The sequence below is a fragment of the Pseudarthrobacter sp. 1C304 genome (assembly GCF_052245515.1).
Lineage (GTDB): Bacteria > Actinomycetota > Actinomycetes > Actinomycetales > Micrococcaceae > Arthrobacter.
The window spans coordinates 679,912-736,455 of sequence record NZ_JBQQCH010000002.1; the positions used below are offsets into that span (position 1 = coordinate 679,912).

53 protein-coding genes, 1 tRNA gene and 1 pseudogene (2 of these 55 cut by a window edge) are annotated in these 56,544 nt (G+C 69.4%); 25 read left to right on the forward strand and 30 right to left on the reverse strand.

Annotated elements, in window-relative coordinates:
* Positions 1-260, forward strand: the end of a protein-coding gene (locus tag ACTWQD_RS07225; protein ID WP_443195460.1) for an alpha-hydroxy acid oxidase. 1,069 nt of this gene lie to the left of the window's left edge; 260 of the gene's 1,329 nt are visible here — the last part of the coding sequence; its start codon lies off the left edge, out of view; it ends in the stop codon at positions 258-260.
* 87 nt (positions 261-347) lie between these two features.
* Here the strand turns inward: ACTWQD_RS07225 and gdhA are convergent, their stop codons facing one another.
* Together gdhA and ACTWQD_RS07235 are read right to left on the reverse strand one after the other, a co-directional pair.
* Entirely contained in the window at positions 348-1,685 is a 1,338-nt protein-coding gene (gene gdhA, locus ACTWQD_RS07230) for an NADP-specific glutamate dehydrogenase (protein ID WP_443195461.1), read from the reverse strand.
* A 179-nt stretch (positions 1,686-1,864) separates the two neighbouring features.
* Entirely contained in the window at positions 1,865-2,470 is a 606-nt protein-coding gene (locus ACTWQD_RS07235; protein WP_443195462.1) for an ArsR/SmtB family transcription factor, read from the reverse strand.
* A gap of 162 nt (positions 2,471-2,632) precedes the next feature.
* Between ACTWQD_RS07235 and ACTWQD_RS07240 the strand changes: the two genes are divergently transcribed.
* Entirely contained in the window at positions 2,633-3,145 is a 513-nt protein-coding gene (locus ACTWQD_RS07240; protein WP_443195463.1) for a hypothetical protein, read from the forward strand.
* A 13-nt stretch (positions 3,146-3,158) separates the two neighbouring features.
* Here the strand turns inward: ACTWQD_RS07240 and ACTWQD_RS07245 are convergent, their stop codons facing one another.
* Positions 3,159-4,382 (reverse strand): acetoin utilization protein AcuC, encoded by a 1,224-nt coding sequence (locus ACTWQD_RS07245; protein ID WP_443195464.1) that lies wholly within the window; start codon positions 4,380-4,382, stop codon positions 3,159-3,161.
* A 103-nt stretch (positions 4,383-4,485) separates the two neighbouring features.
* Here ACTWQD_RS07245 and ACTWQD_RS07250 point away from each other — a divergent pair, with 103 nt between their 5' ends.
* Together ACTWQD_RS07250 and ACTWQD_RS07255 are read left to right on the forward strand one after the other, a co-directional pair.
* Complete coding sequence (locus ACTWQD_RS07250) at positions 4,486-5,916, forward strand: TrkH family potassium uptake protein (RefSeq protein WP_443195465.1); 1,431 nt, start codon at positions 4,486-4,488, stop codon at positions 5,914-5,916.
* Positions 5,909-6,595, forward strand: a complete 687-nt coding sequence (locus ACTWQD_RS07255; protein WP_443195466.1) for a potassium channel family protein — start codon at positions 5,909-5,911, stop codon at positions 6,593-6,595. The genes ACTWQD_RS07250 and ACTWQD_RS07255 overlap by 8 nt, the downstream gene beginning before the upstream one ends.
* 172 nt (positions 6,596-6,767) lie before the next feature.
* Here ACTWQD_RS07255 and ACTWQD_RS07260 read toward each other — a convergent pair whose 3' ends face one another.
* From ACTWQD_RS07260 to topA, 5 genes are all read right to left on the reverse strand, one after another.
* Entirely contained in the window at positions 6,768-7,349 is a 582-nt protein-coding gene (locus tag ACTWQD_RS07260; RefSeq protein WP_443195467.1) for an HhH-GPD-type base excision DNA repair protein, read from the reverse strand.
* Positions 7,350-7,404: 55 nt separating this feature from the next.
* Positions 7,405-8,238, reverse strand: coding sequence for a pyrroline-5-carboxylate reductase (gene proC, locus ACTWQD_RS07265; RefSeq protein ID WP_443195468.1), 834 nt, complete (start codon positions 8,236-8,238; stop codon positions 7,405-7,407).
* Between the two features lie 243 nt (positions 8,239-8,481).
* Positions 8,482-9,504: a Ppx/GppA phosphatase family protein gene (locus ACTWQD_RS07270; RefSeq protein WP_443195469.1), complete on the reverse strand. Its 1,023-nt coding sequence runs from the start codon at positions 9,502-9,504 to the stop codon at positions 8,482-8,484.
* Between the two features lie 59 nt (positions 9,505-9,563).
* Entirely contained in the window at positions 9,564-10,004 is a 441-nt protein-coding gene (locus ACTWQD_RS07275) for an SseB family protein (protein WP_443195470.1), read from the reverse strand.
* A 116-nt stretch (positions 10,005-10,120) separates the two neighbouring features.
* The gene (gene topA / locus ACTWQD_RS07280) at positions 10,121-12,859 is read right to left on the reverse strand and encodes a type I DNA topoisomerase (RefSeq protein ID WP_443195471.1); all 2,739 of its coding nucleotides are present in this window, start codon (positions 12,857-12,859) and stop codon (positions 10,121-10,123) included.
* 199 nt (positions 12,860-13,058) lie between these two features.
* Between topA and ACTWQD_RS07285 the strand changes: the two genes are divergently transcribed.
* Positions 13,059-13,985 (forward strand): SRPBCC family protein, encoded by a 927-nt coding sequence (locus ACTWQD_RS07285; RefSeq protein WP_443195472.1) that lies wholly within the window; start codon positions 13,059-13,061, stop codon positions 13,983-13,985.
* A gap of 102 nt (positions 13,986-14,087) precedes the next feature.
* On the opposite strand, the gene ACTWQD_RS07290 is transcribed toward ACTWQD_RS07285, so the two are convergent.
* Complete coding sequence (locus ACTWQD_RS07290) at positions 14,088-14,735, reverse strand: ArsR/SmtB family transcription factor (protein WP_443195473.1); 648 nt, start codon at positions 14,733-14,735, stop codon at positions 14,088-14,090.
* 190 nt (positions 14,736-14,925) lie between these two features.
* On the opposite strand from ACTWQD_RS07290, the pseudogene ACTWQD_RS07295 reads away from it, so the two are divergent.
* Positions 14,926-16,071: pseudogene (locus ACTWQD_RS07295) on the forward strand (MFS transporter); the annotation flags it as partial.
* Positions 16,072-16,116: 45 nt separating this feature from the next.
* Here the strand turns inward: ACTWQD_RS07295 and ACTWQD_RS07300 are convergent.
* Entirely contained in the window at positions 16,117-17,751 is a 1,635-nt protein-coding gene (locus ACTWQD_RS07300; protein WP_443195474.1) for a DUF7059 domain-containing protein, read from the reverse strand.
* Between the two features lie 44 nt (positions 17,752-17,795).
* The gene (locus ACTWQD_RS07305; RefSeq protein ID WP_443195475.1) at positions 17,796-18,560 is read right to left on the reverse strand and encodes a MerR family transcriptional regulator; all 765 of its coding nucleotides are present in this window, start codon (positions 18,558-18,560) and stop codon (positions 17,796-17,798) included.
* 280 nt (positions 18,561-18,840) lie between these two features.
* Between ACTWQD_RS07305 and srmL the strand changes: the two genes are divergently transcribed.
* The 4 genes from srmL to ACTWQD_RS07325 all read left to right on the forward strand — a co-directional run bounded on the left by srmL (position 18,841) and on the right by ACTWQD_RS07325 (position 21,769).
* Positions 18,841-20,007: a PheS-related mystery ligase SrmL gene (gene srmL, locus ACTWQD_RS07310; RefSeq protein ID WP_443195476.1), complete on the forward strand. Its 1,167-nt coding sequence runs from the start codon at positions 18,841-18,843 to the stop codon at positions 20,005-20,007.
* 41 nt (positions 20,008-20,048) lie between these two features.
* The gene (locus ACTWQD_RS07315; protein WP_443195477.1) at positions 20,049-20,507 is read left to right on the forward strand and encodes a hypothetical protein; all 459 of its coding nucleotides are present in this window, start codon (positions 20,049-20,051) and stop codon (positions 20,505-20,507) included.
* A gap of 77 nt (positions 20,508-20,584) precedes the next feature.
* Positions 20,585-21,160: a hypothetical protein gene (locus tag ACTWQD_RS07320; RefSeq protein WP_443195478.1), complete on the forward strand. Its 576-nt coding sequence runs from the start codon at positions 20,585-20,587 to the stop codon at positions 21,158-21,160.
* Between the two features lie 69 nt (positions 21,161-21,229).
* Entirely contained in the window at positions 21,230-21,769 is a 540-nt protein-coding gene (locus tag ACTWQD_RS07325) for a DUF6023 family protein (RefSeq protein ID WP_443195479.1), read from the forward strand.
* 9 nt (positions 21,770-21,778) lie between these two features.
* On the opposite strand, the gene trhO is transcribed toward ACTWQD_RS07325, so the two are convergent.
* Positions 21,779-22,672 carry an oxygen-dependent tRNA uridine(34) hydroxylase TrhO gene (trhO, locus tag ACTWQD_RS07330; RefSeq protein WP_443195480.1) on the reverse strand — a complete coding sequence of 298 codons (894 nt, stop codon included), beginning with the start codon at positions 22,670-22,672 and terminating at the stop codon, positions 21,779-21,781.
* 177 nt (positions 22,673-22,849) lie between these two features.
* On the opposite strand from trhO, the gene ACTWQD_RS07335 reads away from it, so the two are divergent.
* Positions 22,850-23,542, forward strand: a complete 693-nt coding sequence (locus ACTWQD_RS07335) for a GNAT family N-acetyltransferase (RefSeq protein WP_443195481.1) — start codon at positions 22,850-22,852, stop codon at positions 23,540-23,542.
* Between the two features lie 76 nt (positions 23,543-23,618).
* The gene (locus ACTWQD_RS07340) at positions 23,619-26,006 is read left to right on the forward strand and encodes a DEAD/DEAH box helicase (protein ID WP_443195482.1); all 2,388 of its coding nucleotides are present in this window, start codon (positions 23,619-23,621) and stop codon (positions 26,004-26,006) included.
* Positions 26,007-26,026: 20 nt separating this feature from the next.
* Here ACTWQD_RS07340 and ACTWQD_RS07345 read toward each other — a convergent pair whose 3' ends face one another.
* From ACTWQD_RS07345 to ssd, 7 genes are all read right to left on the reverse strand, one after another.
* Entirely contained in the window at positions 26,027-26,431 is a 405-nt protein-coding gene (locus ACTWQD_RS07345) for an Rv3654c family TadE-like protein (RefSeq protein ID WP_443195483.1), read from the reverse strand.
* Positions 26,428-26,811, reverse strand: coding sequence for a TadE family type IV pilus minor pilin (locus ACTWQD_RS07350; RefSeq protein WP_443195484.1), 384 nt, complete (start codon positions 26,809-26,811; stop codon positions 26,428-26,430). Before ACTWQD_RS07350 ends, ACTWQD_RS07345 begins: the two co-directional genes overlap by 4 nt.
* Positions 26,812-27,011: 200 nt before the next feature.
* Positions 27,012-27,329: a DUF4244 domain-containing protein gene (locus tag ACTWQD_RS07355; protein WP_443195485.1), complete on the reverse strand. Its 318-nt coding sequence runs from the start codon at positions 27,327-27,329 to the stop codon at positions 27,012-27,014.
* A gap of 180 nt (positions 27,330-27,509) precedes the next feature.
* Positions 27,510-28,133 carry a type II secretion system F family protein gene (locus tag ACTWQD_RS07360; RefSeq protein ID WP_443195486.1) on the reverse strand — a complete coding sequence of 208 codons (624 nt, stop codon included), beginning with the start codon at positions 28,131-28,133 and terminating at the stop codon, positions 27,510-27,512.
* Entirely contained in the window at positions 28,130-28,942 is an 813-nt protein-coding gene (locus ACTWQD_RS07365) for a type II secretion system F family protein (protein WP_443195487.1), read from the reverse strand. The genes ACTWQD_RS07360 and ACTWQD_RS07365 overlap by 4 nt, the downstream gene beginning before the upstream one ends.
* On the reverse strand, positions 28,939-30,213 hold the full coding sequence (locus ACTWQD_RS07370; protein WP_443195488.1) for a TadA family conjugal transfer-associated ATPase: 1,275 nt from the start codon (positions 30,211-30,213) through the stop codon (positions 28,939-28,941). The genes ACTWQD_RS07365 and ACTWQD_RS07370 overlap by 4 nt, the downstream gene beginning before the upstream one ends.
* Positions 30,210-31,331 carry a septum site-determining protein Ssd gene (gene ssd, locus ACTWQD_RS07375; protein WP_443195489.1) on the reverse strand — a complete coding sequence of 374 codons (1,122 nt, stop codon included), beginning with the start codon at positions 31,329-31,331 and terminating at the stop codon, positions 30,210-30,212. Before ssd ends, ACTWQD_RS07370 begins: the two co-directional genes overlap by 4 nt.
* A 104-nt stretch (positions 31,332-31,435) precedes the next feature.
* Here ssd and ACTWQD_RS07380 point away from each other — a divergent pair, with 104 nt between their 5' ends.
* Both ACTWQD_RS07380 and ACTWQD_RS07385 read left to right on the forward strand, forming a co-directional pair.
* On the forward strand, positions 31,436-33,157 hold the full coding sequence (locus tag ACTWQD_RS07380; RefSeq protein WP_443195490.1) for a bifunctional 3'-5' exonuclease/DNA polymerase: 1,722 nt from the start codon (positions 31,436-31,438) through the stop codon (positions 33,155-33,157).
* A gap of 140 nt (positions 33,158-33,297) precedes the next feature.
* Positions 33,298-33,546 carry a YegP family protein gene (locus ACTWQD_RS07385; protein ID WP_443195491.1) on the forward strand — a complete coding sequence of 83 codons (249 nt, stop codon included), beginning with the start codon at positions 33,298-33,300 and terminating at the stop codon, positions 33,544-33,546.
* A 35-nt stretch (positions 33,547-33,581) separates the two neighbouring features.
* Here ACTWQD_RS07385 and ACTWQD_RS07390 read toward each other — a convergent pair whose 3' ends face one another.
* From ACTWQD_RS07390 to ACTWQD_RS07405, 4 genes are all read right to left on the reverse strand, one after another.
* Positions 33,582-34,280: an NUDIX hydrolase gene (locus tag ACTWQD_RS07390; RefSeq protein WP_443195492.1), complete on the reverse strand. Its 699-nt coding sequence runs from the start codon at positions 34,278-34,280 to the stop codon at positions 33,582-33,584.
* Positions 34,277-35,113 carry an endonuclease III gene (nth, locus tag ACTWQD_RS07395; RefSeq protein ID WP_443195541.1) on the reverse strand — a complete coding sequence of 279 codons (837 nt, stop codon included), beginning with the start codon at positions 35,111-35,113 and terminating at the stop codon, positions 34,277-34,279. The genes ACTWQD_RS07390 and nth overlap by 4 nt, the downstream gene beginning before the upstream one ends.
* A gap of 99 nt (positions 35,114-35,212) precedes the next feature.
* A complete protein-coding gene (locus ACTWQD_RS07400; RefSeq protein WP_443195493.1) occupies positions 35,213-36,556 on the reverse strand; it encodes a hypothetical protein in 1,344 nt (447 codons plus the stop codon).
* 209 nt (positions 36,557-36,765) lie between these two features.
* Positions 36,766-37,236: a hypothetical protein gene (locus tag ACTWQD_RS07405; RefSeq protein WP_443195494.1), complete on the reverse strand. Its 471-nt coding sequence runs from the start codon at positions 37,234-37,236 to the stop codon at positions 36,766-36,768.
* Positions 37,237-37,526: 290 nt separating this feature from the next.
* Here ACTWQD_RS07405 and acs point away from each other — a divergent pair, with 290 nt between their 5' ends.
* The 4 genes from acs (at position 37,527) to ACTWQD_RS07425 (ending at position 41,646) form a co-directional block, all read left to right on the forward strand.
* Positions 37,527-39,557, forward strand: a complete 2,031-nt coding sequence (acs, locus tag ACTWQD_RS07410; RefSeq protein WP_443195542.1) for an acetate--CoA ligase — start codon at positions 37,527-37,529, stop codon at positions 39,555-39,557.
* Positions 39,558-39,594: 37 nt separating this feature from the next.
* Positions 39,595-40,035 (forward strand): SRPBCC family protein, encoded by a 441-nt coding sequence (locus ACTWQD_RS07415; RefSeq protein WP_443195495.1) that lies wholly within the window; start codon positions 39,595-39,597, stop codon positions 40,033-40,035.
* A gap of 10 nt (positions 40,036-40,045) precedes the next feature.
* Positions 40,046-40,519, forward strand: a complete 474-nt coding sequence (gene aroQ / locus ACTWQD_RS07420) for a type II 3-dehydroquinate dehydratase (protein ID WP_443195496.1) — start codon at positions 40,046-40,048, stop codon at positions 40,517-40,519.
* A gap of 155 nt (positions 40,520-40,674) precedes the next feature.
* Entirely contained in the window at positions 40,675-41,646 is a 972-nt protein-coding gene (locus ACTWQD_RS07425; RefSeq protein ID WP_443195497.1) for a DUF2332 domain-containing protein, read from the forward strand.
* A gap of 65 nt (positions 41,647-41,711) precedes the next feature.
* Here ACTWQD_RS07425 and ACTWQD_RS07430 read toward each other — a convergent pair whose 3' ends face one another.
* Positions 41,712-42,896, reverse strand: coding sequence for a MarP family serine protease (locus ACTWQD_RS07430; RefSeq protein ID WP_443195498.1), 1,185 nt, complete (start codon positions 42,894-42,896; stop codon positions 41,712-41,714).
* A 216-nt stretch (positions 42,897-43,112) separates the two neighbouring features.
* Between ACTWQD_RS07430 and ACTWQD_RS07435 the strand changes: the two genes are divergently transcribed.
* Positions 43,113-43,790 carry a Crp/Fnr family transcriptional regulator gene (locus ACTWQD_RS07435; RefSeq protein ID WP_011693220.1) on the forward strand — a complete coding sequence of 226 codons (678 nt, stop codon included), beginning with the start codon at positions 43,113-43,115 and terminating at the stop codon, positions 43,788-43,790.
* A gap of 713 nt (positions 43,791-44,503) precedes the next feature.
* Here the strand turns inward: ACTWQD_RS07435 and ACTWQD_RS07440 are convergent.
* The 3 genes from ACTWQD_RS07440 to ACTWQD_RS07450 are packed head-to-tail and all read right to left on the reverse strand — an operon-like array spanning position 44,504 to position 46,159.
* Positions 44,504-45,415: an NUDIX hydrolase gene (locus tag ACTWQD_RS07440; RefSeq protein ID WP_443195499.1), complete on the reverse strand. Its 912-nt coding sequence runs from the start codon at positions 45,413-45,415 to the stop codon at positions 44,504-44,506.
* Positions 45,416-45,431: 16 nt separating this feature from the next.
* Positions 45,432-46,001 (reverse strand): RidA family protein, encoded by a 570-nt coding sequence (locus tag ACTWQD_RS07445; RefSeq protein ID WP_443195500.1) that lies wholly within the window; start codon positions 45,999-46,001, stop codon positions 45,432-45,434.
* A 2-nt stretch (positions 46,002-46,003) separates the two neighbouring features.
* Positions 46,004-46,159, reverse strand: coding sequence for a DUF4177 domain-containing protein (locus ACTWQD_RS07450; protein WP_003797879.1), 156 nt, complete (start codon positions 46,157-46,159; stop codon positions 46,004-46,006).
* A 37-nt stretch (positions 46,160-46,196) separates the two neighbouring features.
* On the opposite strand from ACTWQD_RS07450, the gene ACTWQD_RS07455 reads away from it, so the two are divergent.
* The 5 genes from ACTWQD_RS07455 to ACTWQD_RS07475 all read left to right on the forward strand — a co-directional run bounded on the left by ACTWQD_RS07455 (position 46,197) and on the right by ACTWQD_RS07475 (position 53,523).
* Positions 46,197-48,479, forward strand: a complete 2,283-nt coding sequence (locus ACTWQD_RS07455) for a transglycosylase domain-containing protein (protein WP_443195501.1) — start codon at positions 46,197-46,199, stop codon at positions 48,477-48,479.
* Positions 48,476-49,423, forward strand: a complete 948-nt coding sequence (locus tag ACTWQD_RS07460) for a metallophosphoesterase (protein WP_443195502.1) — start codon at positions 48,476-48,478, stop codon at positions 49,421-49,423. Before ACTWQD_RS07455 ends, ACTWQD_RS07460 begins: the two co-directional genes overlap by 4 nt.
* 256 nt (positions 49,424-49,679) lie before the next feature.
* Positions 49,680-51,512 carry an ABC transporter ATP-binding protein gene (locus ACTWQD_RS07465; protein ID WP_443195503.1) on the forward strand — a complete coding sequence of 611 codons (1,833 nt, stop codon included), beginning with the start codon at positions 49,680-49,682 and terminating at the stop codon, positions 51,510-51,512.
* A complete protein-coding gene (locus tag ACTWQD_RS07470; RefSeq protein WP_443195504.1) occupies positions 51,509-53,338 on the forward strand; it encodes an ABC transporter ATP-binding protein in 1,830 nt (609 codons plus the stop codon). Before ACTWQD_RS07465 ends, ACTWQD_RS07470 begins: the two co-directional genes overlap by 4 nt.
* A gap of 108 nt (positions 53,339-53,446) precedes the next feature.
* Positions 53,447-53,523: transfer RNA gene (locus ACTWQD_RS07475), tRNA-Pro, on the forward strand.
* A 146-nt stretch (positions 53,524-53,669) separates the two neighbouring features.
* Here ACTWQD_RS07475 and ACTWQD_RS07480 read toward each other — a convergent pair.
* The gene (locus ACTWQD_RS07480) at positions 53,670-53,909 is read right to left on the reverse strand and encodes a hypothetical protein (protein WP_066439187.1); all 240 of its coding nucleotides are present in this window, start codon (positions 53,907-53,909) and stop codon (positions 53,670-53,672) included.
* Between the two features lie 144 nt (positions 53,910-54,053).
* Here ACTWQD_RS07480 and ACTWQD_RS07485 point away from each other — a divergent pair, with 144 nt between their 5' ends.
* A complete protein-coding gene (locus ACTWQD_RS07485) occupies positions 54,054-55,322 on the forward strand; it encodes a helix-turn-helix domain-containing protein (protein WP_443195505.1) in 1,269 nt (422 codons plus the stop codon).
* A gap of 19 nt (positions 55,323-55,341) precedes the next feature.
* Here ACTWQD_RS07485 and ACTWQD_RS07490 read toward each other — a convergent pair whose 3' ends face one another.
* Both ACTWQD_RS07490 and purD read right to left on the reverse strand, forming a co-directional pair.
* Positions 55,342-56,298, reverse strand: coding sequence for a phosphoribosylaminoimidazolesuccinocarboxamide synthase (locus tag ACTWQD_RS07490; RefSeq protein ID WP_443195506.1), 957 nt, complete (start codon positions 56,296-56,298; stop codon positions 55,342-55,344).
* 2 nt (positions 56,299-56,300) lie between these two features.
* Positions 56,301-56,544, reverse strand: partial view of a phosphoribosylamine--glycine ligase gene (gene purD / locus ACTWQD_RS07495; RefSeq protein WP_443195507.1) — the final stretch only. Its footprint extends 1,067 nt past the window's final position; only the last 244 of its 1,311 coding nucleotides appear in the window; its start codon lies beyond the right edge, outside the window — the gene reads right to left on this strand; it ends in the stop codon at positions 56,301-56,303.

The following is a 56,544-nucleotide window of genomic DNA, read 5'->3' on the forward strand; positions in this document are numbered from 1 at the left end:
AGGCGGACCACAGCGACGCGGCAGTCATCCTGGACACCGGCATCATGAGCGGCGCGGACATCATCGCCGCCCTGGCCCTGGGCGCCGACTTCACGCTGATCGGCCGCGCCTACCTGTACGGGCTGATGGCCGGCGGGCGGGCCGGCGTGGACCGGGCCATCGAAATTCTGGAGAAGGACATGCTCCGCACCATGGCCCTGCTGGGCGTCAGCCGGATCTCCGACCTGACCCCGGACCACGTGCGGCTGCTCAAGAAGTAGCCCGCGCCCAGCGAATTGGCAGTTCACGGCAGTGCCCGTCCGGGACATTGCCGTGAACTGCCAGCCCGGCGCCGGACGGTCGCTGGCCTAGATGAGGCCCTGGGCGAGCATCGCGTCGGCCACTTTGACGAAGCCCCCGATGTTCGCGCCCAGCACGTAGTTCCCCGGGTCCCCGTACTCGTCCGCGGTGGCGGCGCAGCGGTCGTGGATACCGACCATGATCTCGGTGAGCCGTCCCTCGGTGTGCGCGAAGGACCAGGAATCGCGGCTGGCGTTCTGCTGCATTTCCAGCGCGGACGTCGCCACGCCGCCGGCATTGGCAGCCTTCCCCGGGCCGAACAGGATCCCGGCGTCCTGGAAAACCGCGACGGCGTCGCGGGTCGAGGGCATGTTGGCGCCCTCCCCCACTGCGAGCAGCCCGTTGCGGACCAGCCGGGCGGCCGCGCCGCCGTCGAGCTCGTTCTGCGTGGCACACGGCAGGGCAACGGTGGCGTCCACGTCCCAGACGGAGCCGCCGTCCACGTAGGTGACATTGGGGCGGCGGGCCTCGTAGTCCTTGAGCCGCCCGCGTTCGACTTCCTTGATCTGGCGGAGCAGGCCGACGTCGATCCCGGCCTCGTCCACGATGTAGCCGGAGGAATCCGAGCAGGCCACCACGGTGGCGCCCAGGGCCTGGGCCTTGGCGATGGCGTTGATGGCGACGTTGCCGGAGCCGGAGACCACCACGCGCTGGCCGTCGAAGGACAGGCCGCGGGTCTTGAGCATTTCCTCGGCAAAGATCACGGTGCCGAAGCCGGTGGCCTCGGGCCGCACCAGCGAGCCGCCCCAGGAGATGCCCTTGCCGGTCAGGACGCCGGATTCGTAGCGGTTGGTGATCCGTTTGTACTGCCCGAAGAGGTACCCGATCTCCCGGCCGCCGACGCCGATGTCCCCCGCCGGCACGTCCGTGTACTCGCCGATGTGGCGGTACAGCTCGGTCATAAAGGCCTGGCAGAAGCGCATGATCTCGGCGTCGGACCGTCCGCGCGGGTCAAAGTCGGAGCCGCCCTTGCCGCCGCCGATCGGCATGCCCGTCAGGGCGTTTTTGAAGATCTGTTCGAAGCCGAGGAACTTCACGATGCCCAGGTTCACCGACGGGTGGAACCGGAGGCCGCCCTTGTAGGGGCCCAGGGCCGAGTTGAACTCCACCCGGAAGCCGCGGTTGATCTGGAAGCGGCCGGAGTCGTCGGCCCACGGGACACGGAAGATGATCTGGCGTTCAGGTTCGCAGAGCCGCTCCAGGACGGCGCCTTCAAGGAACTCCGGGTGCCGGTCGTGCACCGGGCCCAGGCTTTCGAAGACCTCGGTGACGGCCTGGTGGAACTCATCCTCACCGGGATTCCGCGCCAGCACTGTGTCCCGGATGGCTTCCAGCCGTGCGTCCATTGCAACTCCTCCACCTCAGCGCCCACCATTGGGCGCACCAAACAAGCCTTTCCATGGTTGCACCGGGGCGGAAGGGATTTCCATTCGGGCGGCGGAGGACGCCCCGTGTGACAGAAAGGGCGTGGCGCAGGCCACATCCGGGACGGCGCGGGGCGCTAGCGCGCCGGGGATGCTTGCGGCTACTTTTTGCGGCCGAACTTGGGCAGGCTGGCCAGGAGGTCGGCGGCGCGTGTGGCGGCCCGTCCCACGGTGCGGCCGATCTGCTGCGGCATTTTGTCGTCGCCCGCCGTGCCGACCGGGAGCACGACGGCGGGGCTCAGGGGGCTGCCGGCGGGCCGTTCCGCGAGCACTGCGGCAGGCTCGGCCGGCGGCGGGGCCGCCGTGGTGGCTGCGGCCGCCAGGGTGTCCGGGACAGGCTGGAGAACGGGTTCGGCGGACCGCGCCGGTGCCGGCTCGGGGTCGCGGGCGGGTGCAGCGGCAGGTGCGGGGGCAGGGGCAGCTGCGGGGGCCGGCACCGCGGACTGCCCGACGTCGAACGTCTCCAGCCAGCTGGCCACCCCGGCCAGCGGCTTGGGGTTGAGCGCGTAGTAGCGCTTCTGGCCCTGCGCGCGCATGCTCACGAGGTCCGCTTCGCGGAGTACTTTCAGGTGTTTGGAAATGGTGGGCTGGCTGGCGTCGAGCTCCTGGACCAGTTCCCCCACTGCTTTGTCCCCCTTGCGGAGGGATACCAGAATGTCACGCCGGGTTGCCTCAGCAATGACGGCAAATACGTCGTCTGTCACCATGCCCTCCACAGTAGCGACATATACGCCGGATGGCATCCACAAGTCGCGCCGCCTGACCGGAGCCGCCGGGCATTGCCCCGTCCCGGGCGCGGTGCTAGAACGGACGCACCGCCTTCCCGGCAGGTGAGGCCGCAGCCTACCGACGCAGAGGAGTGGACCGCCATGGGGGATTTCTTCCGGAAACAGCTGTTCAACATCATCGCTGCCGTGTTCCTGGCGCTGTTCGTGATTGTCTGGGGCAACGTGCTGATCCAGGTCTGGGTGTTCATCCCGGAGGTTCCCGGCACTGCGCCCAAGCTGAACGGCGCGGTGGTCTGCGCAGCCGGGGCACTGTCGACGTCGCTGAGCTCACTGACTGCCTCGGCACTCGGCTTCACCATGGCCGAGGTGCGCCGGGAGGAACAGTCCGGCTCCGGGAAAACCGCCGGACAGGCCAGCGAAGGCATCTTCGACGCTGGCGGGATCACCACAAAACTCTCCGGCCGGGTCATCACGGCGCTGATGGTGTACCTAGTGATCGGGCTGCTGGTGCTCGGAGTGTGGCTCGTGAAGGGCACCGCCTCCACCGACCTGATCGGGGCGTTTTCCCTCTCGCTGCTGGGCTGGATCATCGGCGCGGCCGGGGTGGTGTTCCAGACCGAGAAGCCCACGTCCCAGCCGTCCGCGGCCGGATAGCCGCCACGGCCGGCTAGTCGAACCAGGGGTCCAAGCCGTAGAGCGGGAAGATTTCCTTGCGGGTGGCCATCACGGTGCGGTCCACTTCGTCGTTCGGGTCGAAGCCGACTTCCCAGGAGCGCCACCACAGGTCGACGTCGTCGCCCATCATTTCCGGCGGTGCCACCCCGTATTTTGGCCCGTACTTTTCCGTGACGTAGCTGCGCCAGTCCTCCGGCACGGGCGTGCGCAGCGGCACGGGCCGGCCGGCCGCGATCGCGATCAGGTGGCTCCACGCCCGGGGCACCACGGTGATGACGTTGTAGCCCCCGCCGCCGGTGGAGATCCAGCGGTTCTCGCAGAAACGTGCGGCGAGGTTTCCAATGGCCGTGGCCGCCTCCCGCTGGCCGTCGACGCTGATGTTGAGATGCGTCAGCGGATCCAGCCGGTGCGAGTCGCAGCCGTGCTGGCTCACGATCACCTCCGGCCCGAAGGCCTCGACGAGCTGCGGCACCACGGCGTGGAAGGCGCGGAGCCACCCGCCGTCCCCGGTGCCGGCCGGCAGAGCCACGTTCACAGCGCTGCCTTGTGCGTTGGGCCCGCCGATCTCATTGGCGTACCCCGTGCCGGGGAAGAGGGTCAGCCCGGTCTCGTGCAGGGAAATCGTGAGGACCCGCGGATCGTCCCAGAAGATGCTCTGGGTTCCGTCGCCGTGGTGGGCGTCGATGTCGATGTACGCCACCCGCTGCACACCGCCGTCGAGCAGCCGCTGAATGGCGAGGGCGGCGTCGTTGTAGATACAGAACCCGCTCGCGCGCTCCCGGGCCGCATGGTGCATGCCCCCGCCGAAGTTCACCGCCCGCACGGCGCTGCCGTCCAGGATGGCGGCAGCGGCGAGAAGGGAACCGCCGGCCAGGCGGGCGCTCGCCTCGTGCATGCCGGCGAAGGCAGGGTCATCCTCGGTCCCCAGCCCCCGGTCAAGGTCCGGGGTTCCGGGGTCCGCGCTCACCCGCCGCACGGCCGCGACGAAGTCCGGGCTGTGGACGGTGCACAGCTCCGCGTCGCTGGCGACCTCCGGGGCCGCAACCGAAACGTGCTCCAGGTCCAGCAGGCCGAGACTTCCGGCCAGCCGGGCGGTGAGCTCCATCCGTTCCGGGGCCATGGGGTGGCTGTGGCCGAAGTTGTAGGCGGTCATGGCAGGGTCCCACACCACCGTCGTCGGCAGTGCGGTCTGTGCAAGCCCCGGCAGGTATGTCATCAATCACAGGCTACCCGAGCCCGGCGGCCACCTCCCCCGTCATTGCGCGGGGTTTAGTGGTTTACTACTGAAGGAAACAGTTTCTAGCAAGGAAATGTCGCACATGACGCAGAGCCAGTCGAGGTCACGGCGCCCGGCCAACTGGCACCCCGGCACTCCGGAGCGGGAAGGCCTGTGGATCTTCACACGCCTCCGCGATTTCATCGACAGTATCGCCAACAGCTCCCCGGCCCGGCTGGCCCTGACCGCGTTCGGCATGGTGGTCCTGGTGTTCACCGCGCTGCTGTCCCTTCCGGTGTCCTCCGCAACGGGGGACTTCACGCCGCTGCACCAGGCGATGTTTACCGCGGTGTCGGCCGTCTGTGTCACCGGCCTGACCGTGGTGTCCACCGCGGTGCACTGGTCCTTCTTCGGCCAGCTGGTCATCCTGGTTGGCATCTTCGTCGGCGGCCTGGGCACCCTGACCCTGGCCTCGCTGCTGGCCCTCATGGTGAGCAAAAAACTGGGGGTCCGCGGCAAGCTGATCGCCCAGGAGGCCATGAACGCCGGCCGCCTCGGCGAGGTGGGCACCCTGCTGCGAATCGTCATCGTGACCTCCGTGGTGATCGAGGCCGCGCTGGCGGTGGCGCTGATTCCGCGGTTCCTGATGCTGGGCGAGAGTTTCGGCCAGTCCGTCTGGCACGGGGTGTTCTACGCCATTTCATCCTTCAACAACGCCGGTTTCACCCCGCACTCGGACGGCATCGTCCCCTACGAGACCGATCTGTGGATCCTCGTCCCGCTGATGGTCGGCGTTTTCCTGGGCAGCCTGGGCTTCCCTGTGGTGATGGTGCTCCAGCAGAACGGGCTGAACTGGAAGAAGTGGAACCTCCACACCAAGCTGACCATCCAGGTCTCACTGATTCTGCTGGTTTCCGGGACCGTGCTGTGGGGCCTGATGGAGTGGGAGAACGTGCGCACCATCGGCGGGATGAATGACGCGGACAAGATCATCCATTCGCTCTTCGCATCCGTGATGACCCGCTCCGGCGGCTTCAACCTGGTGGACCAGAACCAGATGGAATCCACCACCATGCTCCTGACCGACGCGCTGATGTTCGCCGGCGGAGGGTCGGCGTCGACGGCGGGCGGCATCAAGGTGACCACCATCGCGGTGATGTTCCTGGCCATCGCCGCCGAGGCCCGCGGCGACTCCGATGTGAAGGTCTACGGCCGCACCATCCCCGAGGGCACCATGCGCGTGGCCATCTCGGTGATCGTCGCCGGCGCCACCCTCGTCGCAGTCTCGGCCCTCCTGCTGCTCCACATCAGCGGCGAGTCCATGGACCGGGTGCTCTTCGAGACGATCTCCGCCTTCGCCACCTGCGGCCTCAGCACGAACCTCAGCGCCGAGCTGCCGCCGTCGGGCGTTTACGTCCTTACCGCGCTCATGTTTGCCGGGCGCGTCGGAACCGTCACCCTCGCCGCCGCCCTGGCGCTGCGCCAGCGCAGCCAGCTGTACCACTACCCGGAAGAGAGACCGATCATTGGCTAGTTCCTCAGGCGCCGTCAACCGGCCCGCCCACAACGCCCCCGTCCTGGTGATCGGGTTGGGCCGCTTTGGCGCATCCACGGCTGAACAGCTGGTCAAGCAGGGCCGCGAGGTGCTGGCCATCGAACGCGACCGGAACCTGGTGCAGAAGTGGTCCAGCACCCTGACCCACGTGGTGGAGGCGGACGCCACCAACATCGATGCGCTCCGCCAGCTCGGCGCGCAGGAGTTCAGCTCCGCCGTCGTGGGCGTGGGCACGTCGATTGAGTCCTCGGTGCTGATCACGGTGAACCTGGTGGACCTTGGCATCGAGCACCTCTGGGTCAAGGCCATCACGCCCTCGCACGGCAAGATCCTCACCCGGATCGGCGCCAACCACGTGATTTACCCGGAGGCCGACGCCGGTGTCCGCGCCGCGCACCTGGTGTCCGGACGCATGCTGGACTTCATCGAGTTCGACGACGACTTCGCGATCGTGAAGATGTACCCGCCGCGCGAGACCGTGGGCTTCACCTTGGACGAATCCAAGGTCCGGTCCAAGTACGGCGTCACCATTGTGGGTGTGAAGTCCCCGGGCGAGGACTTCACCTACGCCCGGCCGGAAACGAAGGTGTCCGCACGGGACATGCTCATTGTTTCCGGGCACGTGGACCTGCTGGAGAGGTTCGCCGCCCGCCCGTAGCGGCTCGCGGATGGACCTTGCGCGGCTGGTTACGCGTGGCGACGCGCTAAAGCCCTGACGCGGCCGTATTCCGGTAGCGTCAGGGCTTTAGCGCGTCATGGAGTAGTTGGCGCGGCGTGGGGACGGTTGCGCGTCGCAGGGTGCATTGCGCGTCGCGGCGGTTGCCGCGGGGTCAGGCCCCGGCTTTCGCCGCCTTCGCGGCGGCCTTGGCCGCCTGCTTGCTGGCCCGCACCTTTGCCAGCGACTCGGGATCCACAATGTCGGCGACGGACAGGAACGCGTCCTTCTGGCCGTAGTGCCCGGCGGCCCCCCGCCAGCCCTCGGCCTGGAGCCCGCACTGCTTGCCCAGCAGGGCCAGGAAGATCTTCGCCTTCTGCTCGCCGAATCCCGGCAGCGCCTTGAGCCGGCGCAGCACCTCCTGCCCGTCAGGGTCCCCCTGCGTCCAGATGGCCGCCGCGTCCCCGTTCCAGTCACGGTGCACCGTCTCTGCGAGGGCCTGGACCCTGCCGGCCATGGATCCGGGGAACCGGTGCACGGCAGGGCTCTCCCTGAACACCTCGACGAACGCCTGCGGATCGTATCCGGCGATCGCGGCGGGGTCCATGGACCCGATGCGCGTGCGGATCTTTTCGGGACCGGCGAAGGCCGATTCCATGGTCACTTGCTGGTCAAGCAGCATGCCGGTGAGCAGGGCGAACGCGTCGTCGCCCAGCAGTTTGTCCGCCGCGGGGTCCCCTGTGATGTGCAGTTCCATGGGTCCTATCCTGCCACCCGGCCCGGTCCCCCGTCATGGCGTGCACCCGCGGTGCTCAGGTCAGCTGTTTGGTGATCTCCGCGGCCCGGTCCGCCGCGGCGCGGGCGCCCTCGGCAATGATCCCGGGGAGGCCCCGCGCGTCGAAGGTGGCGATGGCGCGCTCGGTGGTGCCGTTGGGGCTGGTGACGGCCTTGCGCAGCGCGGCGGGATCCGCGCCCGGCTCCGCCAGCATAAAACCCGCCCCGGCGACGGTTTCGCGCGCGATCAGCAGGGACAGCTCAGGGTCCAGGCCCAGTTCGACGCCGGCCGCCGCCATCGCCTCGGCCAGGTAGAACGCGTACGCCGGGCCGGAGCCGCTGACCGCGGACAGCGCGTCCACCTGGTGCTCGGGAATTTCGACGACGGTGCCCGCGGGGGCCAGGACGTCCTTGGCGCGCTGGAGCTGGGCCGCGGTGCAGTGCGTGCCGGGAGACACGGACACAACGCCGCGTCCCAGCCTCGCCGGAGTGTTCGGCATGGTCCGGATCACGGGCTGGCCGTCGGGCAGCGCCGCTTCCAGCTGCTCCAGCGAGACGGCGGCCGCGACGCTGATGACAATCGTGTCCGGCGCGAGCGAGCCGCCGATTTCGCGGGCCAGGTCCGCGATGCCCACGGGCTTAACGCCCAGGATCACGACGCCGGACCCGGTGGCCGCCTGCTTGTTGTTCTCCGGCTCTTCCTCGCCCGCGATGGCCGTGATGCCGTGATGTTTCTCGGCCAGCTCGGCGGCCCGCTCGGCCCGGCGGACCGTGGCGACAATGTCCGCCGGGTCAGCGCCGCCGGCGATCAGCCCGCCCATGATGGCCTCGTTCATTGATCCACAGCCCAGGAATGCGATTCGGTTGCTCATGCCCCCATCATTGCAGTCGGGCCCGATTCACAGCCAGCTCACATCTTCAGGTCAGGGTCTTCACAAACTAGGGACCTAGCGTAGTAACTACCTCATTGAGGGTGCGAGTGATGCGGCAGGTATGCGGATGCCTGCCCGGCACCGGTGGTCTGCAGCGGGTTTCCCCCCATTTTCCCGCAGCAGACGGCCGGTGCCTTCGTCGTTTAACGCTCCGGGCCGCCGTCGGACGTCAGTCCGACGGGATCAGGCCGACGCGGCCGCCGCCTCGCCGTCGGGCAGCTGCGGATCTGCCGGCTGGCCGGTGCCCGTGACGTGGGGTGCGGGGTCCAGCGGCCCCTCGAAGACCAGCTGGTCCAGGCGGCGGAGAATCAGCCCTTCGCGGAGCGCCCAGGGGCAGATCTCCATGCTGGGGAATTCGAACAGTTCCAGGGCGGCTTCCGCCACGAGGGCCCCCGCCAGCAGCTGGGGTGCGCGCGCCTCGGAGACCCCGGGCAGGTTCAGCCGGTCTTTAACCTCCATGGCCGAGATGCGCTGCGCCCACAGGCCCAGGTCCGACGCGAAGAGTTCCCGCTTGACGTAGGGGCCGGCGCCGCTGGGCGCGGCCCCGGCGATGCGGGCCAGCGACCGGAAGGTTTTCGACGTGCCGGCCACATGGTTGACCTTGGCGAGCTTCTCGAAGTCCCGCACCACCGGCTTGAGGGTGCTCCGGATGTAGCGGCGCAGCTCCTTGACGCTTTTGGCCGACGGCGGGTCCCCCGCCAGCCAGTCCCGCGTGAGCCGGCTCGCGCCGAGCGGGACCGACGTCGCCAGTTCCGGGAGTTCGTCCTCCCCGTAGGCCATTTCAAACGAACCGCCGCCGATGTCCAGGTTCAGGATGGGGCCGGCGCCCCACCCGTACCAGCGCCTGACGGCGAAGAAGGTCATCGAGGCCTCTTCGCTGCCGGTCAGTTCCTGGAGCGTCACGGTGGTCTCATGCTTGACCCGGGCCAGCACGGCAGGACCGTTGGCGGCCTCACGGATCGCGGAGGTGCAGAACGCCAGCAGGTCCTCGGCCTTATGCTTGGCGGCGAACTCCCAGGCCTCGAGGACGAACTCGGTCAGCTCGTGCTGCCCGTCGTCGTTGATGCTGCCGTCGGGTTCCAGGAACTGCACCAGCGACAGCGGGCGTTTGTGCGAGGCGAACGGCACAGGCTGCGCCCCCGGGTGGGCGTCCACCAGCAGCAGGTGGACAGTGTTGGATCCAATATCAAGGACGCCTAGACGCATAGTGACATTATTCCCCCGGGAGCGCGGCCCGCCTAACGGGCCGCGCCCGCGTCTTCAGCTCAGGGCTGGCTGTCGCCGGAGGCGGCCTCGTCGGCCGGCTTGAAGTCGCGGCGGATGTTCGCCACGCCTTCCGGGTCGATCTCGAAGCCGAAGGCTGCGCCCGGGTTGATGACCATGCCGAGTTCGTCGCCGAGGTTGCCCAGGATCACGGCGCCCTGGGTGCCCAGCACGTTGGGGGCGGCCTCCAGGTACTGCTCCGCAACGCGGCTCGGGTGGGAGAAGACGGCCAGGACGGGGTTTCCTGCGGAGTTCGCCAGCACCAGCGGCTCCACCTGGGAATCGACGCCGTCCACGGTGTCTGAGCTGACGATGTACACCTCGCTGTTGAGGAAAGCGAGGATGACGTCAACGGGGTTGGCGTCCGGCTGCTCCCCCCGGGCAAGCTTCTCTTCAAGGTCGTTCAGCGGCTGGAGGTCCAAGTGATCGGGCTGTTCAGTCATGTCTCTACTCGACCACGTTGCGCGCGGGTCCGCAAACGCGAAATCGCCGGACACCCGCGAAACCGCCGGAAAATTCCGGCGATTTCGCAGGGTGCCGGCGACGTCGGCGCGCCCGCTTACTTCTTGGCGGCGGCCTTGCGGGCGGGGGCTTTGCGGGCCGGGGCCTTGCGCTTGACCGGGCCCTTGGCACGCTTCTCGGCGAGCAGCTCGACGGCCTGTTCGCGGGTGAGCTCCTCCAGCGAGGTGGTGCGCGGCACGGTGATGTTGGTGACGCCGTCGGTGATGTACGGGCCGAACCGGCCTTCCTTCACCACGATGTTCTTCTCCGAGACCGGGTCCGGGCCGAACTCGGCCAGCGGCGGGACGGCGGCGCGGGCGCCGCGCTGCTTCGGCTGGGAGTAGATCTCCAGCGCCTGCTCCAGCGTGATCGTGAAGATTTCCTCTTCCGAACCGATGGACCGGGAGTCCGTGCCCTTCTTCAGGTAGGGCCCGAAGCGGCCGTTCTGCACCGTGATGGGGTTGCCTTCGGCGTCCTGGCCGAGGACCCGGGGCAGGCTCATGAGCTGCAGGGCCTCGTCCAGGGTGACGGTGTCCACGCTCATCGAGGCGAACAGGGAGCCGGTGCGGGGTTTGGCCTTCACGGGCTTCTTCGGCGGCTTCGGCTTGCCGTTCTTGTAGTACTCCACCGGCTGGCTGGCCAGCTGTTCCTCGGTCATCTCGGGAATGACCTCGGTGACGTAGGCGCCGTAGCGGCCGTTCTTGGCGACGACGGTGTGCCCGGTGTGCGGGTCCGTACCGAGCACGCGCTCTTCCGGGGCCGCCGTCTCCATCAGTTCCACGGCCTTGGCCGCGGTCAGCTCGTCCGGTGCCAGGTCCTCGGGGACGTTGGCGCGGGCGGACTCCACCACTTCGCCGGTCTTCGGATCCACAGTCGGGATGGAGCTCTCCAGGTACGGCCCGAACTTGCCGACGCGCAGCGTGATGCCTTCGGTGATCGGGATGGAGTTGATTTCGCGGGCGTCGATCTCGCCGAGGTTGTTGACGATGCTCAGCAGCCCGGGTTCGGAATCCTCGCCGAAGTAGAAGTGCTTGAGCCAGGCGGGGCCGGCCTCCTGGCCGTTGGCGATCTTGTCCAGGTCCGCTTCCATGTCGGCCGTGAAGTCGTAGTCGACGTAGTCGTGGAAGTGCTGTTCCAGCAGCCGGATCACGGAGAACGCGATCCAGCTCGGCACCAGCGCGGAGCCCTGCTTCCGGACGTAGCCGCGGTCCTGGATGGTGGAGATGGTGGAGGCGTAGGTGGACGGGCGCCCGATGCCCCGCTTTTCCAGTTCCGCCGTCAGCGACGCTTCCGTGTAGCGCGGCGGCGGGGAGGTCTCGTGCCCGACGGCGACGATGTCCGAGGCCGTGAGTGCGTCGTCCTTGGCCACGTTGGGCAGCCGGCGGGCCTCGTCGGACTCGTCGTCGCCGCGGCTCTCATCCTTGCCTTCTTCGTAGGCGGCGAGGAAGCCGGGGAAGGTGATGACGGTGCCGGAGGCGGAGAATTCCGCGTCCCGGCCGGCGGCAGCGCCGCCCGAGGTGACCGCACCGAGGCGGATCGTGGCGGTGGAGCCCTTCGCATCGGCCATCTGCGAGGCGACGGTGCGCTTCCAGATGAGTTCGTAGAGGCGGAACTCGTCGCCGGAGAGCTGCTTGGCCACCTGCGCCGGCGTGCGGAAGGAATCCCCGGCGGGGCGGATGGCCTCGTGGGCCTCCTGCGCGTTGGCGGCTTTGCCGCTGTACACGCGCGGGGACGCGGGAACGTACTCGGGGCCGTACAGCTCCGAGGCCTGGCGCCGCGCGGCCGTGACGGCCTCGTTGCTCAGCGCGGAGGAGTCGGTACGCATATAGGTGATGTAGCCGTTTTCGTAGAGCCGCTGCGCCACCTGCATGGTGCTCTTGGAGGAGAAGCGCAGCTTGCGGCCGGCCTCCTGCTGCAGCGTCGAGGTGGTGAACGGAGCGGCCGGGCGCCGCGTGTACGGCTTGGTGTCGACGGAACGGACCTTGAAGTCGGCGTTCTGCAGGCCCGCTGCCAGGGCCGAGGCGAGTTCCTCGTCGAGGTGCACCACATTGCGGGATGTGAGCTCGCCGTTGTCGTTGAAGTCGCGGCCGCTGGCCACCTTGGCGCCGTCGACCATGGCCAGTTTCGCTTTGAAGGAGCCGGAGTCCGCGCCGAACTGTCCGGTCAGGTCCCAGTAGGAGGCCGCTTTGAAGGCCATCCGCTCGCGTTCGCGGTCCACCACCATGCGGGTCACCACGGACTGCACGCGGCCGGCGGACAGGCCGCGGGCCACTTTGCGCCACAGCACCGGGGAGATCTCGTAGCCGTAGAGGCGGTCCAACACGCGGCGGGTCTCCTGCGCGTCCACCAGGTCCTGGTCGACGTCGCGCAGGTTGTCCATGGCGCGGTGGATGGCTTCCTTGGTGATTTCTCCGAAGGTCATCCGGTAGACCGGGACCTTGGGCTTGAGGACTTCCAGCAGGTGCCACGCGATGGCCTCGCCCTCGCGGTCCCCATCGGTTGCGAGATAAAGAGCGTCAGCGTCTTTGAGCTGGGCCTTGAGTTCGGCGACCTTTTTCTTCTTGTCCGGGGACACCACGTAGTAAGGCTTGAAATCGTTGTCGATGTCGACGGCGAACTTGCCCACCGGGGTCTTCTTCAGTTCCGCGGGGAGTTCTGACGGCTGCGGGAGGTCGCGGATGTGACCAATGGAGGCCTCAACGATGAAGCCCTCGCCCAGGTACTTGGCGATGGTCTTGCTCTTGGCCGGAGACTCCACAATCACGAGTTTCTTACCGGTTTTGGCCTTGCTTGGCACGGTGCTCCTACAGAAAAAGGTTTTTCGGGCAGATGCGCCCATACCCGCCTAGTTCACCATATTTTGAGGTTTCCCGCCCATTCGGGCCCGCAACTTCCCGCGGACCACACCCTAGCCGGACCCGCGACTGGCAGATATAGTAAGCCTACTGATGAATAATCAGCCCTTGTTGATCCCCGATCCAATCAAAGGAGAAATCGTGAGCACCAAGGTTGAAAAGCGCATTTTGGTGAACGTCCCCGTCAGCGTCGCTTATAACCAGTGGACGCAGTTCGAGGAGTTCCCGCACTTCATGGGCGGCGTGAAGAGTGTCAAGCAGCTCAGTGACGAGAAGCTGGAGTGGACGGCGGAGATCGCCGGCGTCCGCAGGCAGTGGCAGGCCCGGATTCTGCAGCAGGTACCTGACCAGAAGGTGGCCTGGGCGGCAACGGAGGGTGCAACCAACGCCGGGTCCGTCACGTTTGAGGACCTCGGCGGCGGCCAGACATCGGTGCAGCTCTCTCTCGACTACGAGCCCGAAGGTATGGTCGAAAAGATTGGCGACAAGCTCAATGTCGTCGAAAAGCAGGCGGAGAGCGACCTTGAGCGGTTCAAGGCGTTTATCGAGGATGAGGGCTACGCGACCGGAGCGTGGCGCGGAACCGTGGGCGGGGGCGTACCCGCGGGAACCCCCGACGTCGGCGACGCGGCCGCTTCACGCGGCGACAGCGGCAAGGCCGGGGTCTCCGGCAAGGTGATTGCCGGCGTCGGCGTTGCGGCTGCGGCGGTCGCCGGAGTGGCGGCGGCGTCCGGGAGCAAGCGCTCCGACGGCGACGCGGCGACAACCGATGCGCCTGTTGCGCCTCCGGCCACCCCGCGCCCCGGAACCACCTCGGCGGTCCCGCCAACCGGCACCGCCGGAAGCGTCTTCCCGGACGAGGCCCCGGAGCCAACCGGCACCGCCGGCGTCGCGGGCACCCGCCCCGCCGCGAAACCCTTCGACCAGACGAACGGCCTGGTTGACATGGAGGGCGATTCCGACGAGACCGCCCTCAGCGACACCGCGAGCGAGGCCGAACGCAGGGCACGGACCGAGGGCGGCCCCGGCACGGTGCCGCCGGCCGGCGGCAGCCTCGGCCAGCACTAGGCAATATCCGGCGTAACCCGAAGGCCGGGGCGAGGGCTTACCACCTCCGCCCCGGCCTTCCGGCTGCCAGCGGGGTCCGCCCCGCACGCCGAGGGCAAAGCGTCAGGACGCCGGCGCCTTGCCGCGGTCATCCGGGATCATCGACCACATGGTAGCCATGCGCTCCGCGCCTTCGGGGACGTGGTCCGGGTCCTCCAGCTCATAGTCCCGCAGCAGGTCGAAGAGCCGGTTGTTCAGCTCGGCCCGCTGGTCCGGGGTCAGGTACAGCAGGTTGCTGGCCAGCACCACGGACGAGACGTCCCCGGCCTCGCCGCGCTGGCGCCGCTCGTCGCGGTCCTTGGCGTAGGCGTTGACGCGCCGGCGGTAGGCGTCCAGCTCAAGGTCCAGGACGGCGAACTCCGGGCTCGCCACTCCCCCGCCCGAATTGATGGTGAAGTCGGTGCCCGCGGCTTTCCAGCGGCGCTCCCGGGCATCGCCGGCCGTGGGCGCCGGGACCACAATGCCCCACTTCTGCAGGGCGCGCAGGTGGTAGCTCATGGCACTCGGGGTGAGGCCTGTCTGCGCCGCAAGCTCGGTGGCCGTCCGGCTCACCTGGGTTGAATACAGTTCGGAAATGACTTCCAGCCGGGCGGCATGGGCCAGCGCCCGGATCGCCTTCGGGTCGGTGATTTCCACTTTCTTTTCCGGGCGCTGCCGGCGCTTGGCGGCCGGCGCAACCGGCGGCTCCGCCGGGGAGGATTCTGCGTTCACCCCTCCAGTCTATCGAGCACCGCCAAACTATGAAAGAAATGCTTGACATTGGATTCCGGCGGGGCGTAGTTTGCCTATTATGAAACAGGTCCTTCACACTTTGCCGGGTGAGTCCCGGGCCGAGCAGCCCCTCTGGCGGAACCGCGATTTCCTCCTCGCCAGCAGCGCCCGTTTTTCTGCCACGGCAGGCATGGGAGCCGTCATCGTCAGCGTTATGCTGCACCTGCAGAACCTCGCCGCGGCCGGGCAGACCGCCGTCGCCGGCCCCTGGCTGGTGGCGGCCTACCTGTTCTGCTCGGCGCTCCCCCTGGTGCTGCTGGCGCCGTGGGCCGGCCGGCTGGCGGACACCCACGATTCCCGGACGCTGGCGACGGCGTCATCCGTGGTCAGCGCCGCGGCGGTCGCAGGCATGGGGCTGGGCATGCAGTTTCTGGACAATTACCTGCCGGTGCTGTTCGCCATGACCTTCCTCCTCGATACCGCCCAGGCCGTGGCCGGGCCCACCTGGCAGGCCCTCCTGCCGCGGATCGTGGGCGAGGAACGGACCCCGCGGGCGTTGGGCACCATGCAGGCCACCATCATGGTCGCCAGCATGGTGGGCCCGGCCGCGGGCGGGCTGCTCAGCGGGTGGGGCGGATCCGGCCTGGTGTTTGCCGTGGCCAGCGGCTGCTACCTGGCCATGGGCGCCGGCGCCCTGCTCATCCGGACCCGCCGCGGCACTGCCGCAGAGCGGGCCGGCAAGGACAAGCCCGCCCTGCTGGACGGGCTGCGCCTGATCCGCCGCGACAGCCTGGTCTGGGCCCTGGTGCTGGGCGCCCTGTTCTTCATTACCGTCGGCGAGGCGACCAACGTCCTGGAGGTCTTCCTGGCCCGCGACGAGCTGGGTGCCAGCGAAACCCAGTACGGACTGCTGGCGGCGTCGTTTGGCCTCGGCATGGCGGTGGGCGCCTCGCTGGCCGGCCGGATCAGGACGGCGCCGGCCCGGCTGCGCGCACTGCTGGCCGCGATGGCCCTCACTTCCGCCTTCCTGGGGATCATGGCTCTGGTGCCGAGCATAGAGCTGCTGTTTGTGGCCTACACCGCCATGGGGGCGGCGTGCGGCGTGCTCAACGCCTGCTTCGGGGCGATCGCGATCCTGCGGATCCCGGAGAGCGGGCGGGGCCAGGCGATGGCGATCATCGGGGGCATGACCCGGGCCGTCTCCATCGGGGCGCTGGCCCTGGGCGGACTGCTCGGAGCGCTGCTGCCCATCCGCACCAGTTTCCTGCTCACCGGAGTGTGCGGGGTCCTGGTGGCGCTGGCTGTCGCCGCGTATGTCCTGCCGAGGTTCGGCAGCGCGGGCGCGGCGGGTCCCGCGGCGGGACTCGCTGTACCGGCCGTCTCAGGCGGGCAGCAGGAAGCCGTCTCGGACCAGGTTCCCCACCTCGGTGAGGAGCCCAGCACGGAAAGCTTCGGCGTCCCAGCCCTCTCCACCGCCCAGCAACGCCTCGAGGGCACCGATGATCTGCCCGGCGGACAGGTCGCCGTCGCACGCTGAGACAAAACCGGCCAGTTCGGTGCTCAGCAGGTTGGTGCGCCGGAGGCCCGCACCTTCGCGCAGCAGGATGACGCCGGGGTGTTCGGCCCCCGGGCGCTGGTGCCGCTCCTCGGTGACGTCCTCGGCCACCACCAGGTGCGCGTCCGCCACCTCGTGGCTGGCCAGCCAGTCGGCACGTTCGACGGCGGCGCCCAGGTGCGGGCCGACGGGCTGCTCGATCGGATAAGTGATCTCCTCGAAGCGCCGCAGCACCGGGCCGCCCACAGGCCGCCGCAGCCAGATCATCCCGAAGCCGATTGACCCGACGTTGCGGGCCGCGAAATCGTCCAGGTAGGCGGCGTAGGACTCCTGATAAAGCGTCCGGTCGCGGGCCGTGGACGCGTCCTGCAGCCAGGTCTCGGCATACTGCTCCGGGGTGACCTGCTCGCGCTGGATCAGCCACACGTCCGTGTCCGGACCGGCCCAGCTTTGCGGGCGTGCAGCCCAGTCAGCGTCCGCCGGGATCTCCCAGTTCCCCAAAAGCTGGGCTGTTCCGCCCGGGGTGAGGACCGAGGGCAGGGCCCGGACCAGCGACGCGACGATCTCATCGCCCGGCAGGCCGCCGTCGCGGTAGGTGAACTGGTCCGCGGCGGCCTCGCCGAGCCGGCGCGGCGTGATGACGAACGGCGGATTGGAAACCACCAACTCAAACTCCTCGCCCGCCACCGGGTCCAGCAGGGAGCCCAGGCGCAGGCTCACGCGGGATTCCAGGGCCGCCGGGTCCAGGTGCAACTGGCCGGCGTTGAGCAGCAGGTTGAAGCGGGTGAAGGCGAGGGCCCGGGCGGAGATATCGGTGGCGGTGACGTGCTCGGCGTGGTGCAGCAGGTGGAAGGTTTGGATGCCGCAGCCGGTGCCGAGGTCCAGGGCCGTTGCCACGTGCCGGCGGGCCGTGACCTGCACCAGGGTGGTGGAGGCCTGGCCGATCCCCAGCACATGGTCATGGCGCAGCACACCGGGGCGCTGGTGGGCGGCCAGGTCGCTGGCCACCCAGAGCTCCGCCCCGCCGCTGCCGTCAGAATTTCCCTCCCAGCCGTACGGCCGCAAATCTACCTTCGCCTCGATCCGGCCGTCGGCGGCCGGATCCACGAGGCCCAGTTCCAGCAGGCCCTCGGTCCGGATACCGGGCAGCGCGGCGTCGAGTGCGGCAGCGGGCTGCGGTTCGGCCAGCAGCCAGAGGCGCACGACGGCGGCGAGCGCCGCCGTCGTGGTCTGACTCTGGCGGCTCGCCGCTTCGCCTGCGGCCTCCGTTGCGATCAGCGCGGGGACGAGTTGGTCGCGGGCCAAGGCGCTGTGGGCGGCCGGGCCGAGGAGCGCGGCGACGCCGTCAACGGTGTAGCCGATGCGGCGCAGGTCCGCGGCCAGCGAATCCAGGTGGCCGGGGAGGTCGCTGCGGGGCGCATCGGGGGTGTTGCCGGCCGTGAAATGCGTTGAGGGAGTCACCGGACCAGCTTAGTCCCGGCCCGCGGCGGTGACGGGGGCCGGCCCTAGAGGTGCCTGGCTGCGTAGATCCGCAGGGCGTCGCGGACAAACACGGCCCCGGCTTCCCCGCCGTAGTTGGCGGCGAACCGCGGGTCCTCGACGTACATCTCGGCGAGCCCGGTGACGTAGGCCTTCACGTCACCGCTGCTGCCCGGCGCGGCGGCCGGTGTGCCGGGGATTCCGGTAAGCCAGGCGACGTGCCGCCGGGCCAGCTCCTGCGCCTCGGGGCTGTCCGCCGCGGCGCCCGATTCGGCGGCGGCGATCCAGTCGCTGCCCAGCTGCCGGGACCGCTGCTGCCAGGCGACCTTCTCGGCCGGGCCCATCCCGCGCCACCAGGCGTCGCTGCTGGCGTAGGCCTCCTTGCCCCAGCGCTCCTCCACCTCGTCCTTGTATTGGGTGTGGTCGAATCCGTCGAACATCTCTTCCGCCATGATTTCTCCTCCTTCTGCCAGTCCTTCAAGCGTCCGCCGGATCGCGGCGATCTGCCGCGCAAGCCTGTCCTGTTCCTGCCGCAGCCACTCGAGGTGGCGGCCCAGCGCCCGGGCGGCATCTGGCTCGTGGTCAAGGACCTCCGCGATGGCCGGAAGGCTGAGTCCCAGGTCCCGCAGGAGCAGGATGCGCTGCAGCCGCACCAGCGCGTCCCGGCCGTAGAACCGGTAGCCGTTCCCGCCGGTGCGGCTGGGTTTCAGCAGCCCGATGTCGTCGTAGTGGCGCAGGGTCCGGCTGGTGGTGCCGGCGTTCCTGGCCGTCTGCTGCACGGACCATTCCACGTTCCTGCCTCCATTCCGCCGCCGGCCCCTTGCGGGCCATAGTTCGATGCTAGAGGTTGACGTTGCGTCAAGGTCAAGCGCGGGCCCGGCGTCCTGGCGAGGATGTGGGCCGCCTGCAGTACCATGGCCGTATGCGCATGCAGCAGCGATTTACCAGCCCTCGGCCGCTTTCCGGCCGCACGGGCTTCTTGCCGCGCGCATAACTGCAGCCGCCGGGGTCCGTCCGGTGCAGCGGCTGAGGGTGAAGCTCCCCTCCCGCACTGACTACAAAGGACCCCTGATGAAGAACTATCTGACCCCCTCCGAGCTGCAGACCGCCCTGGCGCTCCGCGATTTGTCCGACCCCGCCCAGGGTCCCCACGCGATGTCCCTGCTGCTGGCGGAGATCACGTTGGCCCTGGAAAAACTCTGGGGCATCGGCGTGGACACCCACCGGCTCAGCCCGCTCGTCGCGACCGCCGACAACTACGACCGGCTGGGCTACTCCCCCGACGACGTCACCCGCGATTCGCGCTACTCCCGCCACGTCAGCCCCACGGTGATGCTGCGGAGCCACACGTCGGCAGGCGTACCGGCCCTCTTGGACTCCCTGCGCCCGGAGATGGGGCACTACGACCGGCTGCACGCGCTGCCGGGCCTGGTGTACCGGCGCGATTCGATCGACCGCACCCACGTCGGCGCCCCGCACCAGGTGGACCTGTGGCGGCTCAAGGCGCGCGGCCTGCTCGGTGCCGCCGAGCTGGACCAGATGATGGCGGCTGTAGTGGAGGCCGTTCTCCCCGCGTCCGCCCACCCTGCCCTGGAGTGGCGCGCCACCCCCGCGTCCCACAGTTACACGGACACAGGCCGGCAGCTCGACGTGCTGGTGACCCAGCCGGACGGCAGCCGGGAATGGCTGGAACTGGCCGAATGCGGCCTGGTCGCCGCGCAGGTCCTCCGCGGCTCCGGTCTGGATCCGCGCCGCTGGGCCGGCCTCGCTCTGGGGCTGGGCCTGGACCGGGCCCTCATGCTGCGCAAAGGCATCCGGGACATCCGGCTCCTGCGCTCGGAAATGCCCGCCATCCAGGACCAGATGCTGGACCTGCACCCCTACCGTCCGGTGTCGGCCATGCCGGAGGTCCGGCGCGACCTGTCCCTGGTCCTCCGCTCCGCCGCAGAGGCCGACGTCGAACTGCTGGGCGACCGGGCACGGACCGCCCTCGGACCGGAGTCCGAGCTGCTGGCAGCACTGGAGGTCAGGTCCGTCACGCCCGCGTCGGGGCTTCCAACCGCCGCCGTCCACCGGCTCCGGCTCGCTCCCACCGAGGTGAATGTCCTGCTGCGGCTGGTCCTGCAGCCGCTGGACCGGACACTGACCGACGGGGAGGCCAACGTCCTGCGCGACCGGGTGTATCTCGCGTTGCACCGGGGCCTGGTCCTTGAGCTCAGTGCGGGGCAGGGCGCCTGACGCCGGCCGGACTGGCCCCGCAACAACGGTAAGTTGGAGGGATGTTCTTCCCCTTGAGCCCCACCCGCGCCGGGACCCTTCGGCGGCGCGCCCGCGGCATCGCGGCGGGCGCCGCCGTCGTCCTGGCCGCCGCGGCATGCTCCCCGGCCGGTTCCGTCGAATCCGCCGACGTGCCGGCATGGAAAGCAACAGCGCTTCCCTCAGCCGGCGGGGTGGTGTTCGAGGACGCGGGAAAGATCCTCAACCGCGATCCAATCGTCAAGACCGCGCCGGAGATTGCCCCGGGCACCTATGTCCTGACCATTACCTGCGACGGCGGCGGCAAGGCATTTTTCGAGGTCACGTTGGACGATGCCCGGCTGGGCGAGCCCGGGGCGGCCTGTAACGGAAGCCGCGAGACCGCACGCATCAAGGTCCCCACCGCCGGAACGCTCCGGATCAGCGCCTCAAGCGTCGATGCCCCGCTGATCTACGCCTACCAGCTGGCGCCCGCGGCATAGCTGCCAGGCCCGAACGCGCCCGCGTGACTTGCGCCCGTGTGACTTGCGCCCGCGGCCCCGGCCGTTAGGCTCGCAACATGTTTGCTACTGGGGGTATGCACCGGACGCGCCGAACCGCCGCGCTCTTGGTGGTGGCCGCCGTCGCCGCCGGGCTGGCCGGCTGCCAATACGCAGACGACGTCGGGACGATGCCAGCCGTTTCCAGCACCCCCGCTCGTTCGCACCCGGCCAGGGTTCCGCTGCCGACCCGGGACCCGGAAGTCGTTGCCGCGGAAACCCGCAATCTCCTTGAGTTCAGGACGGTCCTCGACGGGATGACGGAGGATTTCCTGTTCGGCGGATCGGGCGGGATCGGCGACACCCCCGGCGGAGGACTCTCGACGTCCGGCCCCATTAGGAAGGCCGGCCAGTACAAGGTCACCGTAGCCTGCGTCGGGGCACCGGATGCGCACCTGTCCGTCACCCAGGGAGCCCGCGGGGGCGGCACACTTCTGGAGCGCAGCATCGACTGCGGCATCTTGACCGAGGCGCTGGTTGACCTGGAGCCAGGGACCGTCTCGGCCCACCTGATCCGGTATGGCGACGGTGCCCGCGGCTCCGGAACAGGCACCGTCGCAGAGATCCGCATCGGCTTCAGGGGTCCGGGGACGTAGACGGGCAGGGGTCCCTCTGCCCGCCGTCGGACTCTGGCGCATGCGCATCGGCGGGCTTAAAGTCAGCGTATGCCCACTCTGCCGACGTCGGGCGTTCCCCGGATCCCCGCGGTTTGCGCCGCGGCGATCGTCCTTGGGCTGGCGCTGGGAACCGGCCTGGCCGGCTGCGCGTACGAATACGACGACGGTTTCGCCACCGCGACCGAACCAACAGCTGCCCCGACGTTCACCGATGCGGCGCTGACGCCGGACCCCCGGCTGAACCAGCCCGTCTCCGGCGCAGAACTGGACGCGTGGGCCACGGAGGCGCTCCCGGACACCGGGGAGCAGGTTTTCCACACCAACTACGGCGTCCTGGCGGCCGGAGAGGACCATGAGGAGAACACCGCCAGCCTGCCCGCCGGCAGTTACGCCCTGACCCTGGCCTGCAGGAGCCCGCGGCGGGTGTCCTTCAGCATCAGCCACGGCGACATTGAACTGGTGGACCTGAACCTGCGGTGCGGGACCTCACGGGTAAACGTGGTCTATCTGCCGGACGGCGTGGTGCTGCAGATCAAGGTCGAAGCCCGGAGAGGCGCCAACTTCGCCTACCGGGTGGGCCGGATCTGACGCGCCCGGTCAGGCGGCGCAACCGCCCGGGCAGCGCAACGTCTCCGGGCTGGCCGCGCAGTCCCGGCAGTACAGCGTCAGCGTGCGGCAGGAAAGGTTGGAGCAGTTCTCAAACTTGCTCGTTGGCGCCGAGCAGCGGACGCATTCGCCGATGGTCTTCGCTTCGTCGCTGAACTCCAGATGCATGCGCTTGTCGAACACGTAGAGGGAGCCCTCCCAGAGGCCCTGGTCCTTGAAGGTTTCGCCGTAGCGGACGATCCCGCCGTCGAGCTGGTACACCTCTTTGAAACCACGGTTCACCATGAGGCTGGACAGTACCTCGCAGCGGATGCCTCCGGTGCAGTAGGTGACCACCGGCTTGTCCTTGAGCCCGTCATATTTGCCGGAGTCGAGTTCCCTGATGAAGTCATGGGTGGTGGCGACGTCCGGAACAACAGCGTCCTTGAACTTGCCGACCTGTGCCTCGAAGCCGTTGCGGCCGTCGAAGAAGACCACGTCCTCGCCGGACGCCTTCCGCGATTCCACCAGCTGGTGGAGCTCCTCCGGCTTGAGGTGCTTTCCGCCGCCCACGACGCCGCCGGCATCGACCTTGAGCTCGCCCGGGGCACCAAAGGACACCACTTCGTCGCGTACTTTGACGCTCAGCCGGGGGAAGTCCGCGGCGCTGCCCTCGGACCACTTCACGTCGATGCCGTGGAAGCCCTTGTATTCCCGTGTGGTCTTCACGTACTGCTTGACCGCGTTCAGCTCACCGCCGACGGTCGCATTGATGCCGTCCTTGGAGATGATGATGCGGCCGGTCAGCCCGAGCTTTTCGCACAGGGCACGCTGCCAGAGCCGGATCGCCTCCGGGTCGGCGAGCGGGGTAAAGCCGTAAAAGAGCACAATTCTGTTCAAAGCCACGGTTAAAGGGTACCGGGCGGGCCCGGCCGGTGGCCTGCCGGGCAGGGCTGCGCGGTCCGCACCCGGGCCGGCTCCGGCCGGGCGCCGGCAGGTTCGTCCGGTCACAATTGCGTAAGCACGGCCGGTTCCCCCACCCGGCCCCTGTTGCTTGCGGCGGGACGGGAATACTCTCATCACATGAGTCTTGAGGCCATGGTTGAAGACACCACGCACCTGCTGGAGATCTGGGTCACCGGCTGGGCTGGCTGCCGGGGTTATGAGGTCCGCCGGGAGGGCCGTTTCCCGGCGGCGTTCAGGGCGGACACGACCCACGAATGGGAGTATTTCGCCCATGATCCGTCCGAGGCGGAGTTCGCTGCTCTGGCGGCCACCACTGCGGAGGTGCCGGCCCGGGTCCTCACCGTCCTGACCAACGACACCGGGAAGTACACGTTCCTCGCCCAGCAGCACGGCCTCAACGTCACGTCGGCCTCGCAGACCATGATGATCGTGGACATGGAGACCCAGGACTCCGAGGATCCCTGGCTGCCGGACGACGACCTCCGGTGGGTGCCTTCGCGGACTGACGGCGTCCACCACGCCATGGTCTACGCCGGGGACGAGCTGGCAGCCAGCGGGCGGGTGTTCGTGGCCGACCACACGGCAATCTTCGACAAGATCGTCACCGAGCCGGGATACAAGCGCCGCGGCCTGGGCAGCTTCATCATGCGGGCCCTCGCCGCCCAGGCGTTTGAGCACGACGTGGACACCGGGCTGCTCCTCGCCTCCCTCGACGGGCAGAAGCTTTACTCACACCTCGGCTGGACCCCGGTCTGCCAAGTGCTGATGCTCTCGACCTCCGAGGAGGGCTCCGACCTGTCCGTCGGCTGACCAGGCAGGCTAGCTCTCGGTTTCCCGGACCACCCCGCCTCCCGGACGATTTGAGCCCGGGTGAAAGAATGAACGGGTGAACCCACATGAGTCCCTGATTCCGTTGCTGGGCCGCGGCCCGGAGCCGGAACAGCTCCGCCATGTGCGCACCATCCCCGCCCGCCGGGCCGTGAATGCCCCTTGGCCCGAGTGGGTGCACCCGGACCTGGTGCAGGCCTACGGGTCGCTCGGGATCCACGAGCCGTACCGGCACCAGATCCAGGCCGCGGACGTCGCCCACGCGGGCGGCCATGTGGTAATCGCCACCGGCACAGCATCGGGAAAGTCGCTGGCGTACCAGCTCCCGGCACTGGACGCGGTCCATCGCTCCGAGCTGCGGGTCCTTGCCGATCCGGGCAAAATCCACGACGACGGCGCCGTCACCCTCTACCTCTCCCCCACCAAGGCCCTGGCCGCGGACCAGCTCGCCGCCATCCGGGCGCTGAAGCTCCCCACCGTCCGGGCCGAGACGTACGACGGCGACACGGATCCCGCGTCGCGCCGGTGGATCCGGGACCACGCCAACTTCATCCTCGCCAACCCGGACATGCTGCACTTCGGGATCCTGCCCAACCACGCGTGGTGGGCACGGTTCTTCCGCCGGCTCCGCTACGTGATTGTGGACGAGGCCCACAGCTACCGCGGCGTTTTCGGCTCCCACGTGGCCAACCTGATGCGCCGGCTGCGCCGCATCTGCGCCTACTACAGCCCCGACGGGTCGGGGCCGGTGTTCATTGCGGCGTCCGCCACGGCGTCCGAGCCCGGGACCTCGTTCGGCCGGCTCATCGGCGCGCCGGTCCAGGCCGTGGCGGAGGACGCCTCGCCCCACGGCGCCACCACGGTCGCGTTCTGGGAACCGGCACTCACCGAGCTTAAGGGTGAAAACGGCGCCAAGGAGCGGCGCACGGCCGTCGCGGAAACCTCGGATCTGCTGGCCAACCTGGTGTCCGCGCGGATCCGGACCATCGCCTTCATCAAGTCCCGGCGCGGCGCGGAGACAATCGCCTCCATCACCAAGCGCCTCCTCGACGAAGTGGATCCCAGCCTGCCGCAGCGGGTGGCTGCCTACCGCTCCGGCTATCTGCCGGAGGAGCGCCGCGTCCTGGAGAAAGCGCTGCGCTCCGGCGAGCTGCTGGGCGTCTCCAGCACGTCGGCCCTGGAGCTGGGCATCGACATCTCCGGCCTCGACGCCGTCCTGGTGGCCGGCTGGCCGGGAACGCGGGCGTCGCTGTTCCAGCAGATCGGCCGGGCCGGCCGGGCCGGGCAGGACGCCATCGCAGCGTTCGTGGCGAGCGACGATCCGCTGGACACCTATTTGGTGAACCACCCCGAGGCGATCTTCGACGTTTCGGTGGAGGCCACGGTTTTCGACCCGTCCAATCCCTATGTGCTGGGACCCCACCTGTGCGCCGCCGCCGCCGAGCTGCCGCTGGGGTACGCGGAGCTGGACCTGTTCGGCGCGACGTCGGAGAAGTTGCTGGACCAGCTGGTGGCCCAGGGCTACCTGCGCCGCCGCCCCGCCGGCTGGTTCTGGACCCACCCGCAAAGCGCCGCGGCCATGGTGAACCTGAGGGCCGACGGCGGCGGCCCGGTGAGCATCGTGGACGCGGAAACTGGTTCCCTTCTCGGGACCATGGACTCGCCGCAGACCCACTACCAGGCCCACACCGGTGCCGTGTATGTCCACCAGGGGGAGAGCTACGTGGTGGAGGACCTGAACGAGGACGATCACTGCGTGATGGTGCGACGGGCCAACCCGGACTACTACACCACGGCCCGGGACGTGACCCAGATCGAGGTGCTCGAGACGCAGCGGACCACCCAGTGGGGGGACGTGGCGGTGCATTTCGGGGATGTGAAAGTGACAACGCAAGTGGTTTCTTTCCAGCGCAAGGCCCTGATCTCCAACGAGATCCTCGGTGAGGAACCGCTGCAGCTCGGCGCCAGGGACCTGTTCACGAAAGCGGTCTGGTTTGTCGTGGACAACCGCTCGCTGACCGACGCGGGGCTGATCGAGGCACAGTTCCCCGGCGCGCTGCACGCTGCCGAGCACGCGGCGATCGGGCTTCTGCCGCTGGTTGCCTCCAGCGACCGCTGGGACATCGGCGGTGTCTCCACGGCCATCCACGCGGACACCGGGGTGCCCACCATCTTTGTGTACGACGGCCACCCCGGCGGGGCGGGCTTCGCCGAACGTGGCTACGACAAGGCGCGGGTCTGGCTCGCCGCGACCCGCGATGCCATCAAGGCGTGCGAGTGCGAGTCCGGCTGCCCGTCGTGTGTTCAGTCGCCCAAGTGCGGCAACAAGAACAACCCGCTCGACAAGGACGCGGCCGTCACCCTCATCGATGTGCTCCTGAAGGACGCGACGGACCAGATGCACTCCGGGCTGTCCGACCACGCCGCGGCGCCGCTGCAGACTTAGCCACGGCTGCCGGTCCCGGTTCACGGCGGCGGCCCTGCCCTGGCCAGGCCGGTGGCCCGGCCCAGCGGAGTGGGCACCTCCAGCTCGGTGCGGACCTGCACTGTGCTGCCGCTGCCTTCCGAGCAGCTCAGCACCCTGGCGCCGTTCCTCCGGGCCACATCAGCGGCGACGCCGCAGGGTTCTCCCGGTGTGAGGCCCCGGGCAGCGTCAGCGGCGGCGAGTGCCGCCAGATCCGCGGCTGCCGCCGCCCGGAACGCCGACGCCGCCGACTGTGCCAGCACAACCACCACCACGGCCGCGAGGACCACGAGCACCGCCAGCCCCAGCGCCAGGACAGTTCCGGACCCGCGTTCCCGGTCCGCGCGGGCTTGGGAGTTCCCCTGCTGCGGGCCCGGTCCGGACCTGGGCGTTTGCGGCGGGCTCACGCCGCGAGATCCAGAAACCGGGGTGCCCCCGCCGGCGGAAACCGGGCCGCAGCAGAAGGACCGGAGGACTCGCTGCGGGCCCAGGCGCGGGCCGAGAGGGTCCACGGCAGAAGCGACCCGACAGCGCCCGGAACCTTGCCCGAGACAGTGACGCTGAACCACTCGCCGTCGGAGGCCAACGCCGGCACCGCTGCGCTGCCCGCGAGCCGCCGGACGATCACGCCCACGGCGGCCGGGTCCTCGCCCCGGGCCATGGCCCGTGCACCGGCCCTGGCCGCTTCCTCGAGCCTCAACTGGGTGACGCCCGCCGCGGAGCCTGCCAGCAGCAGGGCAAGGAGCAGCACCACGGCGGGCATCGCCACGGCGAACTCTGCTGTCACAGCACCGCGGGACTTTCCGCCGTGATCGCCCGTACGCCACAGCGGACCTGCCGCCCCGGGCCGGATCCTGCCGTGATCGGCTGTGCCCCAAAGTGCCCCGGGGCGGGTTCTGCCGCAGGCGTCCGCCCGCGCCGAGGCCGGCGCTGCTGCGGGCGGCACCGGTGTCCCCCGGGGAGTCCTGCGGGCAAGCCGCGCGGGGATCATGGCAACGCGAGCGCCGTGCGGATGAGATTCAAGAGGAAACCCCGCACCTCGTCACTGCGCATGATGAACACGAGGATGCCGGCGAACCCCACCGCGGCGAGTGTGGCAATGGCATATTCAGCCGTCGCCATCCCCCGCTCGGAGCCAAACAGCTTTGGCCGCTGCCTTGCCCGGCTCCTCGTCCGAATCGGCTCAACGGTGTTGGCACCCGGGAAGATTTCGAGGATCTCAGCGTCCCCCGGGTCGGCGGGCACAGGCGGGTCGGCAGGTACGGGCCGGGCGGCGCGGCCGGGGGCAGGGTGATGGGCTGACATGGGAGCGTCCTTTCATTGGGTTCCGGCGGGACCGCCGGCAGTTTCCACTCTCCCGGCCGGGCACTGGAGCGCGGAAGGTGCCGGTGCCGCCAAGTGGATAAGTCCGGGCATAGAAGGCCTGTGGGGGAACACTGGCAGGGCGGCCGCCCCGCTTTCCCGGCACCACCATCAGCGGCAGCATCAGCGCGGCAGCATCGCCAGCAGCACAGGAACCACGCCCAGGCAGACGAACGCCGGCAGGGAACACAGCCCCAGCGGCACAACCAGCCTCACTCCCAGGGCCGCGGCCTGCTTCTCCGCGGTCCGAAACCGTTCCCGGCGCAAGCGCGCGGCCTGGGCGTACAGGATGGCGGAGGACGGCGCTCCTGTATGCGCGGCAAATGCCAGGGCGTCGCGGAGGGCAAGCAGCCCCGGCGAACGGTCAGCGGAGCTGCGCCAGGCCGTGTCCCAATCGGCCCCGATGGCCAGCGCCGCGACCACCGGCCGCAGCGGGCCCCGGATCTCGGGGGTGGCCAGCCCCGCCACCAGGGACAGGGCCCGGCCGAGTCCGGCACCAGCGTCGAGCATCGCACCGATCAGTTCCAGCATCATGGCCACATCGCTCAGCCCGGTTCCGTCCACGGACCCGGCTGCTTCCCCGGCCGGGCCGCCATCGCTTCCCGCACTGCCCGGCTCTCCGGCCCCGGGCGCAACCCGCGCCGCCCGCCTGAACCGCCGCCTGGCCATCCCCCGGCCGGAGAACGCAGTCACTGCGGCCACCGCCAGCACCGCCGCAACCGCCAGGGCCGCTACGTCTGCCGTCACTGCTGGAGTCCCTCGGCCGCCCGGACCAGCCGTGCCGACCAGATCCGGCCCGCAGCGGTCAGCGCCAGGCCTGCCACGAGCGCCGCACCGCCCCAGGAGGTGCCCAGCAGCACGTTGACCCCGTCCACCCCAAGGAGCATGCCCAAGCCCAGGCCAAGGAACGGCAGCCACGTCAGCAGCCGCACCGTGGCCCGCGGCCCTGCCAGCGCCGTCTGCCGTGCGGCCTCGGCGTCGTCCTCCGCCTCCAGCTGGGCGGCGAAGCGCGTCAGCACCTCCGCCAGCGGGCACCCGGTGGCTTCGGCAACATCAAAACACGCGGCGAGCTGCAACCAGACCCGGCCCTCCCGCGCCCCTGCGCCGGCATCCGCGGTACCTGCCAGCCGTCCGGACGCGGCTGCGGAACGGATGGCCGCGCCCACGGGCGATCCGCGCATTGCAGCCGCCCGGGCGGCAGCCAGCAGCCGCACGGAGCCCGGCGCCAGTGTGGCCGTCCGGCCCGGCATTGCCGCCCCGGACGGCGGTGCCACGGGCTCACCCCCGTGGAGGAGCCACAGTTCATCCCACAACCGGCCCGGGGTGCGGCCGCCCTTCAACAGGGCTGCCAGCTGCTGCACCAGCAGGTTCATCGGCACGCCAGGCGGTCCTTTGCGCCGCCAGCGCGCCGCCCGGCCGGACTGTGCCTGCGGGCCGGCGCCGGGCGCCCCGGTTCCGGCAGCCAGCGCCCCGCCAAACCGCCGGCGGCGCGCACCCGCCGGCGACAAGGCCAGCAGCGCTGCGAGCGCCAGGACCCCCACCATCAGGGCGGTCACGGCCGGTCCACGTCCGCGGGCGCCGCGTCTGCGTATTTCACAACGTCAGGGTCCAGTCCGAGGCGGGCCGCGAGCCGGGGCCAGGCCGGCCCGCCTCGGAGCCCCCCGTCGCGGATGTCCAGCGCGGACCCGACCTCCAGACCCGCCGGGCCGTTGTCCAGCACCCCAACGCAGGACACCCTGCGCCCGGAATCCAGCCGCTCGACGTGGACCACGGCGTCGAGGGCGCTGGCCGCCTGCAGCCGCACCGCTTCCTGCCCCATTCCGGCGAGCGCACCCAGCGCCGTGAGCCTGGCCGGCACGTCCGCCGCAGTGTTGGCATGGATGGTCCCGCCGCCGCCGCTGTGTCCGGTATTCATGGCTGTGAGCAGTTCCCGCACCTCTGAACCGCGGCATTCCCCCACCACCAGCCTGTCCGGCCGCATCCTGAGGGACTGCCGCACCAGCTCGCCCAGATCCACCACCCCGCCGCCCTCCACGTTCCCGTGGCGGGCCTCCAGCGAGACGACGTGCGGGTGGACCGGGTTCAGCTCCGCGGCGTCCTCGATCAGGACCAGCCGCTCGCGCGGCGAACACAGGCCGAGAAGAGTGGCGAGCAGCGTGGTCTTCCCGGACCCTGTGGCGCCGCTGATCAAGAAACTCAGACGGTGCTCCACCATCCGTTCAAGCACCGCCTGCACCAGGTCCCCGAACATCCCGTGCCGCCGCAGCTCATCCATGGAGAAGACCCGTTCACGCCGGATCCTGATGCTGAGCAGCGTCCCGGTGGTGGAGATGGGCGGCAGGACGGCATGGACGCGGAAGCCGCCGTCGAGCCGGATATCAACGCAGGGCGACCCGTCGTCGAGCCGCCGCCCGCCGGCTGCCACCAGCCGTGCCGCCAGCGCGCGGACCTGCGCCTCGCCGGCAAAAGTAACGTGCGCTTTTTCGAGCCCGTCGCCGCGGTCCAGCCAGACCGTGCCCGGGCCGTTGACGAAGATGTCTGTCACTGCCGGGTCCCGGACCAGCGCCTGCAGGGGTCCCAGTCCGTTCAGTTCGGCGCTGATCCCGTCGACGGCGGCCAGCGCTCCGGCTGTGCCCAGCAGGCGTCCGCTCGCCTGCACTGCGGCCGCCACCCGCGACGGCGTCACCGGCGCGGCGTCGGACATCACCGCTTCCCGGACGGACTCCAGCAGCCGTGTGTCGACCGCGGCCCGGGCCGGCGGCCGGTACCCGGGAAGACCAGGGCGGGCGCCCGCATCCGGCGGCCCCGGCGCCGCATGGGCGCTCATGCGCCGGGCCCCGGGGCGAAGTCCAGCACCCGCCCGGCGAACCGCCGCACATTGCGCTGCCGTCCGGTGTCCAGCAGCCGCCCGAGTTCCGTGGCCGCAGCGGCACGCCGCACCTCCGGCACAACCCCGGCGAGGGGCAGGCCGACCGAATCCGCGATGAGCTCGGCGTCCAGCGGTGCACCCCGTCTTCCGCGCACCGCGAGCGCGGTCTCCACCGGCGGCAGGTCCTGCAGGAGCCGGGCGGTGGCCACGACCGCCCGCAGCATCGCGGGAACGACGACGATAATCCGGTCGCAGGCCCAGGCGAACGTCCGCAGGGTTTCCGGCCCCCGGCCGATGTCCACCAGCACCAGTTCGTACCCGCGACGGGCGGCGTCGAGCACTCCGTCCACGACGGCGTGCCCGACCAAGCTGTGCCGTTCCTTGGTCCCGGGCCAGGAGAGGAACGGGAACCCGCCGGCCAGCGGCAGGGAATCGGCCAGCTGGCGGGGGTCGATGGTGCCGCTGGCGTCGGCCAGGTCCGGCCAGCGGAGGCCCGCCGTCTCTTCGGCGGCCAGCGCCAGCTCCAGGCCCCCGCCCCACGGGTCTCCGTCCACGAGGAGGACACGCACACCCTCCCGGGCAGCCGCGGAGGCCAACCAGACAGCTGCCGTGCTGGCCCCCGCGCCGCCGCAGCCGCCGACGATCCCGAGGACCAGCCCGCCTGGAGAGGCCGTGCGGCCGCGGCTGAGGTGCTCGGCAAGCCAGGCCGCAGCATCGGGCAACACGGCCACGCGTTCGGCTCCGACGGCCGCCGCCAGGTGCCACAGGCGGTCGCCGTCCCCGCTGAGTCCGACGAGGACGGCTGCCGACTTTCCCCGGGGCGGCAGCTCGTTGATGTCGCTCCCCAGCAGCACGGCCGCGGCGGCGTCCCAGAACGGTGCCGCCTCCCGGATGTTCCCGGCTGTACGCAGCTGGCCGCCCGTTGCCGCCACAATCCGTTCCACTTCGCCGCGCAGCGGCTCGAGCCCCGTCACCAGGAGCGTTTCCGGCGGACCGTCCGGGAGCCAGACCCCCGTAGCCGGCCCGGCACGAACCCCGGGGTCAGGTTCCGGAAGTGGTAGCTGGTGCCTGCTCATGCAGCCACTCTTCCGGCCCCCGGCTGCGGCCGTAACCCGCACCCGCCGCTATGTGGACAAGCCCGGGGACATGGGACCCGGCGCCGCAGGGCAGAATTGACCTTATGTTCCTGCTGCTCGCCGCCCACGCCGACGGCGCAGCCCTCCAGGAACTCACCGCCGACGGCGCCCCGCACCCGGGCGCCCCGGCACCGCAGCTGGTCAGCGCCGCCGAGCTGCCCGCCGTCGTGCGGAACCTCGAACGGCGGCGGCCCCGCTGGATCTGGCACCGCACGCAGGACTGGTACCCCGCCCTGCTGGCGGCCGGCGTGGAGCTGGAACGCTGCTACGACCTCACGCTGAGCGGCGCCATCCTTGCCCACTCAGAGTTCACCGCCCACACCGCGTACGCGCAGAACGCGGAGAAACTGACCCAGGACGACGAGCTGCAGCCGCCGCGCGGACTGCAGCCGCCGCCCCCGCCGGCGGACCAGGGCGCCCTGTTCGATGATCCGGGCTGGCGGCAGCCGTCCCGCCCCACCCTTGAGGACCTCCGCACCGAATACGCCGCCCAGCAGGAAGCACTGCGGCAGGCCGGCGGGTCCGGCGCCGGGGCCACCCCTGACAACCGGCGGCAGCGCCTGCAGCTCCTGCTCGCGGCCGAATCCGCCGGTGCCACGATCGCCGCGGAAATGCAGCACACGGGTGTGCCCTGGCGGGAGGAACTCCACGAGCAGATCCTGGCCGGCCACCTCGGCCCCCGCCCGCCCCAGGGGCACCGGCCAGCCAGACTCGAAGCCCTCACCGCCGAGCTGCGGCAGCTGCTGAATTCCCCCGCGCTGAACCCTGACTCCCCGCAGGAGCTCATGCGGGCCCTGCACCGCAACGGTATCGAGGTCAAGACCACCCGGCAATGGGAACTGAAGGAGTCCGGCCACCCGGCGATCGAGCCGCTCCTGGCCTTCAAGAAACTCTCCCGCCTGCACGCCGCCAACGGCTGGACCTGGCTGGACGCCTGGGTGAAGAACGGGCGGTTCCAGCCGGAGTATGTGGTGGGCGGGGTAGTTTCCGGCCGGTGGGCGTCCCGCGGCGGCGGTGCCCTCCAGATCCCGCGGCAGGTCCGCGGCGCCGTGCATGCCGATCCGGGGCACAAGCTGATTGTCGCCGACGCGTCGCAGCTCGAGCCGCGGGTGCTGGTGGCCCTGGCGCAGGATTCCAGCATGGCCGAGGCCGCCCGCGGCAAGGACCTGTACGCGGGCATCGCCGCGCAGGGTTTCGGCGGCGACCGCGCCAAGGCGAAAATGGCGCTGCTGGGAGCCATCTACGGGGCCACCACCGGCGAGTCCGGCCGCCTGATGCCGCAGCTGGCCCGCATGTATCCGCGCGCCGTCGGCTTTGTGGAGCACGCGGCCCGCGAGGGCGAGGCCGGCCGGACCGTCACCTCGCGCCTGGGCCGCAGCAGCCCGCCGCCGTCGGAGCGCTGGCGGCAAAGCCAGCGGGCCACCAGCGCGGAAGAACAGCGCCGGGCCGATGCTCTTGCCCGCTCGCGGGGCCGGTTCACCCGCAACTTTGTGGTGCAGGGTTCCGCGGCGGACTGGGCCGCCTGCTGGCTGGCAGAACTGCGACGGCGGCTCCGGGCCATGCGCGCGGATGGCACCCCCGCCGGGGAACTGGTTTTCTTCCTGCACGACGAGGTCATGGTCCACTGCCCCGACGCCGCGGTGCCCGGCTGCCTCCGGGCAATCGAAGAGGCCGCGGCCGCCGCCAAGGAGCTGCTGTTCGGCCGGATCCCGGTGGAGTTTCCGGTCAGCGTGGCGGTGGTGGACTCCTACGACACTGCCAAGTGAACCGCCGTTGACGCCCGCCGTAACGTACCCGCCGGTAGCGTTGTGCCCTGCAAGTGACCCCGGTTACGCTCGGTAAGGCCGGTGGCTGAACCGAACTCCGCCGGCCGTGCAACGACGCATATTTTTGGGGAGGCAGCACCTTGGCTGGCACTTTTGAAATCGCCATGGCCGGTGAGAAGAAGTATTTCTTCAAGCTGACGGCATCGGACGGAACGGTGGTTGCTGTGTCACCGCTCTTCAACACCATCAAAGGCGCCGCAGCGGGCATCAACGCCGTGCGGGAGAATGCCGCCACGGGATTTGTCGTGGACAAGTCCCGGGCTCTCGACAGGTCCCGCGCTCTGGGCAAGGCCTCCGGCCAGCCCGGCGCCCGGCTGGCCCCCAGCTAGGCGACCGGCATCGCGGCCCCGTCCGGGGCCTTGGCTCAGCCGTCCAGCCTGCTCCACGCATCGACGTCGAGCAGGTTGGTGCGGTCCCAGGCGACCGCCCACCCCAGCTGTTCGAAGAGCTGGTTGAGGATCATCCCGGTAAAGCCCCAGACCACCACGTTGTTGACCGTAAACGCGGGGCTCTGGAACGACTGGCCCGCCCGGCTCACGGTGGCCATCACCCGGTTGTCCGGGTCCAGCAGGTCCCGGACCGGAACACGGAACACCTGGGCGGACTCGCCGTAGTCCACCACGCGCACGGGCGACTGGGACGCCCACCAGCCAAGCACCGGCGTCACCAGGAAGTTACCGCGGGGCAGTGCCAGCTCGGGCATGACCCCAAGGACCTCCACGCCGCCCGGGTCCAGCCCGGTTTCCTCTTCCGCTTCCCGGAGCGCGGCGGCGGTGACGGATTCCCCCGGGTCGATGCCGCCGCCCGGGAAAGCCACCTGCCCCGGATGGTCATCCAGCGTCTGCGCGCGCTGCAACAGCAGGACGTCCAGGTCAGCCGGGGCCAAGGCCTTGACGGAGGCCGCGGGGACGTCATCCAGCGAACCGAACAGCATCAGCACCGCCGCACGGCGGATCCGCTCGCCGGGTTCGACGGCGAGTTCCCGCCAGCGCGGATCCGGCGACGGAGCCGTCCCCGCCTCCACCGCCGCCACCAGCTCGATAAGGTCCCGGCGGGCCGTCACTTCGGTTTCCTCTGCGACTGCATCCGGATTTCCGCAGCCCGGTGCGTCTCGGCGAGAAGCTTCCCGAGGAGCTCCTCCTGCCCGGGGGCAAGTTCGTATTTCAACAGCTTCTTCGCCTTCTCCGGGTCGGTCTCCCCCATACCGTAGCTGGGGCACCAGTTCGCCACCGCGCAGGCGCCGCAGGCAGGTTTGCGGGAGTGGCAGACGCGCCGGCCGTGGAACACCACCCGGTGCGAGAGCATGGTCCAGTCCTTGGGCTCGAAGAGTTCTCCGACGTCGGACTCGATTTTGACCGGATCGTCCGATTCAGTCCAGCCGAAGCGGTTCGCGAGGCGGCCGAAGTGGGTGTCCACTGTGATCCCCGGGATGCCGAACGCGTTTCCGAGCACGACGTTCGCGGTTTTTCGGCCGACGCCGGGAAGGGTCACCAGATCGGCGAGCCGGCCGGGCACCTCGCCGTTGTACTCGTCCACCAGCCGGTTCCCCAGCGCCATCAGGTTCCTGGCCTTGGCCCGGAAGAAGCCGGTGGGTTTGATGATGGCTTCCAGCTCGGCCGGGTCCGCCTCGGCCAGGCTCTTCGCGTCCGGGTAGCGCGCGAACAGCAGGGGCGTGATCTGGTTGACGGTCACGTCGGTGGTCTGCGCAGACAGGACCGTGGCGACCACCAGCTCGAAAGGATTCCGGAAATCAAGTTCCGCGTGGGCATACGGATACTGTTCCGCGAGCGCCCTGTTGATCCGGCGGGCACGCCGTTTCAGGCCCAGCAGGGACTCCCCCGCCGCGCGTGTTCCGGCGGCTTTGGCGCGGCCGTTCCTCCGGCCCGCGCCCGGCACGACGGCCTCCGGCACGACGTCCCCCGGCACGACGGCGCCCGCCGCAGCTGCGGGGGCGTCGCCGGCCGGAATGCTGGAATCGCTGGCCACCGGTGCGGACTAACCGCGTTCGATGTTGCTGAGGTCCCGGAGCACGCCCACGCGGCCGTCGGTGTGCTGGACCAGGAACTCGTGGCCCCGGTCCTCCAGGGCCAGGACCCAGCCGCCGGGTTCGATCATGAAGGCCGTGGCTCCGCTGTGCTCGTCGATGGCGACGCGGGTCTGGGCGACGGCGAACCAGAACGCCTCGTACACGGGCTGGACATCGTCTTCCGCGGGACGGCTGGCCGGATCAACGGTGGCACCAATGGGCGCCTGTTCGCGGACCTGCGGGTTCACCGTGGTGGGGGCGCTGTGGTGCGCCGCCGCGGGAGCCTCTGCGGCCCGGGTTTCCTCGGCCGCTGCGGCCGGTGCCTGGCCGCTGGTAGCGGCGGCAGGCACGACGTCGGCGGCCTGGGTCTGCTCGGCGGCCGGGGACTTCTCGGCTGCCGCCGGTGCGGCCTGGGCGGACGCGGCGGGAACGACGCCGGAGACCTGGGTTTCCGGGGAGACGACCGGGACGGGGGCGGCGGCCTGGGCCGGAGCCTCGGAGGAGGCGGCCGGCGTCACGGAGCCGCGAGCCGGGGCGGCAGCACCGGACGCCGCCGGGGAGCCGGCAGCGGCTGCCGTTCCTGCCGCGCCGGCTGCCGCGGCAGCGCCGGACTGTCCGCCCGGGGTGATGCGCTTCGCCCAGCCGGCCACCGCGCTGCTGCCGGCGGCCTTGGGTGCGTGCTGGTCCACGGCCGCCTTCGGGGCCTTGGGGGCGCGGGGTTTGCGGACCGGGACCGCCGATTCGCGGGCCACGACGTGGGCGGGTACTTCGGCGCGGTCGAGGAAGTCACCGGCAAAGACGGGGATCAGCCGGCCCAGTACGGTGGCGGCAAGGAGTCCCAGGGCGCCGACGAGGGCCAGCAGCATGCTGGGCACGTATGCGCCCGCGACGGACAGGAAGAAGAACGCGACGGCGAAGGACGCCACCACGGAGCCGAACTGGTCCACGGACAGGGACCCGATCCGGATCTTCGTGCCGGGGCTGACGCGGCGGGCCACGAACAGGGCGGCCACGATCACGGGCAGGATGATTCCGAGGCCCAAGAAGAACAGGCTGCCCAGGTTCCACAGGTTGTAGCGGACGGCAAACATCGGGATCAGCGAAGCGATAAAGAGAATCAGCGTCGAGCCGAACACCGTGAGGTCCCGGATGGTGAAGGGCCCCAGGACGGCCTCATTCTTCTTTCCGGGCGCCTTGCCGGCCTTGTCCACCGTGAAACGGGGTGAGTCCCCGAAGCCGGCCGCCCGGTCCGTCCCAGCGTTCGACTGGCTTTGGGCAGGCGGCTTCAGCTGCCCGTTTGCTTGCTCGTTCAATTCGGTTCTCCTTAGCATGGCGGCGCTCTGGACAGCGCCGTCTAACGGCAGGTTGGGCAGGGTCCGCTCGCGGTCCGCCCGCCTCCATCGGATGTCACAACTTCATCTCAGCCTAGTCAAGAGGCAGGCCGATCACTAGCTGACAAGCCGGGCGGAAGGGGACGGATCCGGACGGATTTCCGGGCTTCGGGCCCGCACCCGCCACCCGGTCAATCCAGCACGAAGGTGTCCGCAGCCCGGCCTTGGGCGTCTGTAAGGACCACAGTCAGCGGCACTGTGTCCGCCCCGGAGGGAGCGGTGAATTCGTAGCTCGTCGGCGCCAGGTCGGCGGTGCAGGCCTGCTGGCCGGCGGGCTCGAAGGTGATGCTCACCCGGTCACGGGCCTCCACTTCCATCCGGGTGGGGACGGCCGGGCAGCTGGAACTTCCCCACAGGGTGACGCCGAACCGGCGGGGCCTGTCCACCCAGCCCGCCAGCGGCGTTTCAAACCCCGGCGGCGCGGGGGCCGCCGTCGTGGTCGGGTCCGGTGGGACCCCGGGCGTGACGGAGGGCGGGGCCAGCACGCCGCGGTAGGTGCGGTCGGCCACACTGTTGGACCCGGCGCACCCCGCCGCGCCCAGCACCAGGCCGGCAGCGAGTGTGCAGGCCAGCGCGGCCCGAAAGGGCTTTCTGCGTCGCATGATAACCCACCGTCAGCTAGGGATCCTGGCACCAGTCTGGCCGAAGGACACCGGCCGCGCCAGAGCGCCGCACCCCCCTGTCAACGCCATTCGGCGCTTAACAAACACCGCTCACGGCTCCCTGTGTGACGCGGCACACGTTGGCGTAGCCCCAGGCGTTAGTGTGTATTTCGGAACAGCTCTTGCGGCACGTCCGTGACCAGCCGATGCCCGACGCCGCGCATGCGGCACGGCGCCGTGCGGATCGGACGGCGCCGCGCAGCACGGATCGATGAATGATGAGGTTCACCATGTCCCAGCAGACCCCCGGCTCCACCACGACGCAGGCCCCCGAGGGCGATGCCTTCGAAAACCTGTCGCAGGAGAACCGCAAGTTCGCCCCGTCACCGGAGTTCGCCGCCAACGCGGTGGTCACCGCCGCGGACTACGCCGAGGCCGACGCCGACCGTCCCGCCTTCTGGGCGAAGCAGGCCCGCGAACTCCTGAGCTGGAGCAAGGACTTCACCCAGACGCTGGACTGGTCCACGCCGCCCTTCGCCAAGTGGTTCGTCGGCGGCGAGATCAACGCCGCATACAACGCCCTGGACCGGCACGTCGAGGCCGGCAACGGCGACCGGGTGGCCATCTACTTCGAGGGCGAACCGGGTGACACCCGCACGTACACCTACGCGCAGCTCACCGAAGAGGTGAAGAAGGCCGCCAACGCCTTCGAGTCCCTCGGCGTGGCCAAGGGCGACCGTGTGGCCGTGTACCTGCCCATGATTCCCGAGGCCGTCATCACGCTGCTGGCCTGCGCCCGGATCGGTGCCATCCACTCTGTGGTCTTCGGCGGGTTCTCCGCCGAGGCGCTCCGCTCCAGGATCGACGACGCCGAGGCCAAGCTCGTGGTCACCGCGGACGGCACCTACCGCCGCGGCAAGCCCAGTGCGCTCAAGCCCGCCGTGGACGAGGCCCTCGCCCACGAGGGAGACGGCAGCGGGCACACCGTCCAGAACGTGGTGGTCGTCAAGCGCAACGGCCAGGACGTGGACTGGCATGACGGCCGCGACCACTGGTGGGCGGACACCGTCGGGACGGCCTCCGCCGAGCACACCGCCGTCGGACACGACTCCGAACACCCGCTCTTCATCCTGTACACCTCCGGCACCACGGGCAAGCCCAAGGGCATCCTGCACACCACGGGCGGCTACCTCACCCAGGGCGCCTACACGCATAAAGCGGTCTTCGACCTGAAGCCCGAAACCGACGTGTACTGGTGCACGGCCGACGTCGGCTGGATCACCGGGCACTCCTACGTCGCCTACGCCCCGCTCATCAACGGCGCCACCCAGGTGATGTACGAAGGCACCCCCGATTCCCCGCACCAGGGCCGCTGGTGGGAGATCGTGGAGAAATACAAGGTCTCCATCCTCTACACCGCCCCCACCGCCATCCGCACGTTCATGAAGTGGGGCAAGGAGATCCCGGCGAAGTCCGACCTCTCCTCGATCCGGGTCCTGGGCTCCGTGGGCGAACCCATCAACCCCGAGGCGTGGATGTGGTACCGCGAGGTGATCGGCGGCAACGCCGGGAAGCACGGCGAGCGGAAGGACACGCCGGCCCCCATCGTGGACACCTGGTGGCAGACCGAAACGGGCGCCCAGATGATCGCCCCGCTGCCGGGGGTCACCGCCACCAAGCCCGGCTCCGCGCAGGTTCCGCTGCCCGGCATCGCCGTGGACGTCGTGGACGAGCTCGGCGAGTCCGTGCCGAACGGCTCCGGCGGCTACCTCGTGATCCGCGAACCCTGGCCGGCCATGCTGCGCGGCATCTGGGGCGACCCGGAACGCTTCAAGGAGACCTACTGGTCGCGGTTCGAGACCATGTACTTCGCCGGCGACGGCGCCAAGAAGGACGACGACGGCGACATTTGGCTGCTGGGCCGGGTGGATGACGTGATGAACATTTCCGGCCACCGGCTCTCCACTGCGGAAATCGAATCCGCCCTCGTCGCCCACCCCGCCGTCGCCGAGGCCGCCGTCGTGGGCGCCGCGGACGAAACCACAGGCCAGGCCGTCGTCGCCTTCGTGATCCTGCGCGGCGACGCCGTGGACACCGGGGACGCGATGGTGCAGGAACTCCGGAACCACGTCGGCAAGGAGATCGGGCCGATCGCGAAGCCCCGGACCATCCTGGTGGTCCCGGAACTGCCCAAGACCCGCTCCGGGAAGATCATGCGGCGCCTGCTCAAGGACGTTGCGGAAGGCCGTGAGGTGGGCGATGCCACCACGCTGGCCGACAACACCGTCATGGCCCAGATCGCGCACTCGCTGCGGAAGTGAGAGAGGCTCCGGGGGGGGCAGCCGGGCGGCACGGTTGATGTTTTCCGTGTCGCGCCGGGTGCCCGCAGCCCCGGACGACGTCTGGGCACTGCTCACCGATCCCGCGAAGTGGCCGGCCTGGGGCCCGTCGATCACCGGCGTCGAGCCGGCAGAAGACGGAGCCGCAGGCGGGCCCGGCGGGCAGGGGTCCGAGTGCCGCAGGCTGGGCCCCGGGAGCCACGGCAAAGTCCGGACCGTCCTCGGCGCGGTGCTGCCCTATACCGTGACGGCGTTTGAGCCCGGACGGTTCTGGTCCTGGTCCGTGGCAGGGATCCCGGCTACGGGCCACAAGGTGGTGCCGCTGGACGGCGGTTGCCTGGTCACCTTTACTGTCCCCTGGTGGGCACCCGCCTACCTTCCCGTGTGCGCGCTCGCACTGCGGCGAATTGAACGTCTCACGACCCGGCCGGGGGCGGCGCCCCGGGGCACATCGCGATAGATTGGCAGGCATGAGCGAAGCCACCACCGACGGCGCCGGCCGCGGCACCATCCTGGTCCTCAACGGGCCCAACCTGAACCTGCTCGGCACCCGCGAACCCGAGAAGTACGGCACCGCAACCCTGGCCGACGTCGAACAGCTCACCAAGGACGCCGGCGCGGCACACGGCCTCAACGTCGAATGTTTCCAGTCGAACCACGAGGGCGCGCTCGTGGACGCCATCCACGCCGCCCGCGGCAAGGCCCTCGGCATCGTGATCAACGCCGGCGCCTACACGCACACATCGGTGGCCATCCGGGACGCCATCTCCGCGGTGCAGCTGCCCGCCGTCGAGGTCCACATCACCAACGTCCACGCCCGCGAGGCGTTCCGGCACCATTCCTACCTGTCGGACATCAGCAAGGCAGTGATCGCGGGTGCGGGGATCATGGGCTACCGGTTCGCCGTCGAGTACCTCGCCGGGCTGCAGGCCAGCCGGGACTGAACATGTCCGCCGTCGATCCCGCCGGCGGACGGCCGGGGACCGGGAGCACGGGCACCGGGAGGCCAGACGCGGCTGATGCCGGCCCGGCTGCGAATGCGGCTGGATCAGACACAGCTGGATCGGATACAGCGCAGTGGTACCGGCACTTCGGCACCGTGGACGCGCCCGGCAATTCAGCCTGCTACGCCGAGTGGTCGGTGGGCATCGCGGACGACCCGGAGCTGCTCCGGCGGATCGACCAGTGGCCGCACAACAAACGCCAGCCCCTGCTGATGCTGGCCGCCGCCCGCTTCCTCGGCGCCGAGGCCGGCCCCTATCCGGACTTCCGGGCGTTCCTGGACGAGCACTGGGCCGATGTCTCCCGGACGGTGCTCTCCCGCGCCACGCAGACCAACGAGGCGGGCCGCTGCGCCAGCCTGCTGCCTTCCCTGGCGCAGATCGCAGTCGCGGGCGGGCGCCCGCTCGCACTGATCGAGGTCGGGGCGTCGGCCGGGCTGAACCTGTATCCGGACCGCTACGGCTACGAGTACGCCACCAGTGCCGGGACCACCCGGCTGGCCCCGGCCGGCGCTGTCCCGGGCGGCTATCCGGTGCTGGGCTGCACCGTCACCGGCCCGGCCCCGCTCCCGGCCGGCCTTCCGGCGGTGGTGTGGCGCGCCGGCATCGACCTGAACCCCCTCGACGTCCGGAACCCCGACGACGTCGCCTGGCTGGAGGCGCTGATCTGGCCGGAGCAGGATTTCCGCCGCGAGCGGCTGCACCGCGCCCTTCAGGTGGCCCGGGCTGATCCACCCCTGCTGGTGGCCGGGGACCTCAACGACCGGCTCCCGGCACTGGCCGCGCAGGCGCCGCCGGACGCCACCCTGGTGGTGTTCCACAGCGCCGTCCTGGCCTACCTCGACGCGGCGGCCCGGGACCGTTTCCGCGGCACCATGGCGCAGCTGGCCACCGACCGGGGCTGCCACTGGCTTTCCAATGAGGGGCATACCGTGATCCTCCAGGCGGATGGCTCCAGCGTGGTCCCGGAGATGGACGACGAGCGGCTCCGGGGCCGTTTCCTGCTCCTGCATAACGGGACCCCGGTGGCGATCACGGGCCCGCACGGCCAGAGCCTGGAGTGGCTTTAGCCGCGGGTTCCGGTGCGCGCTGCCCGGGGCGCCGTTTCTTCGCCGGCTTCCGGTTTAGTTCCGGCTTATTTCTGGATGCACTGGCCCGGCGAGACGGCGCGGGACAGGCCCGGCGCCTGGGTCGCGACGGGGCCGAGGTCCGTCATGGTGACGGCGTAGCCGAGCGCCGACTCGCCCGTGGCCTTGGCGAAGATCACGCCTGCCACCTGCCCGTCGGTGGTCAGCAGCGGGCCGCCGGAGTTGCCCGGCTGCACGTCCCCGGCGATCCGGTAGACGTCGGCCGGCAGGGGGCTGTTGCCGTAGATGTCCGGAACCAGCACCGTCGCGATGTCCTGCACCGTTGCAGGTTTGGACTGGAACGGCCCGCCGTGCGGGTAGCCGGCAAAAGCGGCCGGAGTGCCGGCGGGCAGGTCGGAGCTGAGGGGCAGCGGGGCGGATCGCAGGCCGTCCACGGCAACGACGGCGAGGTCATGCTGGGTGTCGAAATACACGACCCGGCCCGGCAGGGCGCCGCCGCCGGGGATCTCCACGACGGGTTCCGGCACGCCGGCCACCACGTGGGCGTTGGTGACCACCCGGCCGGGCGACACCACGAACCCGGTTCCGGTCTGGTTCTGTCCGCACTGGTACGCGGTGCCGGCAATCTTCAGGACCGACGCCGCCGCCTGGTTCAGCGCCGGGGTGTCGGTGCTGGCGTCCGGTATGACCACCGGCTGGCCCTCTCCGATTCCCTCGAACAAGGTGGGAATGCCCTCACCGATCACAGCTGACCGGAGCTGGGCCATGGACGTCTTCACGGGCACGGGCGTCACGCCGTCGATAAAGCGGATCACCTTGGACTCGGCCAGCGGCTGGGAGACGAAGGGAACGCCAAGCGCGCCGATGCTGAAGGCCAGCATCGACATCACCAAGGCGGACACCACCACGTTGACGCCTCCGCCGGCCACCCGGTCCACGGACCGCAGCGGGCTGATTTTGACGACGCTGCGGACCCTGCGGCCGATTGCCGTGCCCAACCCGTGCCCTAGGAGCATCAGCAGCACGGCGGTGGCGATGATGGCGGTCAGGCGCCAGCCGCTGTCCTCCACCAGGCCGCTGACAACGGGGACGGATACAAAGGCGGCCACGGCCCCGGCGGCGAATCCCGCGATGCCGCCGACCGTCACCAGGAAGCCGTTGCGCAGGCCGTGAAACAGGTAGGACAGCAGCGTCACAATCAACACGAGGTCCAATAGGGTCAAGCCGAACACCAAGGCTCCTTATAAGGGGGTAAGCCCCAATTCTACCGGCGCAGGCTGACAGTTTGCCGTGCACCGGCGGAGGCGGGAGCCCACCCCCGGATGGTCCCCCGGGCGCCCCCGGTAACGGCGTGCCGTGCGTTTCGATGCCAAGTACGTCACAGAAGCTCCAAAATTCTGAAACAATGGCTGGAGCGCCCCAGCCGACACAGTTAGTCAGGAGATTTTATGGATATCGAGGTATTGCGCCGCGCACCCCTTTTCGCCACGCTCGACGACGAGGCGTTCCGTCTGCTGACGGACGAACTCACCGAGGTGGACCTCTCACGCGGAGCCTCGGTATTCCGGGAAGGCGACCAGGGCGACCAGCTCTACTTCATCGTCTCCGGCAAGGTCAAGCTCGGACGCACGTCCCCGGACGGCCGCGAGTCGCTGCTCGCGATCCTCGGCCCGGGCGAGCTCTTCGGCGAGATGGCGCTGTTTGATCCGAGCCCGCGTACGGCCACGGCAACGGCTGTCTCGGAAACCCGCCTGGCCGGGCTGAAGAACGAGAGCCTCAATGCCCTGTTGCGCACCCGCCCCGAGGTTTCGGCCCAGCTGCTCCAGGCCCTGGCCCGGCGCCTGCGCCGCACCAATGACTCCCTGTCCGACCTGGTCTTCTCCGACGTCCCGGGCCGCGTGGCCAAGGCGCTGCTGGACCTGGCAGACCGCTTCGGCCGCCCCGCGACCGACGGCGTCCTGGTCGCCCACGAGCTCACCCAGGAGGAACTGGCCCAGCTGGTCGGCGCCTCCCGCGAGACGGTCAACAAGGCCCTCGCCGAATTCGTGCAGCGCGGCTGGCTGCGCCTGGAGGCCCGCGCTGTTGTCATCCTCGACATGCAGCGCCTCCGCCAGCGCTCCCGCTAAGCCTCAAAGGCAGCACCCCGGAGCGCACGGCAGTACAGACGCAGCACACAGCACACAGCACACAGCACACAGCAGTACGAACGCACCGAAGGCCGGACCGTTTCAACGGGCCGGCCTTCGGCATTTCAGCCTGCCGCACGCCCGGCCAGGGGGACATGCCCATTCTTCGACTCCCCGCCCGCGGGACATGACCAGCCTGAGACCCGGCGAGTGGACATAGTGCCAACATGTCCAGTGGTGGCGACCAGAGGAGCGCATGCCCAATCGCAGGGTGGCCCGGGTGGAGGGCATGTCCAATGACGGCGTCCGGAGGAGCGCATGCCCAGTGGCAGGGTGGCCCGGGTGGAGGGCATGTCCAATGACGGCGTCCGGAGGAGCGCATGCCCAGTGGCAGGGTGGTCCGGGCGGAGCGCATGCCCAGTGGCGGGACGGGTGAACCCCGGCCCGCGCTGGCGCCAGGATCCACTACCCGCGGGACATCCTCAGTCTTGGCGTGCCCAACCGCGGGACATGCTCATTCTTGGCGTGCCGAACCGCGGCACATGCTCATTCCTGGCCTGCCGGACCGCGGGACATGCTCATTCTTGGTGTGCCAAACCGCGGGACATGCTCATTCTCGGCGGCAACCGGTGGGCACAATGTCATTATGTCCAGTGGGCCGGCGCAGCGGAGGGCATGTCCCGCGGAGGACGGAGGGATCGGCGCGGCGCGGGTCAGCGTTCGCGCTGAGGGTCCCCGGCGACGGTTTTGGCGGCTTCAACCTCCAGCATCATCTGGCCGTCTTCCTCAACGAGCCGCGGCTGGTAGACGTGGGCCTTGCGCTTGTAGCTCAGGTAGGCGATACAGCCGTTCGCGGAGGCCATCTTCTCGAGCATGATCTCCGAGCCGGGCACCATCAGCTGTCCCAGCCTGAGCCCCTTGGTGTTGTCCTGGCCCACCTCGTCGCCGAGTGCGGACGTGTCCCGCTCCGCGATGACCTTCTGCGCGCACACCCAGCGGCCCCAGATCCCCTTGCTGGTCAGCAGCGTGGGCTGCTGGTTCATCGGCACCGTGGCCGCGAAGTAGCGGGTGTTGAAGCGGCGGTGCGCGAAATCCGGGCTGAGCCAGTTCACCAGGGGCTTGAGCAGATCCGTCCGCACCGACAGCCCGCGTTTGGCGAGCACCTCGGTGAAGGATTTCTCCTGCTCGGCCACGGCTACACGGGCCCGCATCCACTCCGGGGTGGACGTGGCTTCCACGGTTGTGGACAGGTCCGGCCCGGCGAGGAGGACGCCGGTTTCCTCGAACAGTTCGCGGACGGCGCCCACCACGTGGCGGCGCGCCAGCCCGACGTCGGCGGTCCCCATCTGCTCGGCCCAATGCTGCGGCGAGGGGCCCAGCCAGCCGACGGCGTCGTCGTCGGACGCCTCCAGGGACCCGCCCGGGAAGGCGAGGACACCCAGCGGCGAGGAGCCGGGCCGGTATCCCAGCCAGGTCTCCAGGCCCGAGGGCGAATCGCGGAGCAGCACCACGGAGGAAGCGAACCGCGGCGCGCGGGGCGTCCGTTCACCATGTTCAAGCCAGCTGCGGGCCGCCCCCTCAAGATCCGGGGGGAGGTCGAACAGCCGGCGGGCTAACTGAGGCAAGGAACTGACCGGCCCTCTAGGCGAATTCTGCGATCAGCTCGACTTCAACCGGGGAGTCGAGCGGAAGGACAGCAACACCGACGGCGGACCGCGCGTGCTGGCCGGCGTCGCCCAGGACCTGGCCCAGCAGTTCGGAGGCGCCGTTGATCACACCGGGCTGGCCGGTGAAGGACGGGTCGGAGGCAACGAACCCCACAACCTTGACGATCCGCGTGATGCGGTCCAGGTCGCCGATGGCGCTCTTGACGGCGGCCAGGGCGTTGACCGCGCACACGGCTGCGTAGCGCTTGGCGTCTTCCGGCGACACCGTGGCCTCGTCGGAGGCGCCTTCCGTGCCGGAGGACACCTTGCCGGTGGCCTCGAGGCTGCCGCCGATGAACGGCAGCTGGCCGGACGTGTAGACGTGGTTGCCGGAAATCACAGCGGGAACGTAGGCGGCGACGGGCGCGGCAACCTCCGGCAGGGTCAGGCCAAGCTCGGCCAGGCGCTGTTCGACGGCGGACGTCGCGCCTGCACCGGCGGTGCCGTGGCCCGGCGTCACGGACGCCGTTGCGGCGCCCGGAGCGGAAGAAGCGGGGGTGCTCATGGCTACTGCTTCTCCCTCTTCAGGTAGGCGACAAGGCCGTTTCCGTCAGGCCCCGGAACAACCTGGACAAGCTCCCAGCCGTCGTCACCCCACTGGTCCAAAATCTGCTTTGTGGCGTGAATAATGAGCGGAATCGTGGCGTACTCCCATTTGGTCATGAGCTAAAGCCTAGTCCTTGCCGGTAAAGTGGAAAACATGGCGACTGGTAAGAACCCTTTATTTGACACGGCCACCACCCTCGGAAAGATCCTTCTTTTCCTGGGCGTGAGCGCCATTTGTGGCGTCCTGGTGGCGGGACTGCTGGTCCCTGCCGCTGCCGTGACCGGCAGCTCCGCCAGCGGATCGATCAAATTCTTCGAGACCCTGCCGGCCGAACTGCAGGTGGACCCGCCCAGCCAGTCGACCACCATCCTGGCCTCTGACGGCAGCGTGATCGCCAACCTCTTCGCGGAGAACCGCACGCGGGTGTCCCTCGACCAGATGTCGCCGTACGTCAAGGACGCGGTGATCGCCATCGAGGACAGCCGCTTCTATGAGCACGGCGGCGTGGACACCACCGGCATCATGCGTGCCCTGGTCAGCACCGCCCGCGGCAACCGGCAGGGTGCGTCGACCATCACCCAGCAGTACGTCAACAACGTCATCAACTCCTCCCTTGAGGCCGAGGGCAAGAGCGACCAGGTCCTCCTGAACGGTGTGAACAAGGGCGTCGGCGACAAGCTGCGGGAAATGAAGCTCGCCATCGCCCTGGAGAAGAAGTTCACCAAGGAGCAGATCCTCGAGGGCTACCTCAACATCGTCTTCTTCAACCGTGACGCCTACGGCATCGAAGCCGCCTCCAAGTTCTTCTTCAGCACCACCGCCAAGGACCTGACCCTGCCGCAGGCGGCACTGTTGGCCGGCCTGGTCAACAGCCCGTCGTTCTACGACCCCATCAACAACCCGGACAATGCGAAGGTCCGCCGCGACCTGGTGCTGCAGTCCATGCTCGCCCAAGGCAAGATCCAGCAGGCCGACTACGACGCCGCCGTCGCCACCCCGGTGGAAACCAAGGTCACGCCGGCACGCCAGGGCTGCGCGTATTCCCCGTCCGCCCCGTACTTCTGCGACTACGTGCTGCACCTGCTTTTGAACAACCCGGCCTACGGCGCCGACGCGGAAGAGCGTGAGCGTAAGGTCTTCCGCGGCGGGCTGACTATCAAGACCACCCTCGATCCGAACGCCCAGGCCGTGGCCCAGGCGCAGGTCGAGGGCTCCGCCGGCGACAACCCGGACAAATGGGGCGCCTCGCTGGTCTCCGTGCAGCCGGGCACCGGCAAGATCATCTCCATGGCCCAGAACACGCAGTTCCTTGAAGCCGAGGGCAAGTTCAACAACGTCATCAACTTCAACGTGGACATGCGGGACGCCAAGGGCAACGACCTCGGCGGCCTGGGCGGTTTCCAGCCTGGTTCCACGATGAAGCCGTTCACCTTCGCCCAGTGGCTCAACGAGGGCAAGTCCATGAACACCATCCTCAACGGCGCCGTGCGGCGCTACCCGCTGAACTACCGGTGGAAGAACACCTGCCCCACCCCGGTGGACGGCGCGTACAACACCGCCGAAGAGCGCCTTGGCGCGGCCAAGGACCTGCAGAACGCCGAAGAGGGCTACTACAAGAACATGAGCGTCGTCGACGGTCTGGCGAACTCGATCAACACCATGACGTTCGCCTCCGCGGCGCAGGTGGACCTCTGCGGCATCCAGAAAATCGTCGACGCCGCAGGCATCCACGCCGGCCAGACGAACGAGCCCGTCCCCATGACGCGGCTGTCGAACCTCCTCGGCGCCACGCAGACGTCGCCGCTGACCATGGCCAGCGCGTTCGCCACCTTCGCCAACGACGGTGAATACTGCGAACCGATCGCCATCGAGTCCGTCACGGACGCCACCGGCGCCCAGCTGCCGGCCCAGGCCACGAGCTGCCGCGATGCCATCAAGCCCGAGGTTGCCCGCGGTGTGAGCTTCGCGCTGCAGGAGGTCCTCAACCGCGGCTCCGGTTCGCTAATCCAGCCGCGGATCTCGACGCGCACCAGCTTCCCGGTTGCCGCCAAGACCGGCACCAACGACCCCAACAACTCCACCTGGGTTGTCGGCTACACCAGCGGCCTGGCCACGGCCTCCTGGTTCGGCGACGCGCTCGGCGGCCAGGACCGGCCGGGCCGCAACCTGACCCTCAACGGGAAGTTCTACAAGGCCATCGACGGTTACATGATCGCCGGCCCGCAGTTCTCGAACTACATGCTGCAGGTGGCGCCGGCGTACGGCACCGACCCGTTCCCGGCTCCGCCGTCGAACCTGGTGAACGGCCCGGCCCCCGCGCCCCGGCCGTCCACCCAGTCCAGCCCGGCGCCGTCCAGGGCCGCGCCGAGCGAGCCGGACGACAACGAACAAGCTCCCCCTGGCCAGGAAAAGAAGGAAGACGAGCCCAAGCCGTGACGGGACTTGAGACGCTGGCAAGCCGCGCCCGGAGCATCGGGCGCGGCTTTGCCGTCACCGCCGCCGCCGGCGCCGTGACCGGTGCCGCCATGACCGGATACGGGCTGTGGGAGAAGAACCAGTTCGTCCTCCGCGAAGAGACCCTGCCCGTGCTGCCGGCGGGATTCGGCCCGATCCGGGTCCTTCACCTCAGCGACATCCACTTTGTACCGGGCCAGCAGCGGAAGGCCGAATGGCTGTCCTCGCTGGCGGACCTGGAGCCGGATCTGGTGGTGAACACCGGCGACAACCTCAGCCACACCAAGGCCGTGGAGCCCCTGCTGGAGTCCCTCCGCCCGCTGCTGAAGTTTCCCGGCGTCTTCGTTCCCGGGTCCAATGACTACTTCGCCCCGCGGCTGAAGAACCCGGCGTCGTACTTCCTGGGCCCGTCCTCGCGCCCTAAGGAACCGGCCCCGCTGGACTGGCCAAAGCTCCGCTCCAGTTTCGGCATGGGCGGCTGGGTGGACCTGACCAACCGCTGCCAGTCGCTGGTGATCAAAGGGCTGCGCATGGACTTCTCCGGCGTGGACGATCCCCACCTGGGCCTGGAGCGCTACGCCGGCTGGCCCCGCGGCACCAAGGGCCAGGACGCCAAGCCCCACCTGCGGGTCGCCGTCATCCACGCCCCGTACCAGCGGGTGCTGGACCATTTCACCGACGACGGCGCCGACCTCCTGCTGGCCGGGCACACCCACGGCGGGCAGATCTGCGTTCCCGGTTTCGGTGCACTCGTGGCCAACTGCGATCTTCCCACCTGGCGCGCCAAGGGCCTGCACGACTGGCACAGCAACGGACGCACGACGCCGGTCAACGTCTCCGGCGGCATCGGCACCTCGCGCTTCGCCCCGGTCCGGATCGCCTGCAAGCCCGAGGCCGTGCTGCTGACGCTCACCGCGCGTCCCTGATCCCCCACGGGACATGCCCTCCCCCGGGCTCAGCGGGTGGACATAGCGGCATTATGTCCGTCCGCGGCGCGCAGCACTGGGCATGTCCAGTTGCGGCGGCGCGCCCCGCGGCCATTGCGGAATGTAATGACTGGGCGAGATCCTGATGCTGCCCCAATTCAAGTGAACCCGGTCACTCGATGGCCTAGGGTAGTTGCTACAGGAAACTACATCCAGTCGCGTTAGTTATTGCGCGGCCGCGTTTTAAGAAGCAGGCATGGCCAAGCAGACCCCATTTTTCTCCTCCATCAGCCGTCTCTATCCCCACGTCAGGCCGATCATCCCGCGGCTGGTCCTGGGACTGCTCTGCGCCTTGCTCGCCAGCGTGGTGGCCCTCACCATCCCGCAGGTGCTGCGCGTGCTGGTCAACGAGTCCCTCCAGCCCGGCGGCAGCGCGGACGCGGTTTGGATCGCCTCCCTCATCATCCTCGGCCTGGGCATTGCGGAAGCGGGGCTCGTCGCACTGCGCCGGCAGTTCGTGATCAACCCCGCCACCACCGTGGAGACCCGGATGCGGGTGAGCCTCTACGACCACCTGCAGGACCTGACCGTCTCCTTCCACGACCGCTGGGGCTCGGGGCAGCTGCTCTCCCGCGCCATGACGGATTTGAACTTCCTGCGCCGCTGGATGGCCTTCGGCGCGATCATGCTCGTCGTCACCACCCTGACGGTCGTCATTGGCGTCGCTGTGATGTTCTCCATGAGCTGGCAGCTGGCGCTGATCTTCCTCGCGGCCGCCGTGCCCATCATGATCTACGGCTTCCGCTTCCGCACCCGCTTCAGCCGGGTGGCCCGCCGCAGCCAGGACCAGGCCGGCGACCTCGCCACCACGGTTGAGGAATCGGTGCACGGGATCCGCGTGCTCAAGGCCTTCGGCCGCAGCGGCGAGGCGCTGGAGAACTTCAACGAGCAGGCCGAGGAGCTCCGCCAGACCGAGATCGCCAAGGCCAAGCACCTGGCCGCGTTCAGCCTGGTGGTCACCCTCCTGCCCGAGCTGGCCCTCGGCGCCGGCCTGGTGGTGGGCATCCTGCTGGCCTCCACCGGCGAACTGAGCATCGGCGCCCTGGTGGCGTTCTTCGCCACGGCTGCCGTGATCGCCACGCCGGTGGAGTTCTGCGGCATGCTGCTGGCCATGGCACTCACTGCCAAGACCGCCGTCGACCGGCACTTCGAAGTGATGGACTCGGCCAACACGATAACCAGCCCCGGCCAGCCCCGCCGCCCCGCCGAGCTCAAAGGCGCCCTCAGCTTCACCAACGCCACCTTCGCCTACGAGGACGCCCCGGACAAGCCGATCCTCAAGGACATCAGCCTGAACATCAAGCCGGGCGAAACCATGGCCCTGGTAGGCATCACCGGCAGCGGCAAAAGCGCCCTCCTGCAGCTCGTTCCCCGTTTGTATGACGTCACCGCCGGCGCCATCACCATCGACGGCGTGGACCTTCGCGAGTTCGACGTCGAGGACCTCCGCACGGTGGTCGCCGTCGCCTTCGAGGACACCACCCTGTTCTCCAGTTCCGTCCGCGACAACGTCCTGCTCGGCGCCCCGGCCGGCCTGTCCGGCGAACGCCGCGAGGCGGCACTGGAGGAGGCGCTCGACGTCGCCCAGGCCCACTTCGCGTATTCGCTCCCCGACGGGCTGGACACCCTCATCGGGGAAGAAGGGCTCAGCCTTTCCGGCGGGCAGCGGCAGCGCATCGCCCTGGCCCGCGCCATCGCCGCCCGGCCCAAGGTGCTGGTCCTGGACGATCCCCTCTCCGCCCTCGACGTCAACACCGAGGAACTGGTCGAGGCCAGGCTGCGGGAGGTCCTCACCGACACCACCACGCTGATTGTGGCCCACCGGCCCTCCACCGTGGCGCTGGCGGACCGGGTGGCGCTGCTGGAGGACGGCCGCATCACCGCCGTCGGCACCCACGCCGAACTGCTCGCGGAGAACCGCCACTACCGCTACGTGATCGCCAGCCTCGACCCTGAACCGCGGGACCTGGACACGGGCCTGCTCGACTCGGAACTGTCAGATTTCAACGCCGAGGAGGTTTCCCGATGAGCTCCGCTTCCTTCGGCACCGCGAACGAGGACAACGCGCACCTGTCCAAGAGCGAGAGCAAAACCGTACGGCGCCGCTCCGTGGCCCTGCTCCGGTCGCTGATCCGCCCGGTCCGCCGGCGGTTCTGGCTGACCATCGCCGCCGTCGTGCTGTCCCAGGCGGCGCGGGTCGCCGGGCCGGCGCTGATCGCCTTCGGCATCGACCGGGCCCTTCCCGCGCTCACCGCCGGGGACAACCTTCCCCTCCTGCTCACCGGCGCCGCCTACCTGGCCGCCGCCGTCGCGACCGCTGGCCTTACCGCCCTCTACGTGACGTCGACGGCGCGGCTGAGCCAGGCGATGCTCCTGGACCTGCGGGTCCGGGTGTTCCGGCACACGCAGCGGCTGAGCCTTGAGTTCCATGAAAAGTACACCTCGGGCCGGATCATCGCCCGGCAGACCTCGGACCTCGAGGCGCTGCGCGAACTCCTGGACTCGGGGGTCAGCTCGCTGGCCTCGGGGATGCTGTTTATGGTGTTCACGGCCATCACCGTGTTCGCCCTCGACTGGCGGAGCGGGTTCCTGGTCCTGGCCGCCGGCGTGCCGATGTATTTCCTGGCCCGCTGGTACCAGAAGCATTCCCAGATCGCGTTCCGCGAATCCCGGGTCGTGTCGGCCCGGCTGATCGTGCACTTCGTCGAGACGATGACCGGTATCCGTGCGGTCAAGGCTTTCCGCAAGGAACGTGAAAACGCGGCCAGCTACGCCGAACTCTCCGAGGACTACCGCAAGGTCACTGTCCGCTCCATCAACCTCAACGGCGTCTTCCAGCCCGGGCTGGTGCTGATCGGGAACGTCTGCGTCGCCGTCGTCCTGCTGTTTGGCGGCTTCAGGGTGCTCAGCGGCGAGCTCGCCGTCGGCGTGCTGCTGGCCCTCATCCTGTCCACCAAGCGCTTCTTCCAGCCGGTGGACCAGATGGCCATGTTCTACAACTCCTTCCAGAGCGCACAGGCGGCGCTGGAAAAGGTCTCCGGCCTGCTCGAGGAGGTCCCCACCGTCCGCCCGCCCAAGAACCCGGTGGCCCTGCACGACGCCAAGGGCACCATCGATTTCGCGGGCGTGGAATTCCGCTACGGCGACGGGCCGGTCATCATCCCCGCGATGGACCTGCACATCCCTGCCGGCCAGACCGTGGCACTGGTGGGCCAGACCGGCGCGGGCAAGTCCACCCTCGCCAAGCTGATCGCCCGCTTCTACGACGTGTCCGCCGGGTCCCTCACGCTCGACGGCGTCGACCTGCGGGAGCTTGCGACGGCGGACCTGCGCCGGAACGTTGTGATGGTCACCCAGGAGGCCTTCCTGTTCAGCGGCTCCGTCGCGGACAACATCGCCCTGGGCCGGCCCGGAGCCTCCCGGGAGGAGATCGAGGACGCCGCCCGGGCTGTGGGCGCGCACGATTTCATCGTGGAGCTGCCGGAGGGCTACGACACGGACGTCAATAAGCGCGGCGGCCGCGTTTCCGCCGGGCAGCGGCAGCTGATCAGCTTCGCCCGGGCGTTCCTGGCCCGGCCCGCCGTGCTGATCCTGGACGAGGCCACGTCCTCGCTGGACATCCCGTCCGAGCGGCTGGTCCAGACCGGCCTGGCGCGGCTGCTGCAGGGCTCCGGGTCCGACGGCGGCCGGACCGCCCTCATCATCGCGCACCGCCTCTCCACGGTGGAGACCGCCGACCGGGTGCTTGTGGTGCAGGACGGCCGCGTGGTCGAGGACGGCACCCCGGAGCAGCTGATCGGCGGCGGCGGCCGGTTCGCGCAGCTCCACGGCGCCTGGCGGGATTCGCTGGTCTGAGCCTGCCGGGGCCCGGCTTAGGGCGTCATTTAGGGGACGACGCCGGCCCGATTTCACATCCGGGGCCCCATCCGATACTCTTGTGAAGTTGCTTTTGAAGCAACGGATCGGGATGTGGCGCAGCTTGGTAGCGCGCGTCGTTCGGGACGACGAGGTCGCAGGTTCAAATCCTGTCATCCCGACCAGTCAAGAAGAGGGTCTTCCATTCGGAAGGCCCTCTTCTGCGTTTCCGGCCATACCGGGCGCGGCGCAGCCGGCGGGGGTCCAGGGCAGAAAGAAAGCCCCGGGACACGGTTCGTGCGTGTCCCGGGGCTTTCGTGGAAGCTGTGGTTTACATCGGGTCCGGCCAGTTGCCGATGTTGGTGGAGTAGGTCATCGGGTCGGGCCAGTTGCCGATGGCCGAGAGGCTGCCGGAGCCCATGGGATCGGGCCAGTTGCCGATTGAGAGGGTGGTGCTGCCCATGGGGTCGGGCCAGTTACCGATGGCACTTACGGACAGGACTGCGGGAGCCGTTGCGGAGAGAGCCAACGCCCCCGCCAGGGCGACAGAAGCTGCAATCTTCTTGAACATGTGGGTTCCTCAATACGAGTCGGAAACGCAAGTCGGATACATTACAAAGCGAGCACTAGCCCTTGTTGACATACATTGTAAAATGGCTTGCACAGAGACTGTCAAGCATTTAGTACAAAGACTGTCCGGAATTAGGAGGAACCCGTGGGGAACGGATTCGGGGAGAAACTCCGAGCGGAACGGCTCGAACGCGGCCTGACGCAAGCGGAACTGGGCCGGGACCTGTACTCGCCCAGTTACATCTCCCTGCTGGAGACCGGACGCCGCGAACCGACCGCCGATGTCATTGAGGAACTGGCCCGCAGGCTGGAACTCGCGCCCAAAGCCCTGGAGGCCTGGAGTCAGCCGGTGTCCGTCAGCGACGCCGAATATGTGCTGGCGGGATTGTACGCACGCCAGGCCTGGGACCTGCGGGATTACGCCCTGGCCGCCACGCACGCCGCCACTGCGGCCCAGATCGCCCTGGAAGCCAAGAACACCAGTGCCTGGTGGAACATGAGCTACATGCAGGCCGAGTGCCTCATGAAGCAGGGCCAGCTGAAAGAGTGCCAGGACCTGGTCCAGCGGCTGCTGGACCACCCGATGGCCGCCGAGTCGGCCGGCCTGGGCGTCCGGGCACGGCAGATGCTCGCCGCGGTGTGCCACGGCCAGGGCCAGCTGTCAGTCGCCGTCGGGCATGCGCAGGAAGCCGTGCGGCTCTGCGCCGAACTGCCGAAGGGCTCCACCCTGGTGATCGGTGCCCTGCGTGCCCTCATCGGCGCGCTGGCTGAGAGCGGCCGCCTGGATGAGGCCTGGGAATACTGCCAGGCCATGAACGAGCAGATGGATGAGCACTCCATGACCCAGCTCGCCGGTGAGGTGGCCTGGGTGATCGGCAACGTGGCCTTTATGCGCCATGACTACCCGGAGGGCATCAAGTACCACGAACGGGCGGCGCAGCTGCTCTCCCCCGCGAACGACATCGACCTCTGGGCCCGGTTCAACAAGGCCTCCGCGGCAGTGCGCCTGTCCTCCGGGATCGTGGAGCCGGAGACGCTGTCGTCGATCGAGCGCGCCGAGCTGGCGCTCTCGATCGTCGGGGGCAACAAAACGGACCAGCTTGAGGTGGCGTTCATCCGCGCCCGCTGGCTCTACCTGACCGGGGACATTGTGGCCGCCGTGCAGAAACTGCGCGAGATCCACGCCGAAAAGGACGCCCTCGCCAAGCATGTGGCCGGCGAGGTGGCCCTCCTGCTTGGCAAGGCGCTCAAGGCCGCGGGCGAAGCCGACGAGGCCCTGGTCTACCTTGAGGAAGCCCAGCGCGAGTTCAGCGCAGCCGGCGCCTCGGACCGGGTCCAGCAGGCGATGGACGCCGTGCTGGAAATCCGGCTGGCGCAGCGCCGGGCGCAGTCCGCCGCCTCCTCCGGAACCTAGGCGGCCCGCTCCCCGGTGGCTAGTGGAACGTCCGGCCGGTGAGCAGTTCGAACGCCTCGACGTAGCGGCCGCGGGTGCGGTCGACGACGTCGGACGGCAGTGCCGGGGGCGGCGTGTCCGAGGACCTGTCCCAGCCGGACTCGGCCGACGTCAGCCAGTCGCGCACATACTGCTTGTCGTAGGAGGGCTGGGCCTTGCCCGGCTCATACGTGGCGGCGTCCCAGAACCGTGAGGAGTCGGGGGTCAGCACCTCGTCGCCGAGCGTGATGACGCCGGTGGCGGCGTCGAAACCGAATTCCACCTTCGTGTCCGCCAGGATGATCCCGCGGCCGCGGGCGATCTCCTCGGCCTTGGTGTAGATCAGCAGGGTGAGTTCGCGCAGCCGGGACGCGACGTCCTCGCCCACGAGCCCGACGACGGCGTCGTACGTGATGTTCTCGTCATGCTCGCCCACCTCGGCCTTCGCGGACGGCGTGAAGATGGCCTCATCGAGCCGGGACCCGTCCACCAGGCCCGCCGGCAGCGGAATGCTGCACACGGTGCCGGATTCCCGGTATTCCAGCAGACCGGAGCCCGTGAGGTAGCCGCGGGCGATGCATTCGACCGGGAACATGTCCAGTTTCTTGCAGATCATCGCCCGGCCCTCCACCGCGGCGGGCACCCCTGCCTCCACCGTGGATGCGAGGACGTGGTGCTCCACGCCGAGCTGCTCGAACCACCACAGGCTCAGCTGGGTGAGGATGCGGCCCTTGTCCGGGATCTCGCTGGCGAGGACGTGGTCGAACGCGCTGATGCGGTCGCTGGCGACAACCAGGACACACTCCTGGCCGATGCGCTCGGTGATGGACTGGTCCGCCGGGATATAGAGGTCGCGGACCTTGCCGGAGTAGATGTGCGTCCAGCCGGGGAGGTCCAGCGTCGCGGTATCCAGGCCGCCCTTCGCGGCGGCCGTATTGGGGGTCTCGGGCTGCGTCATGCTCAGGCCTGCGCTTTCGTGGCGGCAGGGGCGCCGGGCGCCTGCACCTTGATCTCGCCGCGGGCCGCCTTGCCGCCGATGTCGGTGCGGAACTGACTGCCGTCCAGCTGGACCAGCTCGACGCCGTCGTACGCCCGCTCGCGGGCCTCCACCAGGTCGGTGCCCAGCGCCACCACGGCGAGGACCCGCCCGCCGGCCGACACCACTTTGCCTTCGTCGTCGAGCTTGGTGCCGGCGTGGATCACG

Bases quoted from the DNA above. Each gene is read 5' to 3' on its own strand.
- gdhA (WP_443195461.1), bottom strand. From the start codon at position 1,685: ATGGACGCACGGCTGGAAGCCATCCGGGACACAGTGCTGGCGCGGAAT.
- ACTWQD_RS07235 (WP_443195462.1), bottom strand. From the start codon at position 2,470: ATGGTGACAGACGACGTATTTGCCGTCATTGCTGAGGCAACCCGGCGT.
- ACTWQD_RS07240 (WP_443195463.1), top strand. From the start codon at position 2,633: ATGGGGGATTTCTTCCGGAAACAGCTGTTCAACATCATCGCTGCCGTG.
- ACTWQD_RS07245 (WP_443195464.1), bottom strand. From the start codon at position 4,382: ATGACATACCTGCCGGGGCTTGCACAGACCGCACTGCCGACGACGGTG.
- ACTWQD_RS07250 (WP_443195465.1), top strand. From the start codon at position 4,486: ATGACGCAGAGCCAGTCGAGGTCACGGCGCCCGGCCAACTGGCACCCC.
- ACTWQD_RS07260 (WP_443195467.1), bottom strand. From the start codon at position 7,349: ATGGAACTGCACATCACAGGGGACCCCGCGGCGGACAAACTGCTGGGC.
- proC (WP_443195468.1), bottom strand. From the start codon at position 8,238: ATGAGCAACCGAATCGCATTCCTGGGCTGTGGATCAATGAACGAGGCC.
- ACTWQD_RS07270 (WP_443195469.1), bottom strand. From the start codon at position 9,504: ATGCGTCTAGGCGTCCTTGATATTGGATCCAACACTGTCCACCTGCTG.
- ACTWQD_RS07275 (WP_443195470.1), bottom strand. From the start codon at position 10,004: ATGACTGAACAGCCCGATCACTTGGACCTCCAGCCGCTGAACGACCTT.
- srmL (WP_443195476.1), top strand. From the start codon at position 18,841: ATGAAGAACTATCTGACCCCCTCCGAGCTGCAGACCGCCCTGGCGCTC.
- ACTWQD_RS07315 (WP_443195477.1), top strand. From the start codon at position 20,049: ATGTTCTTCCCCTTGAGCCCCACCCGCGCCGGGACCCTTCGGCGGCGC.
- ACTWQD_RS07320 (WP_443195478.1), top strand. From the start codon at position 20,585: ATGTTTGCTACTGGGGGTATGCACCGGACGCGCCGAACCGCCGCGCTC.
- ACTWQD_RS07325 (WP_443195479.1), top strand. From the start codon at position 21,230: ATGCCCACTCTGCCGACGTCGGGCGTTCCCCGGATCCCCGCGGTTTGC.
- ACTWQD_RS07335 (WP_443195481.1), top strand. From the start codon at position 22,850: ATGAGTCTTGAGGCCATGGTTGAAGACACCACGCACCTGCTGGAGATC.
- ACTWQD_RS07355 (WP_443195485.1), bottom strand. From the start codon at position 27,329: ATGTCAGCCCATCACCCTGCCCCCGGCCGCGCCGCCCGGCCCGTACCT.
- ACTWQD_RS07370 (WP_443195488.1), bottom strand. From the start codon at position 30,213: ATGAGCGCCCATGCGGCGCCGGGGCCGCCGGATGCGGGCGCCCGCCCT.
- ssd (WP_443195489.1), bottom strand. From the start codon at position 31,331: ATGAGCAGGCACCAGCTACCACTTCCGGAACCTGACCCCGGGGTTCGT.
- ACTWQD_RS07380 (WP_443195490.1), top strand. From the start codon at position 31,436: ATGTTCCTGCTGCTCGCCGCCCACGCCGACGGCGCAGCCCTCCAGGAA.
- ACTWQD_RS07405 (WP_443195494.1), bottom strand. From the start codon at position 37,236: ATGCGACGCAGAAAGCCCTTTCGGGCCGCGCTGGCCTGCACACTCGCT.
- acs (WP_443195542.1), top strand. From the start codon at position 37,527: ATGTCCCAGCAGACCCCCGGCTCCACCACGACGCAGGCCCCCGAGGGC.
- ACTWQD_RS07415 (WP_443195495.1), top strand. From the start codon at position 39,595: ATGTTTTCCGTGTCGCGCCGGGTGCCCGCAGCCCCGGACGACGTCTGG.
- aroQ (WP_443195496.1), top strand. From the start codon at position 40,046: ATGAGCGAAGCCACCACCGACGGCGCCGGCCGCGGCACCATCCTGGTC.
- ACTWQD_RS07435 (WP_011693220.1), top strand. From the start codon at position 43,113: ATGGATATCGAGGTATTGCGCCGCGCACCCCTTTTCGCCACGCTCGAC.
- ACTWQD_RS07445 (WP_443195500.1), bottom strand. From the start codon at position 46,001: ATGAGCACCCCCGCTTCTTCCGCTCCGGGCGCCGCAACGGCGTCCGTG.
- ACTWQD_RS07450 (WP_003797879.1), bottom strand. From the start codon at position 46,159: ATGACCAAATGGGAGTACGCCACGATTCCGCTCATTATTCACGCCACA.
- ACTWQD_RS07455 (WP_443195501.1), top strand. From the start codon at position 46,197: ATGGCGACTGGTAAGAACCCTTTATTTGACACGGCCACCACCCTCGGA.
- ACTWQD_RS07465 (WP_443195503.1), top strand. From the start codon at position 49,680: ATGGCCAAGCAGACCCCATTTTTCTCCTCCATCAGCCGTCTCTATCCC.
- ACTWQD_RS07470 (WP_443195504.1), top strand. From the start codon at position 51,509: ATGAGCTCCGCTTCCTTCGGCACCGCGAACGAGGACAACGCGCACCTG.
- ACTWQD_RS07480 (WP_066439187.1), bottom strand. From the start codon at position 53,909: ATGTTCAAGAAGATTGCAGCTTCTGTCGCCCTGGCGGGGGCGTTGGCT.
- ACTWQD_RS07490 (WP_443195506.1), bottom strand. From the start codon at position 56,298: ATGACGCAGCCCGAGACCCCCAATACGGCCGCCGCGAAGGGCGGCCTG.